Origin of the sequence: Salinibius halmophilus (assembly GCF_003577475.1) — a bacterium.
GTDB classification, from domain to species: Bacteria; Pseudomonadota; Gammaproteobacteria; order Pseudomonadales; family Natronospirillaceae; genus Salinibius; species Salinibius halmophilus.
Genome location: NZ_QPEP01000008.1, coordinates 1 through 57,671 on the forward strand (window position 1 = coordinate 1; position 57,671 = coordinate 57,671).

Sequence of the window (57,671 nt, forward strand, 5' to 3'; positions counted from 1 at the left end):
TGTCTGCAAACACTCGCACGCTCGTGATTTACAGACCTACAACCTCGTGATTTACAGACCTACAACCTCGTGATTTGCAGACCTACGTTTCTTTAGGCAAAAAAAAGCAGCCGGTCGGCTGCTTTTTTGATTGCGTTTGCAATTACTGTTTTGCGTCGCGTACTGCGCGTAGCTGACCGAGTGCACGAGCCAGTTGAATTTGCAGTTCAGCAAATTCGTGATCTTGCATGTGCACAGCGATGGCTTTTTCGGCACGCTCTTTCGCTTCGAGCGCCGCTTTTTCATCGATGTCATCAACACGCAATGCCGTGTCAGCCAGTACCGTAATGCTGTCAGGTTGCACTTCTAAGAAACCGCCTTCCACATAGAAAACGTGTTCTTTGTTGTGCAAGGTCCGAACTTTGATTGGACCCGGCTTTAGTTTGGTAAGCAAAGGTTCGTGACCGGCCATAATACCGAGCGAACCTGAAATGCCTTCTGCTACCACAACTTCAGCAACACCAGAGAAGATGGCCTCTTCTGCACTTACGATGTCACAGTGGACAGTGATATTAGCCATCACACACCCCCTGATTAGCTAGCTGAACGTGCTTCGTGAGCAGCAACTACTTCGTCGATTGAGCCCTTCATGTAGAAGTCTTGCTCTGCAACGTGATCGTAGTCACCGTCCAAGATACCCTTGAAGCCACGGATTGTTTCTTTTAGCGAAACGTACTTACCAGGCGCGCCGGTAAAGATTTCAGCAACGTGGAACGGCTGCGATAGGAAACGCTCGATACGACGCGCGCGACCTACGATCTGTTTGTCTTCTTCAGATAGCTCGTCCATACCCAAAATCGCGATGATGTCTTTCAGCTCTTTATAACGCTGTAGTACACCTTGAACGCCACGCGCTACGTCGTAGTGCTCGTTACCGATGATTAGTGGGTCTAGCTGACGTGACGTTGAGTCTAGTGGGTCTACCGCAGGGTAAATACCAAGTGCTGCAATGTCACGGCTCAGTACAACTGTCGCGTCAAGGTGAGCGAAGGTTGTTGCTGGCGACGGGTCAGTCAAGTCGTCCGCTGGTACGTATACGGCCTGAACCGATGTAATAGAACCAACTTTAGTCGACGTAATACGTTCCTGTAGCGCACCCATCTCTTCTGCAAGCGTTGGCTGGTAACCTACGGCAGATGGCATACGGCCTAGCAGTGCTGATACCTCAGTACCCGCCAAGCTGTAACGGTAGATGTTATCTACGAAGAATAGAACGTCACGGCCTTCATCACGGAAACGCTCTGCCATTGTCAAACCAGTTAGTGCAACACGTAGACGGTTACCAGGTGGCTCGTTCATCTGACCGTAAACCATAGATACTTTTGATTCAGGCAGGTTATCAAGGTTGATAACGCCTGAGTCAGACATCTCATGGTAGAAGTCGTTACCTTCACGTGTACGCTCACCAACACCAGCGAATACCGAAAGACCAGAGTGCTCTTTCGCGATGTTGTTGATTAGCTCAAGCATGTTTACGGTTTTACCTACACCGGCACCACCGAACAGACCAACTTTACCACCCTTAGCGAATGGGCAGATTAGGTCGATTACCTTGATACCAGTTTCTAGTAGTTCGTTACCACCAGACTGCTCATCATAGGTAGGTGCTTGGCGGTGGATTTCCCAACGCTCTTTTTCACCAATAGGACCACGCTCGTCGATTGGGTTACCCAATACGTCCATAATGCGGCCTAGTGTTTCTGGACCAACTGGTACAGAAATTGGTGCACCTGAGTTCACTACTTCTAGGTTACGCTTCAAACCTTCTGAAGCACCCATTGCAATAGTACGTACTACGCCATCACCCAGCTGCTGCTGAACTTCTAGCGTTAAGTCTTCTGCTGTGACCTTAAGGGCATCATAAACCTTAGGTACACTGTCACGCGGGAATTCTACGTCAATTACCGCGCCGATGATCTGAACAATGCGTCCGCTACTCATCGTTGCTTTCCTCTTGAATTCTGCAAATGGTTACACCGCCGCAGCACCGCCGACGATTTCCGAAAGTTCCTGAGTAATCGCAGCCTGACGGGCTTTGTTGTACTTCAGGTTCAGTTCGTTAATAAAGTTACCGGCGTTATCCGTCGCGGCTTTCATCGCCAACATACGCGATGACTGCTCACAAGCGTTGTTGTCAACGACTGCTTGGTAAACCTGCGCTTCAATGAAACGCACCATCAGTTCGTTTAACAGTTTCTCGGCATCTGGTTCATAGATGTAGTCCCAAGAGTTACGCTTTGCGGTTTCGTCGTCGGCATGTTCCAACGGCAACAGCTGCTGCACGCTAGGCTCATATGACATCGCACTAATGAAGTCGTTGTATACAACGTACAGGCGGTCAATTTCGCCTGCTTCGTACTGATCTAGCATCACTTTGATACCACCAATCAGCTCACGAACTTCTGGCTTGTCACCCAGTGACTGGATAGAAGCGACAACATTGGCTTTGCGAGATTTGAAGAAGCCGGTACCTTTTGCGCCAATGGCACAAATGGCAACTTCAACGTTCTGCTCTTTCCACTGCTTCATTTCCTGTGACATTTTCTTGAACAAGTTAATGTTCAAGCCGCCACATAGGCCACGGTCGGTAGAAACCACAATGTAACCAACGCGCTTAACTTCGCGTTCCTGTAAATACAGGTGGCGATAGTCCGGATTGGCGTTTGCCAAGTGACCAATGACTGTGCGCAATCGTTGTGCGTACGGTTTACTGGCCTGCATCCGGTCTTGTGCTTTACGCATCTTACTCGCCGCAACCATTTGCATTGCAGACGTAATCTTTTGCGTATTTTTGATACTGCCAATTTTGGCGCGAATCTCTTTTCCGGCTGCCATGATCCTGTCCTATTGCCTGGTGATAGCCCGCCCAAGCGAGCTATCTAGGTTACCAAGTCTGGGTAGATTTAAACGTTTCAATCGAAGACTTCAATGCGTCTGCGATTTCGCCGTTGTAGTCACCCGTTGCGTTGATGTTATCCATCAACTCTTTACGCTCGGCTTTCATCCAGGCCAATAGCGCAGCTTCGAATGGCAGGATATCTTTTACTTCGATATCTTTTAGGAAACCATTATCCGCTGCGTACAGTACCACTGCCATGTCAGCAACTGACATAGGCTTGTACTGATCCTGCTTCATCAGTTCAGTCACTTTAGTACCGTGATCAAGCTGCGCACGCGTTGCCTCATCTAGGTCAGATGCAAACTGAGCGAATGCCGCCAATTCACGGTACTGAGCTAGTGCAGTACGAATACCGCCAGACAGCTTTTTGATGATCTTGGTCTGAGCCGAACCACCTACACGAGAAACCGAGATACCCGGGTTAACCGCAGGGCGGATACCAGAGTTGAACAAGTTAGTTTCTAGGAAGATCTGACCGTCGGTAATAGAAATTACGTTAGTCGGTACGAACGCAGAAACGTCACCCGCTTGGGTTTCAATGATCGGTAGCGCTGTCAAAGAACCAGTTTGGCCTTTCACTTCACCATTTGTCAGCTTCTCAACTTCTTCTGCATTGATGCGCGACGCGCGCTCAAGTAGACGAGAGTGGAGATAGAAAACGTCACCTGGGTAAGCCTCACGGCCTGGTGGACGCTTAAGCAACAATGAAATCTGACGGTAAGCCCAAGCTTGCTTCGTCAAATCATCGTAAATGATTAGGGCATCTTCGCCGCGGTCGCGGAAGTATTCACCCATTGCACAACCAGCGTATGCTGATAGGAACTGCATAGACGCAGGCGTCGACGCAGAAGCCGCTACAATGATTGTGTGCTTCAGGGCATCGTGCTCTTCAAGCTTGCGTACAACGTTAGCGATCGAAGATTGCTTCTGACCGATTGCAACGTATACACACTTGATGCCTGAGTCTTTCTGGTTGATGATCGCGTCAACTGCCATGGCTGTTTTACCAGTCTGGCGGTCACCAATAATCAGCTCACGCTGACCACGGCCGATTGGGATCATCGCATCTACAGACTTATAACCAGTTTGCACTGGCTGAGATACACCCTCACGAGCAATTACCCCTGGGGCAATTTTCTCTAGCGGTGAAGTCTGCTTGTTATTTAGCGGGCCTTTGCCGTCAATTGGGTTACCCAAAGCATCTACTACGCGGCCAAGTAGCTCAGGGCCAGTAGGTACTTCAAGAATACGACCTGTACACTTAGCAGTTTGACCTTCTGCTAGTGATAGGTAGTCACCCAATACAATGGCACCAACCGAGTCACGCTCGAGGTTAAGCGCCATACCAAATACGCCACCTTCGAACTCGATCATCTCACCGTACATTACGTCGGCAAGGCCATGAATACGAACGATACCGTCAGATACTGAAACGATGGTACCTTCGTTTTGTGGTTGTGGTGATAGATCAAGCGATTCAATTCGCTTCTTGATCACATCACTAATTTCTGATGGATTCAGTTGCTGCATGCCTTTTCCCCTTAGGAATTCATTGCTTCAGCCAGCTTCGCCAGTTTGCCGCGTACAGAGCCATCAAGTGTCACATCACCCGCGCGGATGATTACACCGCCAATAAGGCTGGCATCTACTTCTGAACGCAGAACAACTGGGCGACCGAAGCGGGCCGTCAGTTTTTCGTTCAAAGCTTTCTCTTGTGCGTCGGTCATGGCAAAGGCAGAGGTCACTACCGCTTGCACTTCAACACCAAGTTCAGCTTTTAGAGCTTCAAACTGCTCACGCACATTTGCGACAAGCGCCAAACGACCATTCTCAGCTAGGGCCAACAACAGGTTCTTAACACCAGCATCGTCACGGCCAAGCAACTCCACCAATGTATTGGCTTTTTGCTCAGCAGAGACCGATGGCTTACCTAGAAGCGCTGCAACCTTGTCTTCTGCAACAATCGCAGTCAACTCTGCTAACGCAGTGCTCCATAGCTCAATAGTGTTCTGCTGCTGGGCTAACTCGAAAACCGCCTTGGCATAGGGACGGGCCATAGTGCTAAGTTCCGCCATGGTTCCCTCCCCTTACAGGTCTGCCGCGAGTTTGTCGAGTAGCTCGCTATGTGCTTTTTCGTCGACTTGCGTCTGCAGAATTTTCTGCGCGCCTTCGACAGCTAGGGCAGCAACACGTGCACGTAATTCTTCGCGCGCACGATTCACTTCTTGCTCAATTTCAGCTTTTGCAGCGGCAACCAAGCGGTCTCCCTCTGCTGCAGCTTCCGCTTTCGACTCATCGATAATCTGAGTCGCGCGCTTATTAGCTTGCTCGATGATCACCGCTGCTTGCTGCTTCGCTTCGTTCAAAGACTTAGACGCATTTTCCTGCGCTAGTTCTAAGTCTTTGGCCGCGCGATCAGCTGCATTCAGGCCATCAGCGATCTTCTTCTTGCGCTCTTCAAGCGCTGCCACGATTGGGCCCCATACGAACTTAACGCACAGGTACACAAAGATGGCAAAGATGATCATTTGGACGAGCAGCGTGGCATTAACGTTCATGCCTGCACCCCTTTTTTATGTAAATGATTCAACGTTTATTGCTGTCTTGTGACTGGCGATTAAGCTAGGCCAGGAGCAACAACGAAGATCAAGTACATAGAGATACCAACACCGATAATTGGCACAGCGTCGATTAGACCAGCTAGTAGGAACATCTTAGTTTGTAGCATTGGTGCAATCTCTGGCTGACGTGCAGTTGCGTCAAGCAGCTTGCTGCCCAACATACCCATGCCCAAAGACGCCGCTAGTGCGCCAGCTGCCAAGATCACTGCTGCTGCGATGTATACCAGTTCCATTATGAACTCCTAATTTCTAAGGTTGGTTATATTAAGGTTATTAAAACTATTAATGGTCTTCGTGCGCTTGGCTTAGGTAAACCAAAGTTAGCGCCATGAAGATGAATGCTTGCAAAGGTACTACCAACAAGTGGTAAAGCGCCCAAGCTAGCTGCGACGCACCGCCTAGTACTGTGAAGAAACTAAAGCCAAGTGCAGTCATTGTTGCGATCAAGATAAAGATCACTTCACCTGCGTACATGTTGCCGAATAGACGAAGACCAAGTGAAACAGGTTTTGCGATCAGGCCAACTAACTCCATGAATAAGTTCACTGGAATAAATACAGCCTGAAGCACAGGGTTCTTGAAGCTAAATGGGTTGCAAGAAAGCTCTTTGATAAAGCCGAAGCCTTTCACTTTGAAGCTATAGAACAACACCAAGAAGAATACTGAGAACGATAGACCTAGCGTTACGTTAGGGTCAGTTGTTGGTACGATTTTCTGGTAAGGAACACCGAATACAACTTCTAGCGTGTAAGGAATCAAGTCTACTGGTAGGAACTTGAGTGCGTTCATCAGTAGTACCCAAACAAATACTGTTAGGGCAATCGGTGCAATCATAGGGTTGCGACCGTGGAAGATGTCTTTTGTTGTGCTTTCAACGAATTCAATCGTTGCTTCAACAATACCTACCAGCTTGCTGTTTGGCACGTCGGCTGTTGCTTTACGTGCTACCGATGCAAACACACCGATAAACAAAGCACCCATCAAGATCGCCCAAACTACTGAGTCAAAGTGGATCGCCCAGAAGCCAAGATCAGCGACTTTGTCGCCGCCGTAGAAGCCCCAGCCATAGTCCGGGTGGTTACCCAGAGCAAGGTTACTGAGGTGGTGTTGAATGTAATCGCTCGGTTGTTCGTAGACTCCGCCAGCCATTTATCCGTCCTCTTTCTGCCGTGTTACCGGCGTTTGAAGTTGCCAATGAATACAGACCACCCCCGATAAAGAAAGCACAAACAGCGAGACAATAAACACTTCCGGCTGCACGCTTGGGAACTGAATAAAAACGAGCGCGCAGCAAATTGCTGTTAAGACTAACTTTTCTATCGAGGCTTGGTAAAAACTTTGTACTATCTTGGACGGCTGGAAGCGTCCCCGTCGGCGCCAAGCTTTCAACTTGAACCAATACGTGGGTAACAACCAACACACCCAACCTAGCAGCACAGATATTGCCCAATCTGTGCTTGCCATTAATGCTAGCAGTGTCGCCCCAACTGCTAACAAAGAATTTGCGATAAACGCTTTCTGCAGTGACGGTGCTTTTACTGTTGATGGTCGATTGGAAAGCATCGGTCCATCCCCTTTGTCATTATCTCAGTCACTACAGTCAAAATTAACGCCGGACAGTATATTGGCTGACCTTCACGGGCGCAATAGAACAAAGCAAGAGAAATTCCCCTAACCTAAGTCAACGTTATGACTGATTGGCCTGACGAAGTAAACCATTCATTGATCAAACTTACCAAGTTGAAAGCTATTGGTTGTACTCATTCGCTGCCATTTAGATCTTGAACAATAATAACTGTGATTAATCTCACAACAGATGGGGAACCTTAATGACCATTTTGTGTTACGGCGAAGCATTGATCGACCTTTTAGGCGATAAAAACAACCACAAACAATTTTGTGCTCAATCAGGTGGTGCGCCTGCAAACGTAGCCGTTGGCATCGCCAAGCTTGGAGAAAACAGTGTATTTTTAGGAGGCTTTGGTAACGATTTGTTTTCAAGGCGACTAAAACAAGATCTGGCGGACTTCGGGGTTGAGGTGATTGCCGCCGATACCGACCGCAATACGGCACTTGCAATCATTAGTTTGGATGAAAACGGCGAGCGCAGCTTTGCCTTTCATCGACACAATACCGCTGACCTTATGCTAAACCAGCAAGCAATTGATTCTGCCATAGCATTAGCGCCGCAAGTGGTGCACTACTGTTCCAACACCCTTACCACAGAAGATAGCCGATACTGGCATGGGCAAGTGATACAGTCGTTACCTGGCTATAAGTCATACGATGTCAATTTGCGCCTTAACTTATGGGAAAGTGAGTCTCAAGCCATCATTGCAGCCAAAGAAGCGCTTAGCACTGCCGATTTAGTGAAACTTTCTGATGAAGAACAGCTAGCTTTAGCGCTGACTGACGATGATTTACTTGCCATGTCGAGTGACAAGACCATTCTGCTAACCGCCGGTAAGGCTCCCATTCATATTTTCTACCAAGGTCAACAAGCCAGCGTTGAACCACCGGTAGTCACCCCAGTTGATACAACAGCCGGTGGCGATGGTTTTATTAGTGGCGTGCTCGCTTGGATAGCCGCCAATCAATGGCCTGAGTCGATCGTTCAATGGCAACAGGCGGTGCAACAAGGCGCCCAAGTAGGTGCAAAAACAGTTACTCGCTATGGGTCGTTTGATGCATTGCCAGGGTTGGGGGAGCTGTGACCTGTCTGCAAACACTCGCTACGCTCGCGATTTACAGACCTACTAGATGTAGATGTTTGGGATTTTCCGTGCTGGATTTTGTCTGCAAACACTCGCTTCGCTCGTGATTTACGGACCCACCAATCGTCGGTTTTTGGTAGGTCCGTAAATAATGGCGAAGCCATTTTTGCGGACAAATCCTAAGGGATTCGCCTATGGCTATTCCTGCAAAATTGAACGTAGCATCCACGCCGTTTGCTCGTGTACCGAGATACGCTCAGTTAGTAAGTCGGCGGTCGGCTCATCATTCGCTTCGTCTAACAAGTCGAACAATGCTCGCGCTGTTCTCGCCACGGCTTCGTGGCCTTTAGCCAGCGCATCGACCATTTCTAATGCTTTAGGAGGATTAGACGGCGCTTGCTCAATGCTGGTCAGCTGGCCGAACTCGGCATACGACCCCGGTGCGTCATGACCGAGCGAACGAATGCGCTCCGCTATCACGTCAATGGCATTCCACAGCTCGGTGTACTGCTCTTCGAACATGGTGTGCAAGCTGTTAAACATTGGCCCTTTTACGTTCCAATGATAGTTGTGCGTATTTAGGTACAAAGTAAACGTATCTGCCAACACATGGCTAAGACCTTTGGCAATTTGTTCACGGTGCTGATCTGAAATTCCAATATTGATTGTCATACTTCACTCCATTCGTTGAAAAACACTTATCCAAGTGTAGTGTCCAAAACCATCATTAGTGCAAAACCGGCCATTAACCCCGTTGTAGCAAGGCTTTGATTGCCGTTGCGGTGCGTTTCGGGAATCACCTCGTGGGAGACCACAAATAACATCGCCCCGCCAGCAATGCCCAAGCCAATTGGGTAGCTATACAGCGAACCACTGCTTAACCCTACGCCAATTAATGCACCAACAGGCTCTAAAAATCCGCCAAGCGCAGCAATACCGATACTAGCAAGCGGCTTCACACCAATTGCTATCAGCGCTAAGGCTACTGCTAACCCCTCAGGTATATCTTGCAGCGCAATTGCGGTTGCCAGCGGCACCCCTACGCTCATATCGCCTTGGCTAAAGCCAACACCCACCGCCATGCCTTCCGGCAAGTTATGCAGGGCCATCGCCATCACAAACAGCCATACTCGGCTTAAGCGGTCGCTGCCAACACCATGCACCCCAGCGGTTTCGTGCTCATGCGGCATAAAGCGGTCGAGGCCAAACATCAACAACACGCCTAGCCCCATACCCCCAACAACCATTAGTGATGATAACGCTGGCGACCCCGTAATCTCCTGACCCGCCTCAATACCTGGGAGCAGTAGCGAAAATGCTGCTGCCGCCAGCATCATACCGGCAGCAAACCCCAACATAATATCGGTTGTGCTTTGTTTTACCTTGCGAAGCACCAAAGCTGGCACAGCACCTAACGTGGTTGCCACAAAACCAACGGTACCACCGGCTAGGGCATACAAAACGAAGCTATCACCCGTTTGCGACACGTTAATGATGGAGTCAACTAACAGCGCCAGAATGACCGCCAGCGCAACAATTAAACCCGCGGCAGCAAAAGGATGACGATGCGCTTGGGCAGACAGCTCATCCGTCAACTTGATATAGGCATCGACCATGGTGTACCTCGCTTGCAGAAACAATATGAGAGTAATATGGCACCTAAATGAGAATTATTCCAATTAAATAATTGATCCAGATCGATCAGATTATTAAATAATTGGAACTTTAACCGTGAGTACGCAAGAAGTAGAGTAGGCGATTAGTAGGTTTTTCAAACCGCAGGTTTGGGAAACATTGATCGATGGCGATACACGTTGCCCGGCGAAAAACTACACGCCGTGCAACCTACGTGGTCATTCGAGGTTGTACAAAGCGCAGCTTTGGGAAACTTGGGTTAACGACGACATGTCTGCAAAAATGGCTTCGCCATTATTTACAGACCTACTTGATCTTATTCAAAATGCCGTCGAGCTCTTCGAGTGAGCCGTACTTGATGGTAACGGTACCCTTGTTGCCTTTGCCATTTTTAATGGCAACAGGCGAGCCTAAGCGTTCGCTCAGTACTGTGGCTAATTTGCGAATATCTGGGTCTACCGCTTTCGCGGCTGGCTTGCTTTGCTGACCCCAGTTTTTAACCAGCTGCTCAGTTTGGCGAACACTTAACCCTTTAGAAACAACCTGTTGTGCGGCTATGAGTTGATCATTTTCTGACAAGCTCAATAGCGCCCGCGCATGGCCTGCTTCTAAATCACCGTGCTCGAGCATTTTGCGCACATCACTATTGAGTTTTAGCAAGCGCAACAAGTTGGTGACGGCGGTGCGAGATTTACCTACCGAATCGGCAACCTGCCCCTGCGTCATATCAAATTCTTCAATCAAGCGGTTCAGCGCCATGGCCTGCTCGATTGGGTTTAGCCCCTCTCGCTGCAGGTTTTCAATCAAGGCTAGCGCTGCAGTTTCTTCATCCGACACTTCGCGTACTAGTGCTGGAATGTTTTCCAGCTTAGCCAGCTGAGCGGCGCGCCAGCGACGCTCACCGGCGACAATTTCATAGTGCTCACCGACCGGGCGGACAACAATCGGCTGCATGATGCCATGCGCACGAATGGATGCTGCGAGCTCTTCAAGTGCTTCTGGCGCCATATCGCGGCGCGGTTGAAATGGGCTGACAACTATTTGCTCAACAGCCAGTTGTTTGAGGGTGTTATCCTGCGACTTGCTCTGCGGTTCAGCCGATTTTTGTACCGCCTCAATCGATTGGTGGCTGTGGCTGATTAAGCTGTTAAGGCCTCGTCCTAGGCCGCGTTTTTTTACAGTCATAATTTTAATATTTCTCAGGCAACACTAACAGGCTTGCGCTCGACACCATCGCGGCGGCGGATAAGCTCACCGGCCATGGCTAGATAAGACATCGCACCCTTGGAAGTTTTATCGTACATCAACGCAGGCAAACCATAACTTGGGGCTTCGGCTAGGCGAATGTTACGTGGAATCACGGTGCGGAAAAGTTTGTCGCCAAAATAATTACCCAGCTCAGTTGACACATCATTGGTTAAACTATTGCGCGCGTCGTACATGGTGCGCACAACGCCTTCTATTTCGAGCTCTGGGTTTGTGGCTTGCTGAATTTGCTCAATGGTATCAATCAGTGACGCTAAGCCTTCTAGGGCATAATATTCACACTGCACTGGCACCAAAACCGAATGGGCTGCCGTTAACGCATTCACCGTTAACAAGTTTAGCGATGGTGGGCAGTCGATCAGAATATAGTCGTAAGGCAAAGACTCATCACGCACGGCATTTTTTAAGCGATACTCACGACCCATTTTACTGACCAGCTCAACTTCGGCAGCGGTAAGGTCGCCATTACTGGCCACAACATCATAAAGCGATGGGCCTTCATCGCTGTCGGTAGCAGGCACAATGGCATCGGCTAAAGCAACTTCTTCCATCAGTAGGTCGTAACTGGTGTGCGCGGCCGAGTTTTTATCCACGCCACTGCCCATGGTGGCATTGCCCTGTGGGTCCAAATCAATCAGCAACACACGACGTTTGGTTGCTGCCAACGACGCTGCCAAGTTAATTGCAGTAGTAGTTTTACCCACTCCGCCTTTTTGATTGGTAATGGCAATGATTCGAGCCACGGTCGGAATCCTTCTCACAAACCCTAGGGGGCTTGTTAAGCGTTATCGAGTAATATGAACAATATGACGTTCGCCGTCGCTTTGCGGCACATCAATTTCGGTGACCTTAGACACTTTTGCCCAAGCAGGTAGGTCGGCGATCTCGTCGTGTGGATACACGCCTTTCATTGCTACCCATACACCAGTATCAGCTAAAGCTTGCTGCGACCAATTCACCATATCACGCAAACTAGCAAATGCACGACAGGTAATCATATCGAACTTTTGTTCTGGCTCATATTGTTCTAAGCGCGTGTGCTCAACAGAAAAGTTGTCGAGCTGTAGGTCAATCTTCACCTGCTGCAAGAAGCGGGTCTTTTTTCCATTGCTGTCCAGTGATACGACTTGTGTATCTGGCTGGCAAATAGCAATCATCACGCCTGGCATGCCACCACCAGAGCCCACATCGAGTACGGTCTTGCGATCGATAAAGGGTAAAACAGACAAACTATCGACCAAATGACGGCTGACCATTTCCATTGGGTCGCGCACTGCGGTTAGGTTATAAGCCTTGTTCCACTTTACCAAGAGCGCGTGGTAACGCAATAAGGCGCTCTGTTGCGCCTCACTAAGAGTGATATCTAATGCCTTGGCACCAGACATCAAAAGTTGTTGCTCATTCATGCAATTTTTGCCGCTTTACGTTGCTTTTTAATCGTAATCATCAGCAATGATACCGCGGCTGGCGTCACACCACTAATGCGGCTTGCTTGCGCTAAGGTGCCTGGCTGTACTTCTTTAAGCTTTTGCTTCACTTCGTTCGACAACGACGTCACCTGGTCGTAATCAAAACCAGCTGGAATCTGCATGCTCTCATTACGTTTTAGCTGCTCGATATCCTCTAACTGGCGAGCAATATAACCTTCGTAACGGGCAGAGATTTCAACCTGCTCGGCTTCAGCGAAGCTCAGTTCTTTTTCTGGCGCACCTTTTAGCGTGCCTACATCTTGATAGGTCACCCCTGGGCGCTTGAGCAAGTCGCGCAGCGACGCCTCTTTGCTTAGTGGCGCTTCTAAGAACTCATTCGCGGCTTGCGCTTCTTGTGAGCTTGGCGCAATAAAGGTTTGCGCTAGGCGCTGTGATTCTTTTTCGATGGTTTCACGCTTTTCACAGAATGCATGCCAGCGAGCATCGTCTACCAAACCAATGGCACGGCCTTGCTCGGTTAGGCGCAAGTCGGCATTGTCTTCACGCAGCACCAAGCGGTATTCGGCACGCGAGGTAAACATGCGGTACGGCTCTTTAGTGCCCATGGTAATAAGGTCGTCTGTTAACACACCAATATAGGCTTCATCACGACGAGGTGCCCAGCTGTCTTTATCTTGGGCACGCAGTGCAGCGTTGGCACCGGCCAGCAAGCCTTGTGCACCGGCTTCTTCATAGCCCGTGGTGCCGTTAATTTGACCAGCAAACCAGAGGTTTTTCAGGTACTTGGTTTCTAGCGTATTGTGCAAACCACGAGGGTCCATATAGTCATACTCAATGGCATAACCCGGGCGCGTAATATGGGCATTTTCAAAGCCCTTAATCGAGCGAATAAAGTCCATCTGCACATCAAACGGCAAGCTAGTAGAAATGCCATTTGGGTAAAGCTCATAGCTGTTTAAGCCTTCTGGCTCAACAAACACTTGGTGCGATGATTTATCGGCAAAGCGAGTAATTTTATCTTCAATCGATGGGCAATAACGCGGGCCAATGCCCTCGATTTCACCGGCAAACATAGGTGAGCGATCTAGGTTATTGCGAATAATGTCGTGTGTTTTTTCACTGGTGTGGGTAATCCAGCAGCACACCTGCTTAGGGTGCTCGCTCACAGAGCCCATGTAGCTCATGGGTGCTTTGATTTCATCGCCCCACTGCTCTTCCATGACCGAAAAGTCAACCGAGCGGGCATCGATACGAGCAGGTGTACCCGTTTTTAGGCGACCAACACTAAATGGCAACTCACGCAGGCGCTTAGATAGCGCATTCGATGGCTCATCGCCCATACGACCGCCCTGGTAGTTATCCATACCAATGTGGATCACGCCACCGAGGAAGGTACCTGTAGTAATCACCACCGACTTAGCCGAAAACTGAATGCCAGTTTTGGTCACCACACCACGCACTTCATCCCCTTCAACAATTAAGTCATCACAAGATTGTTGGAAAAAGTCTAGGTTGGGTTGGTTTTCAACAATGCTACGAATGGCTTGGCGATATAACTGGCGGTCGGCTTGGGCTCGCGTTGCACGCACAGCAGGGCCTTTGCGGCTATTCAGTACGCGCCATTGAATGCCCGCTTGGTCGGTTGCATGCGCCATGGCACCACCAAGGGCGTCGATTTCTTTTACCAAGTGGCTTTTACCAATACCACCAATGGCTGGGTTGCAAGACATAATGCCCACAGTTTCGATATTGTGGGTGAGCAATAGGGTGCTCGCCCCCATACGCGCACTGGCCAGCGCTGCTTCAGTACCGGCATGACCGCCACCAACAACAATTACATCATAGGCCTTTGGGTATCGCATTCGCTTGCTACCTTCTCTGCTTAAAATCTGTTCAAAAACTAACCAATCGGGCGCGCTATTATACGCAGCCAGCACACATTTGCACCTGCCCAATCGCAAAAATTAACAACAGGTAGGTCCGTAAATAACGACGCAGTCGTTTTTGCGGACAGAGGCACCAAGACAGCATTAATCAAAAGTACAAATAGGAATGAACTTGCGGAAGTACATTTGCGCGCGTTCAGCCGCCTTAGGATCGTCGGCTTCCCACACAGCAGCAATTTTGAATAGGTAGTTTTCGGTTTGGTATAAAAACACTTCCATTTGTTTGGCTGGCGTGCCGTCTACATTGTAATTCTCAAGCACATAGCGCTGACCAACAAAAGGCATCATCACCTTTTCATCAACCAGTACTTCACCTTCAAACGCTGCCACATCTTGTTCAAAGATTTTTTGGCGCTCTAGTGCAACTGGCGTACCCATCTGATCTTCAGGAAAGGTAAGGCCCTGCACCATCGCAGACATGCCACGGCGATAGGCATAATACACTTCGGAGGTGATGCCATCACGCTCAGCCGTCTCATACTTAGGTGCTTTTTCAAAGCTTACTTGAATATGATCAGATAACTGCACTGGGTGATTGAACTCAGGCTTTTTATCGATGGTTGGCCAATTGCGCCAGGCAAATAATGCGAGCAATGCACCTACGATGATTGTGACAATGATTTTTTTAGCCATGCTACCCCTCCAATGGTGGAATGATAACATGTTGCCCGAACAGGCAAAGGATTAGCGGTGTTAACTAGAGCACAGGCAAAGCAAACCGTTCAGTTAGTAGCCAATACACTGTGCATCACCACATACCGACAGTTCGGACACGTTTAACACAGCGGGCACCAGATCATCGGTCGAAAAGTAGTAGCTAATTGCGATCAACGCAGAAGCTTGAATGACAAAAAACGCCAACAAAACTAGCAAAAAGCGTTTTACGTTGTAACGAGGAAAATCCATTTCACTATCATCATTCATGTTCATCTTGTCCTCTCAATAAGCACCGCTATCTTAGTGTAGTTATCGGTTGCAGTGCCTAATTCCATCAGCAAAAAATTGTAGACATTGTTGATCAAATTGTAACCAAATGCGTAGTTTTACCAGTATAGTGGTAACGTTTCCAATTTTATGACGTTATTGTGTTTTTTTGCAAACTTGCATACCAATTCGGTAACTAATTATAGCCTTTTGGGTAGAGGGAGCGCCCTAGTATGCTGCTAGCGCGATAACTTCAAATCAATCACACGCGTTCCAGCAAGGTAGTCGTGCAAGCAGCGGCGTTTGTAGAAGATCGGTAGGGCATTGGCGAGAGATAACAATGGCACCAAGTCGGCAAATAACAGCAATAAGTAGCGGCGGGTTACCATTACATTCATTGCAACCGGGCTGCCGTGCATATGAGTAATGCGAATGTTAAACAAACGCTTACCTATAGTTTGGCCATGCTGAGCTAACAACTTGCCGTTAATGATGAAGAAGATAGCAGCCCCTAACACGGTAAACAGCACTTGCACCTGAAAAGGTAGAATCGCCACACCGTTTTCGACAGAGATAGGGATATCTGGCACAAACACCACAACCACTATGGCTGCTATTAGCGATCGGATAAGTACGTCAACAATGAACGCGCCAAGGCGTTTACCAATAGATGCGTCGACTAGATGCTGTGGAATGGGTTGCTGTGTCATAAATTACCTCGAAACAATGCTGCGCATAATAGGCAGCCCACTAACATTACGCAACTTAGACTAAGTTAAGACTATGACAGATAGTAAAACGGCAGCCTCAGCTGCCGTTAATCATGCTTGTATAAAGACGCTATCAACCAGCACCTAACCAGATGTAGCGCGCTAATAAAATAGCAGCCACACCATAAAGCAATGGATGCACATCTTTATGGCGCCCGGTTAGTACTTTTAAACCAACGTAAGAAATCACACCCCAGCTCACACCATTGGCAATAGAATAAGTGAGCGGCATCATGATGACTGTTAGAAATACTGGAATAGAGCTGGTGTAGTCGTCCCACTTCACGCTGTTTAGGCCAGACAACATCATGGCACCAACCAAAATAAGCGCTGGTGCGGTTGCTGCACCAGGCACCGCTGTTGCCAATGGCCACAAGAACATAGCAAGTAGGAACAATATACCCACTACAACCGCTGTGACACCAGTACGGCCGCCTTCATCAATACCTGAAGCAGATTCGATGTAGGCAGTAGTCGTAGACGTACCCATTAAGGCACCAAACATGGTTGCAAAGCCATCGGCAGCGAATGCACGGCGAGAGCGTGGCATGTCATCTACACCGTTTTCTTCCTTCATATAACCAGCTTTGTTAGCCAGCGCCATTAGCGTGCCGGTTGAATCGAAGAAATCAACGAAGAAGAATGTAAAGATCACACCCATCACACCAAGCTCGAACGCTTTACCAAAATCGAGTGCGAATACCAGATCAGATGGCCAAACTGGGGCGGCGAAAATACCCAAAAACTGGCCATTAAAGCCAGTAAAGCTTCCCAAACCTTCAGCACCAACGTAAACAGGCGCTTTTGTTACAATGGCTAGCAATGTAGCAGCAACAATACCAACCAAAATAGCACCGCGAATACGCAACGCCATCAAGGTACCCGTTACCACTAATCCAAATAGCGCGATCAGTACCGGGCCTGCTGTTAAGTCACCCAAGCCAACTAGGGTAGCTGGGTTATCAACAATAATGCCGGCGTTTTGCATGCCAATAAAGGCTAAGAACATGCCAATACCGCCAGTAACGGCAAACTTTAGGTCGTGTGGAATAGCACGAACAATGGCCTGGCGAGCACCAAAAATGGCAAAAATCGAGAACAGCACACCAGAAATAAATACCGCCGCCAAAGCAGTTTGCCATTCAATGCCATCGCCTAATACAACGGTAAAAGCAAAGTAAGCGTTTAGCCCCATGCCTGGCGCCAATGCAAACGGATAACGCGCGACGATACCCATAAACAAAGAGCCAACACCGGCAGCAATGGCAGTCACCATCATTAGCTGCACAAAGGCGTTGTCGATGCCAGTAATGGCTGCGCCTAGGATATCTGGGTTAACGAATAAGATGTAACTCATTGTTAGGAATGTGGTTACACCGGCACGGATCTCTTGTGACCAAGAGCTATTGGCGTCTTTAATGCCAAAGTACTTTTCAATGCTTGCTAACACGCGCGCACCTCGGATTTTAGTTGGAGAGAATCGAAGAACACAGCTAGCGCTGTGTGGCCTTTAATTTTTAATTTTTGTTATTTAAGACCAATTTGGCGCAAGCATAATCGTTTCTGAATAATTTATGAACATGTTGGTAGGGATAATTTGGGGATACTCTGTAAACTACCTGTGATAGATCAAGTTATTGAATGTTAGCAAGTGACAAGTCACAGCTGTTCATAAGCTGCTGCCATAACGCGACATGCTGGCGGTTTAGCCTGTGGAAATCTTTGTGAGTTTCTGTGACTAAATCCATAAACGCCACAAACTCAGAGTTTTCCACAGCTAATAAGCTTTGCACAGCTTGTACATCAGTTACTAACACCGCACCAAACCGATTTAACATGGCAAAGTGTGGCTGAAGCTCGCCAACAAAATATTTCACCATCACGTTTTGTGCATTTCGGGCAGCCGGAATCGTGCCGCGCGGGCAAAGCGGCTTAGCTATGGCTTGCTCAAGCATGGCATTGGTATTGGCAAGCGTTGCGTTCGCTTGCAAGGTACTGCGCAGCCAGCTCATACCAACATTCATTTGGTACAAGGTTTGGTTGTTGGCCTCGAACTGCTTAAGGGATAAGACGCTAGGATCAACGATGACCTTCTGCCAATCCATCAACACCTTGGCCAAGTCACTAGTTGGTAATACCTGCTCAACCGTTACTTCCCCTTGGTTGCGCCGCCAAAACTGACGAAATTCTTCACTGGCAAGCGTCGCATTCCACATACGCGCTGGCAGCTGAGCTTGTTTTTGCGCGATGATGGAGCGAATTAAGTCTTGCTCGATGTCTGGGTTATCCACACAACTATTTAGCTGTGCTAACAACCTTACTTCATAATCAAGCGCCAGCGAGGGCAGCATCACTTGCCCAAGTACTGAGTTACGCTCACCTATAAAAGGTAGCAAGCCGCACTCACGCAACGACCAGGCGTCGAGCACATCAAGGCGAATAGAAGACAGCTCAATTGCTAAGTTGGCTTGGCGGGGGAAGCTAATGATCTCGGCAGCAGGCATGTTTGGATTGTCGACAGACAACACCCGCGCCACGCGTGCTTCGTAATCTTCAGTAATGTTTGAGGTTGTCTGCTGACAGGCAATAAGGGTTAATGCAGACAATAAAACAAAAAACGCACGCATAATGAATCCAAAAACTAGCACTATTATGCGTACGTTTTACAGAGCAAAGTCGATGAACAGGGGTTTTTAACCCAATAGTTCTGCGAACTGGTTACCATGCTCTATCAATACATCATGCGCATGCTTAACCGACGGCCACATAATGCCAAGGTCTTCCAGCAACTGCACAGGGAAGTGGGCCGGCGGCGCTTCACCATATTCAATGCCTTTGTCTTTCACCACCTGCATTGCCACACGTAGCAACTTTGCCTCTATCAGTTCGGGCTCATGCTGTTGCCCAATCGCCTCACAAACAAACTCAGGCAAACGCCAGCGGCGCACCATCTCAGAGCCGACCTCTGCACTGGTTACCCCCATTTCCTTGGTTTCTGCCGCAGCTCGTTGGTCACCGTTAGCAACACAAGCAACAACGACCAAGGCTTGCTCTGGGGCTGAATTATGTAGCGCTACCTCACCAATGTTATGCAACATGCCAATGGTTTTCATTGAATCGGGTTTAATGCCAGCCGGGCCAGCGAGTTCCCCTCCAACATCGGCGACATCGAATGAACGTGTCCAGAATTGTTTTAAATCTAAGTGAGGTACTTTGGTTACTGCAGCGGTAAGGCCACTTGCTAACACTAGAGTACGCAAGCTATCTAACCCCAAACGAACTGAGGCATCCTGCACACTAGACACCTGCCTGGCACTACCAAACTTTGATGTATTGGCTAATCGCAGCACCTTAATGGCAATGCCTTCATCGTGTTCAATTAGCTTGGCAATTTGCACAATATCGGGAGACGGGTCATTAAATGACTCGATTAACTGAGTAACCACTTTAGGAATACTTGGGATGGTTTGAGGCTTAGAAAGCACATCATTTACTGTTAGCTGCATGGCGGAGTCCTGATGAAATGGAACCTACATTGTTAACCTTAGACAGCAACCCAACGCTTTGCGTACCCCAAAAATATTATTTTTGTGCACTGTCCAGCCAAGCCTGTAATCGCTTTGCCGTAATAGCCCCGTGAAAACGTGCTACTTCTTTGCCGTTTTTAAACAACAGAAAACTAGGTACCGCACGTACCCGCCAACGCTTGCTCACGGCGGGCGCTTTTGCAGCATTCAGCTGATACAAGGCCACCTCGCCTGCTGCAAGCTTTTGCCAAATTTGTTTGGCAGCGGCGCAATGTGGGCAGTTTGGGCCCCAAACCTTTACCGCCACATAGCCTTGCTTGCGCATGACTGCGGCCACATTTGACTGATTCAACTCTAAAACGGCCATATCGACTCCACTGAAACTAACCACAGAAATTAAGCGTATCGAACTTCTAGTGAAAAAGGGGAAAAAAGGGGACATCCATGCGCAGTTTCATTTGGTTACACGACAATATACGCCAGCACAACAACCCCACCCTCGAACAAGCACTGGTTCAATCGCAGCCGCAAGGGCTCATTTTATTCACCAACCAACAGAACTGGTTATTAGGCAGCGGCGAACAACCAAAATGGCTTGAAGCAAGGCGCCATGCATTACACGCTTTACCCTTAGACTTACCAATTATTGAAGTAAACGATGCTAAATCACTGCGAAGCGTCATGGATGAGCGGCAAGTTGAAAAAATATACTGCGACATTACCAGCGACTTTCAAATCAATGAGCTGCGCCAAGGATTTCCTTGCATTACTAATACCCACAACATGCTGTTAAGCATCGAAAACATGGCACCGAAATATGCTGGCAAATTTACGAAGTTTTATTACGGAAACAAGGAAAATATTGAATTTTTACTTGCAGACAAAACACCACCTACCAGCCCCTTCAAAACCAGAGTACCAATCAGCGAGCCAGAAGCACTAGGTTGGTTAGATACCTACTTAAACCACGCCATTCAAACATACGACAAAACCCGTAATGACCTACTTGGCGACCACAGCTTCTCGCGTTTAAGCGCTGCGCTCGCTATAGGTAGCCTATCGGTTACCCACCTAGCGGCGAGCGTGAACAATCTTGGACAAAATAAAGCTACGCAACAGTACATCTACGAACTTGTTTGGCGGGAATATTTTCAGCGACTAGCGAGTTTATTAGGCGCCCAGTTGTTTACTCACCCACAACCATTAACGCCTGCGCAGCAGAAAAACTTTGACCTCTGGTGCCAAGGAAACACAGGGATCGACATTGTTGACGCTGGCATCAAAGAGCTCACCACAACTGGTTTTGTGAGCAATCGCGTGCGGCAACTAATGGCTTCAGGGCTTGTTCACAATTTACAGGTGCCTTGGCAATATGGCGCAGCGTTCTTTGAGCAGCATCTATGGGATTATCACCCCGCCCCAAACTACGGAAACTGGGGGTATATTGCGGGGTACAGCCCTGTCAGCAAAAAGTCACATGAGTTCGACCTAGATTGGCAAACTCGCCGCTACGACCCTAATGGGACGTACCGCGAAACCTACCTTTAAAGCGTGTTCGATATCACAATTAATGTGACTTAGTCGAACTTTTACTGTGATATGAGTCAACATATTGTACAATCGCTGACCTATTTGGGCTGGTAACCCGTAGTGACCCGGTTTTACCAGCGTTAGGATGACGTTTTTTCTTAACACAAAGAAACATGTTAGACATAATACTTTGGTACAGTGCTGTTTAATATTTGCGCAACAATAGTCTAACTATCATGGAACCCCGCTGGCAGGGCCAGGAAAATGTGCAACCAAAGGACTTGACCGAAAATGGATGCAACCAATCAAATTCATGCGCTAAGCATAGACGTGGAAGACTACTTTCATGTTGCTGCATTGGCCAATGTTGTTCGCCCAGACCAGTGGGATCAGCAACCATCTCGCGTGGTGCAAAACACGCAGCGCCTAATAGATCTTTTTGAGCAAAAACAAGTCAAAGCTACCTTCTTTGTATTAGGTTGGGTTGCCGAACGATTCCCCGAATTAGTCAAACAGTTAGATCAAGCTGGGCACGAAATTGCCTCGCATGGTTACAGCCACCAACTAATCTACCGGCAATCGCAAGATGTCTTCCGCGATGAAACCCTGCGTTCTAAACAAATATTGGAAGATATCATCAGCAAGCCTGTTACCGGTTACAGGGCGGCGAGCTACTCGATAACCGATAAGTCATTATGGGCACTGGATATCTTAGCTGAGCTGGGGTTTACCTGGGACTCGAGCATCTTCCCAATTCGACATGACAACTATGGCATTCCAAGCTCACCGCGTGCACCTTACGAAATTCGCACTCGCAGTGGCGAAATTATCAAAGAGTTCCCACTCACCACTGCCAAGTTAGCTGGTCTACAAATCCCGGCGGCCGGTGGTGGCTATTTCCGCCAGTTCCCGTATCCAGTATTCAAGTACTTGTTTGCCACAGCAAGCAATCAAGGCCAAGGCCCACAGATGTTTTATTTGCACCCGTGGGAAGTAGATCCAGAACAACCACGCTTTAACAACGCTAGTTGGTTCTCGCGCTTTCGCCACTACACCAACCTAGATAAGTGTGAAGCGCGTCTAAGCAAGCTACTTGATGACTTCCGCTTCTCGACAGTGAGCGACAGTTATCAACAATACGCTGGTGAACTCGCAACAATAGAGAGCCAAAACTTGGTGACAGCGAATGTATCTTGAGCACTTTTCACTAAAAGATCAGCCATTTAGAACAGCACCTGAGGGCTCGGCCGTTTTCATGAGCCAGCAGCACTCTAAAGCTTTTGTTTATATGGACTCCTCTGCTTGGAGCCCAGAAAGCTTTGTGGTCATTAGTGGCGAGGTAGGTTCAGGCAAAACGACCTTGCTGAAAAAGCTGATGCATAGCATCGATAAAAACCTAAAGCTTATTCATATTCCCTATACCAACCTTGAAGCAGCAGATCTTTTCTACTTAATCGCCCGCCAAGCTGGCATCGAAATTCAAGACAACAACAAAATTGCCATGATGTTCGCCATTCGCGACTACTTGGCAAGCATGACGCGTCGGCGCATACCAGTTGTGCTGGCGGTAGACGAAGCCCAGAACCTAAGCTTTGAAAACCTCGAAGACATTCGCATGCTAGCAGGCCTAGAAGATGGCAGCGGCGCCATGATGCGGGTGATTTTATTAGGCCAGCCAGAACTGCGCGAAGCCATCAATGCAATTCCGCAACTTGCCCAACGGGTGAAACTACATTTTCACTTGCATGGCTTGTCAGAAGAGGAGACTGGCAGGTATATTGCGCACCGCTTACATGTATCTGGTTACCGCGGCACCCCATTGTTTGAAGGCGAGCTGATTAGCCGGATTTATCAGATTAGCCGCGGCATTCCGCGGTTAATCAACAAAATATGTGATGGTTTAATGCTCTGCGCCTACGCGGAAGGGCGCTCGCATATTGAACCAAACGACATTGAAGAGATTCGCGACGACATTATGGCGTCGGATATCGCACAGACACAAGATGACGTTGTGTCGACTACTGCGCAAGTAGCTCGCCAAGGAGACAATTCCGAGGCATTAGAGCGTATTGCCAGTTCGCTTGAGCGCCTAGAGCAGCGCTTTGAGCAATTTTTTAATCGCATTGATCGCAAGGATAGCAAACAGTGACCTACATACGTTTTGGCAAACACTATCTGCATACTGCCTACCTCGCACTAGGCAGTGCTGAGTTCGTATTGTTTGCTGTCTCACCCCTGCTCTTTCAATTGTCGTTAGCCAACCTACTTGGCCTCGACCCAAGCATGCCAAGCGTTATTCACCTAACAATTTTTGCAACGGTTATGAGCTTGGGCACCTTGTCTATGGGGCTCTACACAACCATGTTAAAAGATGGCTTTAGTGCCATGTTTTACCGCTCGTTGGTGTCGTACTGTTTCTTAGGTTTAATTGGCCTGATCTTTCTATATCTACTGGTGCCATCTATTAGCTTGTTAGGCCCGAATGGCAAACTGGCATGGATTATCCTTATTGCTATGGTGCAGCTCATGGCACTGCGCTGGTTGTTTGTTCGCATTGTTAGCCAGCGTCATTTTGCCAAAAAAGTATTGGTGTACGGCAGTGGTCGGTTCGCACAAAGCATTGGCAACTTACTAAAGAGCGACGGTGAAAACGTTGATTACCGCATCGAGCATTATGTTTGCGATGGGCATACTAAAGTCATCGACAACAAACAGTTGATAGAAATGCCTGAATGTTGGTGGCAGTACGCCGTCGACAACGACATTTCCACCATTGTGATTGCCCCTGAAGATCGCCGCCAGCAATCACCAGAGCTTATGCAAGAGTTTATGGAATGTAAGTTGCGCGGCATCGAGGTGACTTCTGCCATCGACTTTTTAGAGCGTGCGACTAAAAAAGCCCATTTACCACTAGTACACCCTTCGTGGATTTTATTCTCGGAAGGCTTTAAACCATCACGCCCACGTGACTTTACCAAGCGCGCCATCGACTTAATCATTAGCCTAAGCCTGGCCATTGTGATGTCGCCATTTATGCTGCTCACGGCCATTGCAGTGGCCATAGAAACCGGTCGGCCAATTCTTTACAGCCAAGAACGTGTAGGCGAACTAGGCAAAACCTTCCGCATTTACAAATTTCGCAGCATGCGCCAAGACGCCGAAAAAGGTGGCAAGGCAATTTGGGCAAAAGCCAATGATGACCGCATTACCAAAGTGGGTGCGTTCATCCGCAATACGCGCTTAGACGAGCTGCCGCAACTATGGAATGTAATCAAAGGTGAGATGAGCATTGTTGGCCCGCGCCCAGAGCGGCCACAATTTGTTGAAGAGCTAAAACAACAAATTCCGTTTTATGATACTCGCCACTACGTTAAGCCAGGCCTTATGGGCTGGGCACAGTTGAATTACCCATATGGTGCATCGGTAGACGACGCACGTGGCAAACTTGAATACGACCTGTATTACTCAAAAAATCATAGTATGTTGCTCGACCTACTCATTATGGTGCAAACCGTAGAAGTGGTACTGCTCGGAAAAGGAGTTCGATAATGTTGCACACACTACGCCAACTTACTTTGTTACTGGTGGCTGCTGCGTTGTTAGCAGCTTGCGCGAGCGGTGTAAAAACATCGCAGTTACCCACCTCATTAGATACCGAGTCAATCGAAGTTGCGACGCAGCCATATGTAGTAGGCGTGGGTGACGAGCTAAGCATTCACGTATGGCGCAACCCTGAACTGAGCCCGTCGGTGACCGTGCGTCCAGACGGCTACATCACCATGCCCTTGTTAGGCGACATTGAAGCCGTAGGCAAAAAACCAGAAGCACTTGCTGCCACCATCGACCGCTTGCTTAGCCGTGATGTGCGCAACCCACGTGTAACAGTGATTGTGAATAATCCGGTTAGCGTGCAGTACTTAAACCGAGTCACCATTACTGGCGAAGTCAACCAACCAACGGCGCTTGCCCATAGTGCTGGTATGACCGTTTTAGATTTATTGCTTGCCGGTGGCAATAACACCGAGTTTGCTGCTCGCAAACGCGCCACGTTGAGCCGTTTAATAGATGGCGAATACCAAGAATTCAAAGTTGACCTAGCTGCCATTACCGAGCGAGGCGACATGACCACTAACTACCTTCTGCAAGCGGGCGACGTTTTAAACGTGCCGCGTAAAAGCATTTGGCGAGGCGAGTTGTAATGGACTTACGATTTATCTTCGAAACCATCAATAGCGTAAAGCACGAGCTTTACCAGAAACGCTTTCTTGCTAGTTTCGTTTTTGTGGTAGTAACCTGCGCCATTGTCGCGGTGGGTTTTTTCACCCCAAAAACCTACACCTCTAGTGCCATGCTAGTCGCCGACGTGACCAATATTCTCGATCCAATTTTGGGCAATAGTGCGGCGATGGCTCGCACCGAGCATACCGCTAGTGCTCGTGAGATTATTTCGAGCCGCTCGGTATTAGAAGCAGCGGCACGCGAGTCTGGTTTGATTAAAGGTTTTGAAACCGACGCTGAGAAGTCGTTTATTGTCAGCAATGTGGCGCGCTCGATGAACCTGCGTACCCGCAGTGGTAACTACATTGAAGTTAATTATCGCAGCGACGACCCGAACCAAGCATTTCGCACACTCAATGCCTTAATGAACGAATTCTTGGATGTATCACAATCACGCAAACGCAGCGAAGCACAAAGCGCCTTTGATTTCACCCAAAACCAAGTGAATACCTTTGAAGCACAACTGCGTGAAACCGAGCAGCAAGTTGAAGCATTTAAATCGAATAACACCGATGGCCAAGAAACTCAGGTACTGGCGCAAATTCAGCGCTTAGAGCGCCAAATAGAAGACCTAGAATTAGACATTGAAGCCAATGAGAGCACCTTGGCAACGAGCCGCCAGCAGCTCAACAATACGCCGCGCTTTAACGAGGTGGCCATCGACAGTGGTCAGTCGGCTAGCGAAGTGCGCTTAGCCAATTTGCAGCAAGAACTAGACAGCAAACGCTTGCTGTACTTTGATACCCACCCAGATATCGTCACACTGCTCGACCAAATTGCCAAACTAGAAGAGCAAATTGCCAGCGAAGGCCAACGTGCACGCGCCACAGAACAAATTGAAAACCCAATTTACAACGAGCTTACCGCTCGCATTGCTAGCACAGAAAGCCGCTTAGAAGCCCAGCGCAAAACCTTGGTATCGTTAAATACGCGCCTAGAAGAAGAGTTTCAGCGCAAAGAGCGCATAGCCGCCAATGCATCTTATTTCTCGGAACTAATGCGTGACTACGATGTCATTCAACGCAAATACACCGAAGCGCGCAACGACCTAGAAAAAGCACGCACCTCGCTCACACTTGAAGAACAAGGCCAAGGTGTAAACTACCGTATTCACGAAACGGCTAACCTACCGAATACCTACGACGGTCTACAGCTGAAGCAGTTCACCATGGCTGCCCCGGTGTTAGCGTTTGGCTTAGTCATTGGCCTAATTACTATGTTAGTGCTGTTTGATAGCAAAATTCGCTCGCCGCATTTATTGCGCCAGCAACTACCAAGCGACATTCAACTGCTAGGTGCCGTGCCGCACTACAACTCTACGATTAAGGCGCGCCTGTTGCGCACCGACATCATGATACTGGCGTTCTTATTAGGCCTGTTTTTATTCGCTTATGCCTGTTTCTTCGTGTTTTTCGTCATGGGTGTTGAACCAAGCAAAATTGCTGAAAAGCTAGCTGAGTTAATGGGGTAAGTAGTATGGACCAAGGAAAACTCTACAGCGCGCTTTTAAAGTCGCAACAACGCCAGCAAGCCAGCACGCCTACACCACCGGTTGAAGAAAAGCACCGAGTGGAGGCGCCGTACACGGTTACCGAAGAAGAGCGCTTAGACACCGAACGCATGCTGGCTAGGTCGTTAGAAAAAGAACGCCCGCCTGTGGTTTACAACCCAGCTGATACGCTGAGGTTAATAGCGAACCCATCACCTCTGAGCAATAGTGAGCGCCAAACACGCAAAATTATTTATTCTGGCATGGCCAATAAGGCCATACTGGACGTGTACCGCACCATTCGCATTAAGCTGCGCAAGCGCATTGATGACGACAAAAACTTCAGCGTACTGATTACTTCGTTGAGCAAAAACACCAACGCGACGCTCACTGCTTTTAACCTAGCAACCTCGTTTGCTATGCAGCAGCAATCGGCAGCGTTGTTTATTGATTGCAACCCGTACGACAGTGGCTTAGCTGAGTTGATAGATACGCCGTTGGACAAAGGGGTGACCGATTACATAAACGACCCCGAGCTTAAAGTAAAAGACATCATGTACCCAAGTGGCATTGATCGTTTATCGGTTATTCCTGCAGGCACGCTAGCCGATGCTGCAACCGAGTTATTTACCTTGGCGCGCATGAACGACCTAATGGAAGACTTGAAAGAGCGCTACCCAGACCGCTTTATTATTGTTAACGCGCCATCGTTATTACAGGGTACCGAAGCCAGTGTGCTTGAGCGCTACATGGATCAAACGGCGTTGTCTATTTTACCGGGCGAAGTGACACGCGAAGATATTTCAGCGGCGGTAGACACGCTCAACCCGAAAAAATTTGCTGGTTTAATTTTCCAGCAATAAGAGGGTGTGATGCGAAGGATCGTTTTGATGACCAGCCTACTTACAGCCACAATCGCGCATGCTGAATGGACAGCGGGGCTTGGCCTTGCCGCACAAACAAGCAGTAGCAGCGACGTGAGTGCCAAGCTAAACCTTGATGCTGGTTGGCAAAAACAATGGCAACACCAGCAGTTAACGCTTGGTTATAGCGCCAGTGTGGACCAAAACCAAGACTGGCAGTTAACGGGTGCAACCAACTGGGCGTATCAGCGCCAATGGTTAACGCTCAGCGGTGGTCATCAACGCAGTGTAAGCGCTAGCACCAACGACATTTTAGATTTAGATACCGAGCTGACTGATGCGGTAAACCTTGCTGCCAACTTCATCGCCAATGTAAGCAGCACCACACAGCTCACCTTGTTTAATAGTGCCTCGGCAACGGGTGCAAGCAAACGCTGGCCACAATCTAGCAGTTGGCAAAGCGGCATTAGTGCACAACGTAAAATAAGCCAATACAGCAGCACCAGTGTGCAGGTGCTGCGCAACGAAGCTTTCTTGGACGGCTTTGAAAAAACGCTCAGCGTAGCCCATACAGCGCAAGCAAGTTTCAGCCGCACACTTGGCGAACGGTCGTTGTCGATCAGTATTGGCAACACCTGGGTAGCCAACACGACGGCACTAACCGGAAGTGCGAATTACAGCCGCCCGCTCGCAGGTCTGCAGCAAAGCTGGACGCTACAACATGGCATTAGCCAGAACGAAGCCATTAGCCGCGACTATTTGGCTAGCTGGCAGGTTAGCAAGCAGGTAAGCAGCAGAATTGGCTGGCAAAGTGGCTTATCACTTAGTCAATCAGAAGGTTTTGCAGAAGAATACACCTTGCCAGGGCAATTTAGCGCCAGCGTTAATCTTGGCACAACATATAAGCTTAACCGGCGCAGCCAAGTTACCCTAACGGCTGACTACCAACAGCAGCGTGATGACTGGCAGCAAAGAATTGAGGCAGCCTTTGTGGGCTTAACCACAGGTTTTAGCCATCAAATTAACCAAACGCTTACGCTTAGCGGCAACTTTAACCGCCGTACCGTGTTAGCGGGCAATGCCGAAGACAGCTGGATGTCGAGTTTGTCTTTGCGCCAACAAATTAGATAACAGGCAGGGAAACGCATGTTTAGCAATGTACAACCCGCAGTATTAAAGGACTCACCGCCTTTGTTACAAGTGGTGATTGATACCGAAGAAGACTTCGACTGGAATGCGCCGCCAGATAGGCAGCAAACTGGCGTTGACTCAATGAATTATATAGACCGGGTGCAAGACATTTTTAATGCCTACGGCATAGTGCCTTGTTACGTGATTGACTACCCAGTGGCCTCGCAGCCCGATGGTGTGCGCTTGCTTAAGCATTACCACAGCGCCGGCCAGTGCGAAATTGGTGCCCACCTGCACCCTTGGGTAAGCCCACCACACGACGAACAAGTGACCGTTCGCAACATGTACCCTGGTAACCTGCCAGCCGAGCTCGAACGTGCCAAGCTAACTCAGCTGCGCGACAAAATTACAGAGCAGTTTGGCCAAGCACCACGAGCTTATAAAGCAGGCCGTTATGGCTTTGGGCCAAACACGCAAAGTACGTTACAAGCACTCGGCTTTGATATCGACCTGTCGGTTAGCCCAGCGTTCGACCACAGGTACGACGGCGGCCCAGATTTTAGCGATTACAGCGCCGAACCATTTTTCTTTGGCGACAACGCTCTTGAAATACCCATTACCGGCGCTTTTGTGGGCTGGACCGGAGGCTTGCGCAAACCACTGTTTAACCTTGGCCAAACACTCAACAAAGTAAAAGCGCCAGGTATTTTTTCGCGCCTAGGGCTTAGTGATCGCATTGCGCTCTCGCCAGAGGGTTACGGCTTTAGTGAGCACAAAAAAATTACTCAGTTCTTGCGCCAGCAAGGGGTAAACACCTTCACATGGAGCTTTCACAGCCCAAGTGTAAAACCAGGGTGCACACCTTACGTGCGTAGCGAAAAAGACTTGCAAGAATTTTTAGATAACTTTCGTCGATACTTCGACTTCTTCTTTCACGAACTAGGCGGGAAGCCAACGTCGCCGACCCAGCTAAAAACACTTTTGGAGACAAAATAATGAAAGTTTTGGGAATATCCCCTCTCGATAAGGACGCGACCGTCTCGGTAGTGGTAGATGGCAAAGTACTATTTGCTGCCGGTGAAGAGCGCTTCTCGCGCGTAAAACAGCAAAATGGCTTCCCTAAGTTAGCGCTGCAAGCCGCATTAGATTACACCGGCTTAAAAATGGAAGACTTCGACCAAGTTTGTTACCCATTCCTAACTTGGGAAAACGAAGAAAAACTCTTCGAGAAGAACCTCAAAGACGAAGCAGAGTTCATTGACCGTTTCGAAGAAACTGACATTAAAGGCCAAGTAGACGAAGCCCTTAAGAAAGTGCCGAATCGCGACAGCGCTATTCATGGTTTGAAAAACCCAAATGAAACCATGGAAAAAAGTGTACTGCACAAGCTTTACTACAACTTCCAGACTAAAACGGCGTCTAAACAAGCAGCGAAAAAAGGCTCGCGTGTTTGGGCCGACACTGCTCGTGAAGGCTTCCAACAGTGGGAAAAAGACCTTAACGAAGGCCTAAAAAGCTTTGGTTGGGACAAACCAGCCAAACGCATTGACCACCACCTATCACATGCCGCCAATGCCTTTTTAAGCAGTGGCTACGAAAAAGCGCTGTGTATTACGCTGGATGGCTATGGTACAGGTTTAGCAGGCTCGGTAAGTGAAGCCAAAGATGGCAAAATTCACCGCCTACATGGCATTCAATACCCGAACTCGCTAGGTACCATGTACGAGCACGTAACCTCGGCGTTAGGCTTTAAACCAAGCCGCCACGAAGGCAAAATTGTGGGCTTGGCGTCTTACGGCGACCCTAAAATTTTAAGCGATATTCTGCTTAGCCGCATTGAGCAGAAAGACGGCGACTTCCAGATTTATCAGTCGAATAACGTGTTTATGTCGCGCTATTTGGCGTCTAAGTTCCCTAAAATTGACGTAGCTGCCGCCTACCAACATGTACTAGAAGTGGTAGCAACCAAGTTCGTTAAATACTGGGTAGATAAAACCGGCATCGACACTGTGGTACTAAGTGGTGGTGTAACGGCCAACGTAAAACTCAACCAGCGCATCTTCGAAGTAGAAGGCGTGAACAATATGTTTGTATACCCGAACATGGGTGACGGTGGTTGTGGCACAGGCGCTGCCCTATACGAATGCTGGAATGGTGAAACCTGGCCTACCTTGCACGCGCCATACCATGGCCCGGATTACAGCGAAGCCGAACAAGAGCAAGCACTAAAAGATGCTGGCCTTACCTACGAACGCCCAGAAAACCTAGCTGCCGATGTTGCTGCTCTGATCCACAGTGGTGAAGTAGTAGCGCGTTGCGATGGCCGCATGGAATACGGCCCACGAGCCTTAGGTAACCGCACCATTATGTACCATGCCCGTGAGCCAGAAGTGAACCAATGGCTGAACAAACGCTTGGGCCGTACCGAGTTTATGCCATTCGCCCCAGTAACCCTGTTTGAAGCACGCGAAAAGTGCTACCACAACATAGCTGGTGCCGAGCATACCGCCGAGTTTATGACCGTGACCTTCGACTGCACCGAGTTCATGCGCGAAAACTGCCCAGCAGCCGTGCACATTGATGGCACCGCTCGCCCGCAGTTGATTCGCCGTGAAGTAAACCCTGGCTACTACGACATTCTGAAGGAATACGAGAAGCTAAGTGGCATTCCAAGCTTAATTAACACCAGCTTTAACATGCACGAAGAGCCGATTGTTAACAGCCCAGTAGATGCTGTGCGCGCCTTCTTAGATGGCAACCTAGATTACCTAGTACTAGGCCCATTCTTAGTTAAGCACCCAACCGCGAGCAAATAATAGTGAGTATTGCTGTAAGCCATCATTCCCTCGCTAACTACCCAGGCCTTGCCAATGACTGGCAAGGCCTAGAAGCACGTGCGCGCAACGACGTGTTTTTAAGTTGGGCGTGGATGAGCACCTGGCTGCAGCAATACCAACCCAACGCCATAGTAGTAAAAGCAGAACGCGATGGTGTTGTGGTTGGTTTGGGCATACTAGTGGTATACCAAAGCAAGCGTCGACTTGGCCTATTGCAAAGTAAGCAACTGCATTTGCACCAAACCGGCGTGCCAGCGCAAGACCAAATATGGATTGAGTACAACGACTTCTTAACCAGCGAACCATGCCAAGCTCAGATGCTGGCTTATTTACAGCAGCAGGTTGAGTTTGACGAACTGGTATTGGGTGCCATTCGTGATGAAGACCTTGAGCGCTTAAACCAACAAGCACAAATGCCACAACACGAACTATGGACAGCGCCAAGTTTTCAGGTGAACTTGGCAAACATGCCCGACTACAAAGCTTGCTTGTCGCGCAATACTCGCTACCAAATAAACCGCAGTGCCAAACGCTATGAACAAGCCTATGGCCCTCTGCATATTGAGCGACCTGAATCTTTAGCCCAAGCACTCCAATGGTTTGACGACATAGGCCCATTGCACCTAAAACGCTGGGGCACCGGCAATGCCGGCAGTGGGTACGCCAACCCTGAATTTATTGGCTTTCATCACCGCCTAATAAGGCAAACCTGGCAAGTAGGCTTAGTCGACCTAGTACGGGTGTATGCCGGCGAAGAACTAATAGCCACCTTTTATAACCTAGCCTACCGCGGCAAGGTTTATTTCTATTTAGGTGGATTAGCAGAACCAACAGACAACCAGCTTAAACCGGGCCTACTAGGCCATAGCCTATGTATAGAAAATTATCGCCAGCGTGGTTACCACACCTACGACTTTATGGGTGGCAACGAACGCTACAAAACCCAAATGGCCAAAAAGCATTGCCAATTGCATAAGGTTGCCTTGCAGCAACCGCACTGGGGCCTTGCTCTAGAGCGCCTAGCACGGCTTGGCAAACAACAACTAGGTAAGCAACAAGCGTTGCGGCAGGGATATGACTGAGATTATTTTACATAGTGGCGCCGCCACCGAGTTAGATACTTATGTTCGCCAACATAACAACGCCAGCGCCTACCATTTAAGTGCATGGCGGGCAGCGGTGCAACAAGCCTATGGACACAAAGCCTTGTGCTGGCAAGCCATAAACGAACAAGGCGACACCGTGGGCGTTTTACCCGCTAGCGAAGTGCGCAGCCCATTGGGTAAACACCTGTGTTCACTTCCGTTTTGCGACCTAGGTGGCCCGTTGGCAGATAGCCCAGAGATTGCCACGCAGCTAGCCAAAGCAGCTGCCAAGTATGGCAAAAAGTTAGATCTACGCTGCGACGCTGGCCATGTAAACAGCGTAAGCGAAGGCACCAAGGTGCGTATGATCGGCGAGCTAATGGATAGCTCCGAGGCACTAATTGCCAGCTATAAGCCAAAACTGCGCAGCCAAATTCGCAAGTCAGAAAAAAATGGTTTAACCGCAAGCATTCAAGTGAATAGCGGCGCAGCCATTGCAGACTTTTTTGATGTGTACGCACAAAACATGCTGCGCCTTGGCTCAATTCCACACGCTAAACAGTGGTTCCAAGCCGTGCAGCAACACTATGGCGACGACAGCTTTGTTGCCTTGGTGTTTATGGACAACAAAGTTGTTGGTGCTGGCTTAGTACTGCGAGTTGGCAACAATGCCGTGATTCCTTGGGCTTCTACCCTAGCTGACTACAACAAACTGGCACCAAATATGCTGCTGTACTGGGCAATTCAAGCCTATTTATGCGACAGCGGTGCGACCCAGTTTGATTTTGGCCGCTCAAGCTACGGCGAAGGCACCTTCCGCTTTAAAAAACAATGGGGCGCACAGCCGCACGTTTTAGACTGGCAAACCTGGACTGCCAGCGGCCAACAGCCAAAAGCTGAAACTGGCCCTGGTTTGGGCGCAAAAGTACGCCCAATCATCGAGAAAACATGGCAAAAGCTGCCGCTTTCTGTGAGTAACTCACTAGGTGGCACACTGCGCAGGTACATCACGCTATGATTACAGCACTCAATGCAGTTACACTAACACTAATATTTATTTGCTTATATGTTTATTTAGGCTACCCGGTACTCTTATATTTTTTTAGTAAAATTTTTAATAGAAAAACAAACTATGACGTAAACCATAGACCATCAGTAACATTAATAGTCTCAGCCTTTAATGAAGAGGAAGTAATAGGATCAAAAATAAAAAACTCGATTAAGTTAAACTATCCAAAAGATTTATTAGAAGTAATCGTCGTGTCAGATGGATCAACCGACAAGACAGATGAAATCGTTTCTTCATTTAACGAAAAAAACATTAAACTTTTTAGACAGGAGGGGAGACTAGGGAAGACCCTTGGCTTAAATTCAGCACTTGAGATAGCAAAAGGTGAGATCATAGTATTCTCCGACGCTAATGCCATTTACGACCTAAACGCAATAAAAAACATAGTACCTCATTTCAATGACCCTAAAGTTGGATACGTTGTGGGAGCTGCGCTATATAATGATGACGATTCGTCTTCTGCAAGTGAAAGCATATATTGGAATTATGAGTTATTAATAAAAAAATGGGAAAGTCAATTACATTCTGTAGTGGGTGGCGACGGTGCTATCTATGCCATAAGGAAGGACTTATGGACACCACTAAATCAACATGACATTAATGACTTTGTGAACCCTCTCCAAATTGTATCGAAAGGCTACCGAGGAATCTTTGAAGAAAAAGCTAAATGCTTTGAAAATACTGCTGGAAACCTAAGCCTTGAATTCAATAGAAAAAAAAGGATTGTTGGTAGAAGTTTCCGTGGGCTTTTGAGTGTCGCAACAGTTTTAAATCCTCTTAAACATGGAATATTTTCAATACAAGTAATCTCCCATAAACTTTTAAGATGGTTAGTTCCTTTTTTCCTTATATCAATATCCCTCATAAATATTTCAATGTCGATTATTGGATTGAATTACTATCTGCTGGCATCGACTGCTGAAATTATCGCCTACATTATCTGCCTAGCTTGCATTATTACAAAGGAAAAATATAAAGCGTTATGCATACCTTATTACTTTGTATTAGTTAACATTGCCTCATTACTAGGTGTAATTTCTGCCGCATTTGGAAAAACGGAAGCCACATGGAAAACGGCGAGAGACACCAAAAGAGATAGCAAGTCACATATAAAGCCTTCAATAATAATGCTAGCAGTAATAACATTGAAGATAGCTACAGTATATATTGGTATAAACAATGTATAAGCTAGCACTATTATTCATAATGATATTTATTTCAGGTATTATAGTAGCACTTACATATGCTCCTATTTCAGCCTACCTTACTTATCAGCTAGTCTATTGGGTTAACCCAGATATACGTTGGTGGTCAGCAAGCATTCCAGGATTAAAATATTCCTTTATCACTGTAATAATAATGATGCTAGCATTATTCATAAACTATAAAAAGCTTGGACACGACTGTAGGTTTAGAAACCAAAAAGCTACATACGTTATGATGCTTCTACCAATAATTTATATGTTAACAGCACCTTATGCTCTAGATCCTTATGTCCATGATAAATTCACCAGTGACTTCACAAAACTTATTATTATCTGTTTAATAATTTACAAACTGCTAAATTCAGAAGCTGCACTTAAAGCTTCTTTGTATGCTTATATGGCAGGATGTGCATATATAGGACAACAAGCACATATTACGGGGCGCGATTGGCAAGGTAGAGTTGAAGGCATAGGAATGGTCGATACAGGAGGTGACGGTAACTATACTGCAGCAGCGATGGCCCCTGCTCTTGTTTTTTGCATATACTTTTTTTGGACTGGCACCAAAAAAGTAAAGCTCTACTCAGCTTTATGCGGCGCTCTAATAGCAAATGGTATTGTACTTATTAATAGCCGCGGTTCGTTTTTGGCTGTGGTAGGAGGTTCAGGGCTATTTTTTTTGCTAATGATGTTCTCAAAATACAGAGAACAAGGCCAACGTGCGATAGCAATTCTCCTGATTGTACTCGGATCAAGTGCAGGATTAGCACTTACTGACCAAGAGTTCTGGGACAGAATGTCTACTTTAAGCGAGGTCGATGAAGGTGGTGGTGGCGCCCACCGAACCGATTTTTGGTTCGCTGCAGTACGAGCAATTCAGGATTATCCGCATGGCTTAGGTGTAGGTGGCTTTCAAATTGTTAGCCTGCAGTACATCGGTGAAGAATACCGAAAAGCTCACCCCAATGGAGCAGCGGTACACTCAACGTGGTTTCAGGCGATAGGTGAAATTGGCTATCACGGATTTATAACCTTTGTATTGTTACTGGTATTAACATTCCGGTCTGCCTACCTAACAAAAAAACACCTTATTGAGAAAAAGGAATACAGAAAATACTTCCTAATACTAACTTTAGAGTGTGCTCTGATTAGCTATTTAATTGCCGCTACATTTATCAATAGACTTAGAGCAGAAGTTCTGTTTTGGCTTATCACCTACATAATTTGTTGTTCTAATATTTACATAAGAAAAGGATCACAACTGTGAGAGTTCTACAGTTTATTACCCCTAATGGCTTTTACGGTGCCGAGCGCTGGGTCGTTGCATTCGCAAGAAACATTGAAAGTGGCTTTGACACCTGTGATCTAGTAGTAACCAAAGAATCTGAATCACAAGATTTGTCTATACTTGAGTATTACCCTGAAAAGGCTGGAAAATCTCATGTGATCAATTTAAAAAATAAGTTTGATATTCTCTCTGCTGTCGATCAGCTTTCCAAGATTATAAAGCAACAAAAAATAGACATTATTCATACTCATGGATATAAGTCAGATATCATCGGTCTATTGGCCGCAAAAAAAACAAAAATAATAGGAGTTGCAACTCCTCACGGATTTTCAACGCAAATGGATTTTAAACTAAAACTATATACCACACTTGGTAACTTTAGTTTAAAACACTTTGATGCAGTAGCACCTTTATCAATGGAATTAATGAACGACATGGTTCGACTTGGTGTAAACACTGATAAGACCACTTTTATTGAAAATGGCGTTGACCTTACCGAACTGAAACCTATGGTTCAGGACTCCGTAACTATAAAAAATGAGAACAATTACACCATTGGTTATGTTGGCCAACTTATACCTAGGAAAGGTGTAAAAGACCTTATCAATGCTTTTTCAAAATTTCATGAAACCTACCCTCAATCACAGCTACAGCTAGTAGGAGATGGGGAGCAAAAACAAGAACTTATTAACCATGCCAAGACATTAAAATGCTATGAGAGTATTCACTTCCTCGGATTTCGCACCGATCGACTTGAACTATTAAAGAATTTCGATGTCTTCTGCCTCGCATCTGAGTTAGAAGGTATTCCGAGATGCATAATGGAATCACTAGCTATAAAGACTCCTGTTGTTGCATACAACATTCCAGGAGTAGATCAGATTATTGTCCATGGTAAAACAGGGCTGTTAGCCGAACATGGAAACGTCGACGAACTAACAACTCACTTACGTAAGATGGTTGAAGATAAAGCACTTCAACTTAAAATAATTGACGAAGGATATAAGTTAGTTAATAAAAGATTCTCAGCTTCGAGAATGGTTAATGAATACAAAGACTTATTTAACAAGCTAACTTGTGCTTTAGGATAATTTTAGGCTATGTGTGGAATTGCTGGATACTTTCTTCAAGATCATAAGCTAGAAACCGTTACCCAATTACAAGAAATGGGTGCAAAAATCTTACATCGAGGACCAGACGCATGTGCAACCTGGTCAGACGAAAACATAGGCTTAGTTCACCAGCGCCTTAGCATTATTGATCTTTCTAAGGCTGGCACACAACCAATGACCATTGGACACTACACTATTGTGTTTAACGGTGAAATATATAATTACCAAGCACTAAAGAAGGAACTTATTTCTAATGGTGTTTCATTTACTACGAAGACAGATACAGAAGTATTACTAAACCTCTTTATTAAGGAGGGCGAATATTGTCTAAGTAAACTAAATGGTATGTTTGCATTTTCAATCTGGAATTCAAAAACTAGAAAGCTATTTTGTGCTAGAGACAGACTAGGGAAAAAACCCTTTTACTTTTATAAATTTGGAAGGGATTTTGCTTTCTCATCTGAAATCAAGTCACTAATTGAACTTCCTTTTATAAAGAGGTCTATTGATAAAAGTTCAGTTAAAGACTATTTTTTCTATCAATATGTACCCGAACCAAAGACAATATTTAACAACATATACAAATTGAAGCCAGGACACTTCTTCGAAGTTGATGTCGACCATTATGGTGAAATTATCCAAAAGAAGTACTGGGACTTAAACTTTACTCAGAAAACAAGCCGAACAGAAACACAGGTATCCGAAGAGCTATATCATTTAATAGAAGATGCTACCAAGTTACGAATGGTTAGTGACGTTCCTCTTGGAGCCTTTTTAAGTGGAGGTATAGATTCATCTGCAGTTGTTGGCATGATGGCAGAAAACAGCACGAAACCAGTTAAAACATGTGCCATCGGATTCAATGACAAAAAATATGATGAAGTTGAACATGCAGAAACCGTGGCGAAACACTTTGCTACTGAGCATTATGAGTTAACAGTTAAGGATAATGTTCCCAGTCAATTCCAAAAAATTGCCAACTACTTCGATGAACCTTTTTGCGATCCATCTTTTATTCCAACATACTTTGTTGCCAAACTAGCACGAGAGAAAGTGACAGTAGCCCTTGCTGGAGATGGTGGAGACGAGAGCTTTGCTGGCTATTCAAAATATACTGTCGATATGCGAGAAAATCAGTTAAGAGCATTAACACCGGATTTGGCTAAGACTCTGTGTATACCACCTATCCAAAAAATATTAAGAAAATATAGCAGCAGGCCGGCACAAAAAGCTAGATCGCTTCTTAACTCCATAACCAAGGACCCAAATCAAGCATTCTTTACTACCAATACATTTTTTAGCTCAGATCTGTGGAATTGGCTTAGTACAAATGAGTTTGAAAGATCTATCTCAGGCTACTGCCCATCGGTACATACATGCAGCTACTACAATGATGCTCCAGCTGATAATCACCTCGATAAGGTGCTTTACACAGACATAAAAACCTATTTACCAGGAGATATCCTCACCAAAGTAGACAGAATGACCATGGCAAACTCACTAGAAGCTAGAGCTCCTTTATTGGATTATCGCGTTGTCGAGTACGCAGCCAGCTTACCACCTGAATATAAACTAAATGGGACTAACAAGAAGTACATCCTAAAAAAGTCACTTACAAAAAAGCTTCCTAAAGACATTTTAAATAGGAAAAAGATGGGATTCTCTGTCCCTTTGGAAAGTTGGCTCAGGAATCAGTTAAATCCTGCACTCTCAGAAGCAATTGAGTTTTTCCCTGAGGGTATCTTTTGTAAAGAAAAGCTAAAAAGGATTTTTTCAGACTTTAATAATGGAAACACTAAACACACCCATGAATTGTGGTCAATACTTTGTTTCTATAGTTGGTATTCAAAGTATGGCGGTGCTGAGTAATTAAACATCATGAACAAAGTTTTGCACATAACCTTCAACATGGGGATTGGCGGTACTGAGTCTGTCATCGAAAACATCATTGAAGGAACACGAAGAATCGATAATTGTTTAGTCCATGAGATTGTATGCTTAGACAACGAAATTGGGGACAAAGGTAAACAGTTACAAGAACGTGGCGTAGTTATCCACCAACTTGATAGAGGAACCAAGTTTAATTTTGCTACCGTTTTTAAATTAAGACAACTAATTCGCAATAGAGGGATAACTCACATACACTCTCATCAATACACTCCTTTTGTTTATGCTGCATTTTCTTCGATCAGGAATAACGTTAAACATATTTTCACTGAACATGGTAGGCACCACCCTGACAAAAAACGCATAAAAGCATACTTTATAAACAAAGTACTTTTTAGTTCCACAGACCAAATAACTTGTATATCTAAAGCAACCAAAGAAGCTCTGGCAAAATATGAGTTTGTTGATGAAAAGAGAATTTACGTCATTTATAATGGTGTAGCACCTGTATGCGAAAAATTAACAACAATTAAGCAGTTACCTGACAAGCATATTCGGATCCTCTGTGTTGCTCGCATGGACGATAATAAAAACCAAAGTATGCAACTGCGGGCGTTTGCAAAACTAATTAAAGAATTTCCGTTTGTTACTTTGAACTTTGTAGGAGATGGGAAAAACCTTGATAAACTTAAAATAGAATCGGAGCAATTAGGAATTAGCTCCTACGTCACTTTCTCTGGATTCCATAAAGATACGAGTAAATTCTATATAAATTCAGATTTATTCTGGCTTACAAGTTTCACAGAAGGCACTTCCATGACGATTCTTGAAGCTTATTCTGCTGGCATTCCTGTTATCGCAAGTAACGTTGGAGGAACACCTGAAATACTCCAAAATGAGGTAAACGGGTTTCTAGTCACCCCCCACAACCCTTATGAACTTATTGAGAAAACTACAAAGCTAATAAAGGATAAGGCTCTATACTCAAGGATATCAAAGAACAACAAAGCATTATTCCAAAAACATTATAGCCGCGATAAAATGTCAAATGACTATGCGAGGCTATACAAATGAGTGTCAATCTAAACTCCCTAATTAAGTCTTCTAGCATACTACTATTTGCTAAGCTTTTTCAAAAGATAATTGGTTTAATAGTCCTAATGATATTAGCCAGGGTGCTCACACCTGACGAGTTTGGAATTATAATCTTCTGTACCATTGTAATTCAACTATTTAATATATTGGCAGTATCAGGCAGTGATCAGTACATTATTTCAAAGGATAATCCGAGCGAAAACGACATAAATAGCGCCTGGACACTTGATATAGTCTTGAAAGGATCTTTATATTTTATTCTTTTTATTACAGCACCATTTATAGATTTGATAGTAGAGGACACTAATTTAACTTTAGCAATAAGAGTTCTCGGACTAATTTTACTATTTGAGGCATTGCAAAATCCTGGCCTATTCTTACTCAGGAAACAGCATAAGTATTTAGACATTACAAAGTACCAAGTGATAAGCAGGCTATTTTCTACAATTATGTTGGTTTTAATTGCTTTGAAATATAAAAGCTATTGGGCTTTCATTGTGGCAGACATGACATATTGGGCGTTTTTTTTGCTGTCCACTTATAAATTCTCTAATTATAGACCTAGGCTCGATATCTCTAGGGTACGAGAGCAAATGAATTTTAGCAAATGGATGCTATCAAAAGGAATACTAGGCTATATTAGATCCCAATCAGATTCATTTTATATATCCAAAATCATAGGAACGGAAGCTTTAGGTGAATATGGAAGCATCAAGAACAACGTACTTTTAATAATATTAGAAATATTGCGCCCTATAACGGAGCCACTGCTAGCTTCTTTTAGTCACGCTAAAAACAACATTACTGAGCTGGCTACCAAAGTTAATATAACATTAACATTTATAGCGAGTTTAACAGCCCCTATTGCTGCATACATATATTTCTTTCCTGAATTAACCGCATACATTCTACTAGGAAGCAACTGGCCGAGCGCGCCAGGCATTTTGCAAGCAATATCACCTGTTATTTTCCTAGCAGCATTGCCATTTGTAACAAATGCAGCACTTACTTCAGTAGGGCGAGTAAAAGATATATTTATCTGGGAGCTATTAAGTTTATTTGTGGTTCTATTAATAATACCCGTATCCGTTATATTTACTACTGATTTAGTAAAATTAGCATGGGCAAGGTTTCTTTCAGAAGCAATATTAATACCTACACTTATTATCATATGTTATGTGCGTCTTGGGATCTCAGCCGTTCGATTAAAAGTTGTAGTTTTCCCAATTATAGTTTCTTCGGCTTGCGCCTATGCAGTTAAATATTTAACAGACTATCAATCTTTTTACGTAGCCAAACTTGATAATTACTCAGAACTTTCGAACATTGGCTTTTTTCAATGCTTAGTAGCATCATCAATCATATTTTTATTTACACTAACATTATATTCTTCTGTATACATAGCCATTATTTTGACATCCCAAAAAACCGAAGAATATAAATTCATTAAGAATAAAATTCTTCTCCGAATACCAGGATTAAGAAATGAATAATATACTACTAGTTTCAGAAATCTTCCCACCTACTCATGGGGGTAGTGGGCGTTGGTTCAAAGAAATATACAGCAGAGTATCTAATGCTAACGTACATTACTTAGTTGGATGCCATGAAAGAAGGATTAATGAAGGTAACATAACACCATATAATCTTGGCTCAGACCAGTGGGGAGTAATGAATTTTAGAGGCCTGGTTTATTATATTCGATCATCTTTTAAGGTTCTATCGGTTTGCAGAAAGCACAAAACCAAGCAACTACATCTCGGTCGGGCAATACCTGAAGGAGCTATGGCCCTTTTAGCAAAGAAGTTTCTAGGTATCTCTATGGTATCTTATATCCATGGTGAAGATGTACTTACCGCGAGACAGAGCCGAGAACATAGTGCAATAGTAAGTACTGTATTAAAGAACTCTGATACTATTATTTGTAATAGTAAGAACACAAAATCAATCATTGAAAAACATTGGCCTAAATTCAGTAAGAAACTGGTAGTACTTAACCCCGGCGTGGATACTGACTATTTCAGGCCCAGCGAAACTAATATCAACACTTGTAATAAATTCAAAATTCTAACAGTCGGTAGGTTACAACAAAGAAAGGGGCAAGACTATCTTATTGAAGCCATTGCTCACCTTCGTGATTTTCATGGCATAACGGATATACAATACGATATTGTTGGTGATGGTCCTGATCGAGCGGCAATTAAGGGCGCAATCGAGAAAAATAGCGCTCACGAATTAGTTAATCTTCACGGTGCGTTAGAGGATAGTGAAATATTGGCTCATTACCAGGCATGCGATCTATTTGCTATGACTAACCGGCGTATTGGTAGCGATGATGAAGGGTTTGGCTTAGTTTACTTGGAAGCTCAAGCCTGCGGGAAGCCAGTTCTATCCGGTGAAAGTGGCGGTGTCCTAGAAACTTTTGAAAGCGGTAAAACTGGCTTTTCAGTCAATGCAATCACCCCTGAAAATATTTCTGAAAAACTTCTGGAAATTTACAAAAATAGGGCAACTCTTACTGAAATGGGTATCGCGGCAAGGGAACATGTAGAGCGTACTTATGACTGGTCAATTCTTGCAAAACGTTTAGAAGATATTATTGAGGAAGTGAAATGATTAAAGTTGGTATAACTGAATATCACGGCATAGCACAAGAATACACATCCTTACCGCCTGCTGGAATAACTTATTCCCCGGTAGATATGAACACTAGATGGACTAGCAAGATATTTAAGACACCGGCGAAAGGTGTATACGGTTATGTTAAAGGGGATGAGCACGATGTCATTGAAGCTCCCATATTTCCAGTATTAACCAATAAACCTTGGATTTTTACACCAGCTCGACTTTCCTCTGCCGGCACTTTTGACCTATTTGGCATCCCTACACCTCGATTTGCCAAAATGCTGTTTATCGAATCGCTGCTAAAAAGAAATAATTTTAAAAACTTATTATTCAAAAGCCAGCACGGTATGGAATCGCTAAAATCATACGGTTCAGTTTCTAATGAATTAATCATCCAGAAATGCTCCGTCGTTTACCCTGTTGTTCGCCGGGTACCTGATGAAAAGATTAAATTTAATAGTGAGGTTAAAAACCTTCTTTTCGTTGGTGAATTTTTGCGAAAGGGTGGAGCCAATGTGGTGGAGGTGTTTTTGGAACTAAAAAAGGAGTTCCCACAACTGAAGTTAAAAATTTGCGCACCTCGTGTATTCCAAACAAATAATAAGGACCTAGAAAAGAAGTATATAGAACTTATTGATAGCTCGGAAGATATGGAAATATCTTTTGTACCACGCGACGAGCTGATGAATTCGATCTTGCCAGAGACAGACATCTATCTTTGCCCAACTTACCAAGAGTCATGGGGTTTTTCAATTCAAGAAGCAATGGCATATGGCATCCCAGTTATAGCAACAAATATCAGCGCAATTCCTGAAATGATTGACAATGGTGAAAATGGAGTGCTTTTGGATATCAAAGATTCTGATTATATTATTAACTCGAAAGGATACATGATTAACGAGCTAAATACGCAATTTCATAATAATTTGAATGATACTCTTTATCAGGAGTTACGAAAATTAATACTCGATAGTGATTTTAGAAAGAAAATAGGATCTGGAGCACTGCAAACTGCTCGTTCTAAGTTTTCTATAGAATCACGCAACGCTATTATGAAGCCTATCTATGAAGCAGCGGTCTCCTAGAATGAAGCCTACTTACTCTATTGTAATACCTTGCTTAAATGAAGAACCGAATATTGAGCGTACAATCCAAGGGATTAGATCGCAGTTGAATCAACCGAAGGAAGTAGTGGTAGTTGATAATGGCTCCACAGACAACACTATTGACATTCTTCGACGTTTAGACTGCACCTATTACATTAAGGAAGGTTATAATATCTCTCAGCTTAGAAACTATGGTGTTAATAAATTACTTCCGACAGACTATATTGTTTTTATAGATGCTGATATATGTCTAGCTAATGACTGGAGTGATGTTTTCTTTGATTTTTTGAAAAATAACCAAGGAGTTGAGCTTACTGGAAATAGAGTCAAAGCTCCTGGTGATACCTGGATTGATAAAAATTGGTTTTGTTTATTAGAGCTAGAGAATAGCCCAAACTACATAAATTCTGGTCATCTTATTGTAAGCTCTAGTATTTTTCAGGAGCTAGGTGGCTTTAATGAAGAGCTGATCACTTCTGAGGACTATGACTTTTGCCAAAGATACCTAAAGCTCGGTCGTAATATAAGTCACGCCCCCAAAAATATGATCGCGCTTCATTATGGATACCCTAGAACAATTAAAGACTTTATCCACAGAGAATCTTGGCATGGAAAATCTGACATAAAAACTTTCAATAATTTTATTACTAGTAAAGTCGCGATATTGTCAATTGGTACATCTATAACAGTGACCCTAGCATTCACAATGCTAACTCTACACAAGTGGGTTCCCTCGTTTGTTTTCATATTAATTTACGTTATTACATTATTAATCGCAACCAAAGTAAAATTTAGAAGCCAATTCAGATTAATAACCAGCTCAATAATGAGCATATACTTATTATCTAGGACACTCTCTATTTTCACGATATCACGAAATAGATCTTAATCTAGAAACAAGAATAATATTTCTTCGTAAATATTTTTCAATATTAAGGCATAAATATGCTATAAATATTGAACACAGCACTGGTAAAGCAAGGATTATAAACTGTATATCCGTAATTTTAACTACACTTGATATAACTAGAGACCCAATATTTTCATGCAGCAAATACAATGGGAATGTTATAAGGCCTAACAACCTTAATAATTTGGACAATCTCGGTGACCTATAACAATGATTCGACAGCTTCACTAGGAAAAGCAACCCAGAAGTAAAAACAAAGACAGACACAAGAAATATACTTAGAGGGCTACTTTCAGCGTGAGTGCTAATCCTTAAACTACGGTCCAATATCTCTATAATTGATAGCAATGAGAAGATGAGTACTAACGAAATACCTTTACCAGAGCGAAGAAACTCTGCCATGAAAAAACCAATCGAAAAGTATATCCCATGACGTAGAAGGGTTATATTAGCCAATCCTGTTTCGAAATAAATATCGTACAACTCAGTTTGCAACCCTAAATAATTACATAAATTGTAAGCACCACTAACAAGCCCCAGCATAAAGATATAATTTTTGGCGTTTATATTTTGCTTAAAAAATATTATTGCGATCAATGTATAAAACGAAATCTCTACTGGCAAAGTCCAATATGCACTTGCAATATAATCACTATCAACAAACAGAATTATACTATTGATTGAAAGACTAAATGACTTAGAAAAATCACCATGATAAAGGAGATACAATATTGAGTTAGTAAGAGTACATACCACTAAGGTAGGATAAATTCTAATAATCCTTGACTTAACAAATCCTCTTAAGTCTCTTCCAGTGATAGATTCGCTTATTACAATTCCTGAAATAATAAAGAATATCTGCACGCCTATCCAACCAGAATCAAAAAAGCTAGTTAGCTCATCATTTTTCCATGAATAGTGAAACAGACACACGTAGACAGCACAAAAGAACCTTAAAATATCAAGGTTTTGATAGTATTTCCTTTCCATAATAATAGGGGCGGTTTTCCGCCCCTTTTCTCCTTTTTCACGATATAAAGGTTACCTAACCACTGGCGTGGGTGGAGGGGTTGCAACAATCGGTGCTTTAGGCGGAGACATAAACTTCCCTATAGGGCCTAAGGTGCCATCTTTAATAAACCCACCGTATATACCTAACTGGTTCTCAGACACATCTGGCACGATGGGATCACTATAGTTTTCAAGAGTTATGGATTCTTGAGAATTTTGTTCTATATTTTCAATTTTCGGCTTAGCAGCATAATTCAGATAATACCCATCTTTTTCAATATTAGGATTGACATAGTTCTCTATATTTATATCGCCCATATAAGTATTCAAGTTTTCGCTACTTAATTCTGGGTGAGGTAGTAAATACCAGTTATTATTTTTCCTAATAGCAGTAGGATCATCTGTTTCTAGCAATGTCATGGGGTAGTCAGCAACAAAAACATTATTCTTAACGGTTAATGTAGAAAACCCTTCTCCCGAGTGAGCGACAATAGCTGGGCTAGAAGTCCACACTTCCCCATCCCGAAGATATGACCTTGAGCCCTCATCGGAAACGCCAAAAACAGCATTGTTGCGGACTGTGAAATTACCACCTACCGTACCTCCAAGGCTAATACCGTAGGGAGCTGTACCATTTAACACTTCTGCTACAGGCCCTAACCCAACATTGATCAGAACGTTGTTCGCAATATCAAAGTCTGCTGTCCAGCATGGAGGATGACTACCATCTTCTTGTATTCTGGAGCTAGTGCCAACAAATATTCCAGCACCACGTTGATTGACCACAACATTATTGTGAATATTAATTTTTGAACCACTTACAAAGTCACTGCACTGCGTGCCACCACGTACTTCATCGTACATGTGTATCCCATTACGGGCTTTATTGTCTTCAAGAAAGTTCCAAGAGAACTCCCAAGGCTCGATTTTGATATTATTTGGGTTTCTAATAGTCCAGTAAATTGTATGTTGAAAGTGTGAGGTTTGACGACAACCTACATCAAATATGTGATTGCCTAACGCTTTCAATCCTTCAGCTTTTTCGCTACCTGCAACAATAGCGCCAGCTGCGCCGTTAGTGCACCAGCCCTCTTTGTCAATCATTAGGTTGCCAACGATTCGGCCGTGTTGTATTCCACTTATTTGGTAAGCAGAAGGTGGTTCTGTTCTAGTTGGGCTATCATCAAGAGGGTCTATGAATGAACCAGCTTCAAGCTGGTATTTTGAAACAACAACATAAGAAGATTCGTATGAATCGATTCCAACGGCATCACCTCGTGCTATTGATCTTGTGTTAGGGTAAGACACGAGCGCCATTCTATTTTTGTCAGACCCTTTCCAACCAGTCAGAACGATAGCTTCTTTATCGAAGCCGTCTGCATGAGGGTAGTTGGCAACCGATTCGACAACACCATGTGTATAGACAATGTCTCCTTCCTGAACCAACCCTCGTGCGAATCGGCCAGGAGTCAATGCTTGATGAGCACGACCATTTACAAACTGCCATGGGTTAGAGAATGACCCTTCACCTTCATAGTTGTTTCCGTCCGGCTTAACGTGTCTAATACGTCCGGGCCTAACTTCGAAATCAAGTGAGTTACTAGTAAACTTCCCGGAGTCAGTTTCCAGTACAATTTTGTAGCTACCTAAAGGTGTGTCTGCGCTGATTGAAAATGCTACTTCGTATAGGCGGTGACTTTTGTACAAGTTGGCAGGGCCTCCTGGTAAGTTGCCGTCAGCTTTGCGCCAGTAATATATATGGCTCGCTTGGTATTTAGTTCCATCATTTCCCTCTAAGAAGGCCTTGCCTTCAATTACACCCAACCCATGCCCCCAAACTGTAATGATGGTACCATCTCCAAAGCCATCTCCTAGTCCATTGTTTGGACCATCTGTTAAGTCGGAAAAGGCTAGCGTGGGGCCTACTGCCAACGCAGACATAGAAAATAGACAGATGTATATAACACTGAACAGCGATATAATTATCGATTTACAACTTGCTTTCATATTAATCTCCAGGTTATCAACTCACTCACAACTAACTTAGCCTATATCCACTGATTAACACGTTTAGAATATTTGAGAACTTTACAAATCTACTTCGTTGCCAGAATGACAGCATATAATTGACACTACCTTGTCATAATATTGGCTATAGTCATATTCTACTTTTTATCTTGCGTGCTGGATTACCTGCTACAATATCACCAGTTTTGAAACTACTGTGTACCACAACTGAACCAGCTCCAACTACGCAATCGCGCTCGATATTATCAAGCACGGTGGCTTGGTTTCCTATCCAGCAGTTGGTACCGATAGATACTTTTTTATACTGTCCTTTTTGCTGTTGAATTGGTACATCCTTTTCCTCAAAGGAATGCTGCTCTTTACCACTTAAAATATGCACACCACTTCCCACTAATGCATCTTTTCCTATCCTGCACATTCCAATGTTGCACTGGGGCCCAATGTAAACACCTTCTTCTATCTCAATATCGTAGTGGGAAAACACTGTGAGGAAGCCAACCACTATGTCTCGATGCACGTTTTTACAAACAGTGGAGTAAAACGCAGCTCGGTAGTACACGCCTATTTTTCCTGGAATTAGGCTTAAGGCTTGTGAGAATCCTGCAAAGGTAGCGTCTTTGTTCGAAACGGCTGCTAGTAGCCAGAACATAATGCACACAGGGAGTGCAAGTAGAAAGAACAGGCCCCTAAACAGCAGTTTTAGGTACTTTTTCATGATTTTCTCGCTTCAATCCATTTTTTTTCATTAGCAATCGATACATTTCTAAGCCCCGTCAGGAGTTTTCTGGCAGCCGCTTTCGTTAAGCTAGCTTGGGTGGCAAGTTGGCTTGTTTCCCTTTGAGTTAGAGTGATTGCTTGAACTTCTTGCCAAAACTGTGCACTGAAGTGATTTTGCAGCAGTAACACGATTATCCGTGCAAAGTGCTTTGTTTCGGAGCTTAGTAAGTGGTTCAGTACGTAACTTTTAAACTCTTCGCCACGTTTATTCGGTACGAGCTTAGTTTCGTTTAGGTAGCTAAAAATGAATGCTTTACGAATATCTTGCGCTGCCCAAGTATCGTTTGGAAACTCAAGCTGTTCGGTATCACTTAGGAAGGTGGTTTCGTGCTTTACCATCCATTCGCCGTAGTGTTTTAAACATGCGTTGGCATACTGTTTTGTGTCTGCATGCTCTTCTGCCAGGGTGTCTACAATACGAATGCAGGCAGCAAGCAGTACAAGGTAGTGCCAACCCACTTCAACGTCTTTAAGGTTTCTTGCGGCTATATCGTCATATGGGCCAATGGTCTGAAAAAGCACCTCGCCTATTTGTGTAGCTCGGTTTGTACTTGGGTCTAATAAGTAGGCGTCGAGTAAAGTATTCAAATAGTTACCCGTACCCCGGGTAAAGGGGTACTTATACTGCAGTACACTTTCACCGCGTTTAAGCTTTTTGATTTTGGTAAGTTCTTTTTTCTTTACCGAAAGTAGTGCTTGTAGAAAACAATAGGCTTCATCGTGAGTAATGGTTAGCCAATCCGCTAGTTCATTAACGGCTTCTTTTGAACTGGTGTTTCCAGTAAGCAAATAGTGGTACATCAGCCCCATGCTGTAGCAGTGTTCTGCCGCAGGCCCTCCGCCCGTTTGCCCAGGGGTAGAACTGGTATCGTTATGTTTACTGAAAGTTCTATGCGTAACAGTGTGGGCTGGTAGGTAGTGATCGGTGTGCCAGAACAGGCCGTTGTTGTACTCAACTCTGTCTTCGCTAGTGTGGTAGATATCAATATCTACTACATGTTTTGCTAAGTCGTCGTGCAGCTCAAACCACCTAGGGTCACCGTTTAAGGCAAACTGGCGAACGAAGCCATAAATTGGGTCGTACTGATTGTTATAGTGGCTGACTAGTGGCGGTTCGCCTTCCGGTTGGTAGAGCGTTTCGTGGTCGGCATATAGCTCGCCGAAATTGCGCCAGCCGTACTCGTCTATAATGTCTCGTTTAGCAAAAAAGTTATTGTCACCTTCAATTGCTTGGTCAATCAGTACTCGCCATCTTGGGTCTTCGTCTTCTGTACTAAACCAAGGGAACGCCTGTGTTTTTTCGTAGTACTCTGGCGGAATCTGTACTGGGTTAGTTTGCTCTACCCAGTCTAGGCTAGTGCCTTCAAGGCTCAGGTAGGCAGTTTGGTACTTACGCTCACCGCCTTGAAGTTCATGAAGGTCGTTAGTTTTTGGAAATAAACCGAGCGTAATGCCGTTATTGTTAGCAGTAACCTTGGAAGGGAAGTTTTGCCAAAACTTTTCTTGAGTAATGGTTAAATTGCCAGCTTTTACTATTGGGCTTGCTTGCCCTGCAATTCGTTGGGTTAATTGTTCTTCATTGTTAACTGAACATTCGTAACCTTGAAATGGCAACACAACTTTGTTGTGCCGGTTAACGTGGTTAACACTATTCCAGTTTTGCTTGCCACTGCTTGCTTGATATACCGATACATCACTACCCGTTAACCATTCACTAGCGCTATCTAGTTTTAGCTGGTAGTGATCAGTCGGTTCTTTAAGGTTAAAGGCTAAGTCTAATGATTCGAATAACACAGAACCTTCATCACCTAAGTCCCACAAACCACCTGGGTGCCTTGCACGTTGCGGGTTGTGAATGCCTACCGTTGCTTTAAGCAGCTTTTGTTCGTGCCAAAACTCATAAACTTGGTGAACATTTAGCTTGGTGTTCTGGTTGGTGCCTTTTATTTCAACGCAGGTAACTATGTCGCCGTATCGTACCGTTTCATACTCTGTAGGCGTAATTGTTTGAAGCTTGTCTTGTGCATGCAGCAATATGGAAGTAGTACCATAACTATCAAGCTGTAGCCCTGTTTTGCAGGCGGTTAATTTCACTGTTGAGCCGTGAAATTCAAATTCTGGAACATCGCTTTGGCGTTCAATCTTTGTTTGCACAAGGGGATTTGTTTCTGAGCCAATTTCGACATCAATCTTGTTGAAGGCATTAGTGCGAATGAGCAGCCAGCGAATGCTGTCGTCGGGCCAACGCATGGTAACTTCCGCATGGAATTTAATGCATTCGTCTTGCTCTGTTCTTAAGTACAAATATTCTGGAGATCGCAATACCCCTTGCTCGAAAGGCACGCCAAATTGACTGAACTGCGAAGGGTTCACGGCCAGAGGGCGGGTCGCTGAAAATAATGCTGTCATTTCGATCCCTGATAATAGTGTGTTTACTGCAGTTGCAAACTGTTAAGCGTTTGCGTGATGCGCGCTGCGGTTTGTTCGCAAGTAATTATCCTACATTCTTGTTTTACTACCAACAAAGCAAACCTTTGGTCTAGTGTAAATGAAGCCGGAATTTGCCAAAGCTTCACATCACGGTAGCTATTAAAGCGCCTCTGCTCTAGTTGATAACCTACCGTATACACTTCACGCTTATTGGTTACTCGGTTCATCATCACATCTACTTTTGAACCATTGATGACGAAGGTTTCTAAGCGCGTCCATTTTTTATCGCTATAAATCGGCGCAACATAGGGCACTAGCTTTTCAGCTCGTTTACTTCGCTGGTACTGCCTTACTTCAATTGTTTCGCCAGTTGGTGCATTAAATATTTGGCTAGTGAACTGGTCATCGGAAGTACTGTCGAGTGCTACGAGTGGTGTTGTAGTTTGTAGCTGAAATTGCGGCTTTTGGATGGTGGGTAGTTGTTCAATTACTAAAAGAAAGCAGCTCAGTACAATCGTTGAGCTTAATAACCAAATTTTAGGTTTGGTAAAACGTACTCCAGCATAGGTTGCCAAGTTACTACTTTTGGCAGCAACATGCGGTGCAAAATACAGAGCGGGCAAAGCAATGACAGCAAATACCACCCAGCCAAATAGTTCGTGATCGGCCACTAAGCTACTTTGCATTTGTGTGTAGTAGCCAATTAGCACTAGGGCAATAATACGAACCCAGTTGATCAACAACCCTAACATTGCACCAATAGCCAATGTTACTAACCAACCTTTCAGGCGATAGCTATTAAGCACAGCAATGGTATTTGCTAGGAGTAATGAAATTGCAAAGTACCTTACACCCGAGCAGCCATCGGCAATGTAGAGCACGCCATACGGCAGCTCGATATTACTGCCCTGAATGTAGGCCGTGATATTAAGTAAGCCCACAACATTCGTTACAACAAAGGTAGCTACTAATACTAGGTAAGGAATTAGGTCCTGCCAGATTGGCATCGCCAGCAGCAATGTGAAGATGTGAGCTTTGTATGCCCAAGCGGTTTGCCAGCCTAACAATGCAGCAAACAGCATAAAAAGTACGGCCGGTAGCAAAACATACACAAGGGTGTCGATATTAGCGACACTTACCACAAACCATGCCACATAGAATGTAAAGAATCCCAACACAGCTAACAGTGAGGTTGGCGCTAGCTTAGTTTGCTCAGCTGGCCGCTTCACCAACAAAAACACGAACATCAGCGCAGCAAATAGTCCGTGTGCGATGTTTTGGTCGAAGGTTAACCAAACTGGTACTAAATCTAGTAAAGAAGGAAAAAATAGTAGTGTCGGAATAACTAACAGCAGTGAACTTTGCCCAATGGCATTGGTAGAAAAACGCGTTGTCATGGCTGGGTACTTTGAAGGTTTGCACTACTGTAAAGGAACTTGCTAACAGAAAGAAGGGTAGGCAAGCCTACCCTTCCGCATCATTTTTAACCTGAGTTAAAAATTAAGCTGTTTTCTTAGTGCGACGACGTGCAACACCAAGACCAGCAAGGCCTAGGCCTAGAAGTGCTAGTGTACCTGGCTCTGGTACCGCAACGATGTCGTGAACACCAACTACTAGATCTTGGAAAGAGTTGTTTGCGTCAAGGTTAGTTTCCCAAGCAAGTACAACGTCTAGTGAGCTAGCGTTAGGACCATTAGTGCCTTGAGTAGTGTAAGAAGCTAATGCATCAACGCCATTGTTCAGGCTAGCATGAGAGTAGAAAGTTTCATTTGCAGTTCTTACGTAGAAACCGAAACGCTTGCCAATGTTCGCTTGTAGAACAGTGCCGCCGTTGTTTACAGAAGCAGTGCCATTAGCTAAATCGAACTCGACTTCTTCGAAAAACTCGCCTTGCTCAAGAACGTCAAGCGAATCTAGAACGCTTACAGTGCCCAAAGCATCCACGTCGAAAGAGTAGATACCTAGTACCTGATTGGTACCCAATGATGCATCTAAACGCAAAGCGAAGTAGCTTTCTACCGCTGTATCAGCTAACTCAAATACTTCAGCGTGGTTATCGCGAACTGCGTCTTCGCCAGGTAGTACCTGGTCAAGAGTAGGACCCGCAAGTGCAAATGAAGATGCTGCTGTTAACGCAGCGCCTACAAGTAGAGATTTAATGTTCATGTTTGAATTCCGTGTAAGGTGGTTGCTTTCCGTGCAGCTCGGCTATCTTCGAGAGACCCGTGGCTTTCCGTCCCACACTCGCATGTGGTTTGGCACCCTTTCTATGCATTTTCTATGCCATTTATTTATCACTAGACCGAAATAATTTACATGATAGAATCCGCTCAAAAATTAATCCAAGGGATAGGACAATGAGAACAAAATCAGTTCCGCTATACGTCGATCTAGACGGCACATTCATTAAAACGGACCTACTTTATGAGAGCCTAATCTCTGCTTTCAAAAACTATCCTTTAAAGTGCCTGCTAATACCCGTATGGCTAATTAAGGGCATTCCACATCTAAAAAAACGTTTAGCTGAATTATCAACTGTCGATTATTCGTTATTACCTAAAAATGAAGAGTTCTTTAGTTACTTGGAGGCTGAGAAGTCAAAGGGCCGAGAGATCGTACTAGCTACAGCGAGTAACCGTTTACATGCTGAAGGAATTCTCAATTCATACAAAATATTTAATCACTCTCTCCACTCGTGTGATACAGTTAATTTAAAATCTAAAAAAAAGCTAGAAGCAATTCTTCAAGAAGCCAAAGTGTTTGACTATGCAGGAAATTCAAAAGATGACCTTGTATTATTTGAAGAGTGCAGGAAATCCATTTTAGTAGACCCAACTAGATATTACTCGAAAAATAAAACCAAAAATATAAACATTACATTTAAAAGCAATAATAGTGAAATATTAAAACTCTGGATTAAACAACTTCGAGTCCATCAATGGATAAAAAATATCCTAGTTTTTGTACCTTTACTAGTATCGGGTTTATTCATTGATTATAAATCTTTTACAAGCGCCTTATTAGCTTTCATTTGTTTTTCTACTATTGCCTCTTCAACATATATACTAAACGACTTACTAGATCTAAACTCAGATAGAAATCACAAGAGCAAGCGTTTTCGTCCAATAGCAGCTGGATTAATAAATATCCCATCGGCTATATTTATTATGGCGTCGTTACTCGCTGTATCGTTAACACTATCTTATATTTTGAGTTTTAATTTCTTACTTTCAATTCTGTTTTACCTTGCTGCAACCGTCTCCTACTCTTTTAAAATTAAAAAATATTTTGGCATGGATGTAGTATTACTTGCAGTCCTATACACTTCAAGAATTATATCTGGCGCCGTTGCTATATCTGTAACCCCAACATTTTGGTTAATAGGTTTCTCAATATTTATATTTCTATCACTCGCTTTATTAAAGCGTTCCTCTGAGGCCATTGATCTTCGTGAAAATAATAAAAAATCAGCATCAGGGCGAGATTACAACGCAACCGACTATGAAATACTAAAGAGTATCGGCACAGCCTCATCTATGGCTTCAATCATGATGTTTTGTTTATACATTAATAGCAATACGACATTATCTACAATTGGCGAACCAAGCATATTGTGGCTAGTAATCCCTGGGCTATCTTATTGGCTAATAAGAATGTGGATAAAAACCCACAGAGGAGAAATGCATGATGACCCAATTGTTTTCACTCTGAAAGACAAGGGTAGCTTAGTAACAATAGCTTTCTGCGGTTTTATGGCTGCAATAAATCAGGTGATTTAATGAGATCTATATTTAGCAAAAAACCCAAAGAGTTACTTTACTTACTACTAATCAGCTTTGCATACAGTGTTTTCGCGCTATTTCAGGCATTTCAATGGTACGATCTTGGATTACTAAAAGAGTATGATATATTTTTTGATACTGACACTCCCTCTAACCTAATGTCGTTCGCTCACGGCTGGGGTCGATATGCAATTTCACACGCATTTATTGAACTAATAACCATTCCAGTCAGGTTGCTAGAAGCATTACTGTCAATATTATTTCTTGGTCATCAGGACCCAATGGTCATTAGAGAGTATATTGCGCTGAGTATTGCTCCAATTTGCACAATGGCTAGCACAATAATTATCTTTACCATTTTACGCCAACTAGAGTTCAAAAAACCTGAGAGCTTTATACTTTCACTAGTGTTTCTGATGGGCTTTTCAAATGTGGTTTTTTCGCGCCTACCTGAAACCTTTCCTATTAGCCAACTATTACTACTATCATCATTATTAGCTTTGCTTACAATAAAGGAAAAATATAAATACTTTGTACTTTTCATAGTCGCAATTCTGGCAACGGGCACAACAATAACAAACATTATCACTATATTTATATTTTTATTTTCCTACCAAAACACATCAATTAGAAGCGGGGTAAATTCTTCAATCTTCTGTATTTTTGTAGGAATAATTGTAATCGCTTCATATAAGTTATTGCAGCTAGCAATGGGATTTGAAATGGGCAATGAAGGAAAACCCAACTGGATACTCCAATATCTAAACTTTGATATCAAGGTGATTTTGCAGAATTCTATAAATATGCTAGCTGCTATAGCAAACTCGTTCTTTAGTTTCGATTATCATTTAAATACAGGAACAGAGTGCTTTGATGGGAATGGTTGCTTGAAGCTATCACTACAAAAGCCTATTAACGATCTGAGTACAATAATTAAATCAATTGCCTCATTATCCTTTATATTATTTTGCTTAAGCAGAATAAAATCCCAAAGCGAAACTGAGAAGAAAATATCAACAGCATGCCTTTTAGTTATTTCTTACAACGTCATATTACATAGCTTCTTTGGCGTTGAGGCTTTCCTTTACAGCCAACATTTCTACTTCGCAGCCTTCTTGCTATTAGCAATGTGTATTAAGAATAACATTAAAATTCAGCTCACATTCTTATTCATTTGCACCTCCTCCGCCTTGCTGTATAAACTAACAAGCACAAACCTGTTAATGGGTTAAAAGAGTGAACACTATAAACGCAATACCCCATCAAATAGTAAAATTTCTTGACCTTCAGTCCAGGAAAAACATTTCAGCACTATTTCTAATATCAGCAATCTACTTGATATTTGTGACACCTATCATAGTAAGCAATACTTACTATGAAGATGACATAGAGAGAGTATTTTCAGGGGCTTTTGCATGGCATGAGTTAGGGCGATATCTAGCAACTATTACATCTGTTTTTCAAAGTAATAACATCGAACACGCCGTGGATATTGGTGTGCTTACATGGTTTTTATCCGGGGTCTTAATAATTTTTGGTGCTTACGTTCTATATTGTCATTTTAATCATATTATATATAAAAAAGAATCGATAGTAATATCAATTTTCACTGTTGCTAATCCATTCCTTCTGCAAAACTTACTGTACAAGTTTGATAGTATAGGAATGAGTCTTTCATTGTTTTTTTCGATATTATCTTTCAGCATCCCTATAAAGCACAGGTTTAGCTTTGTCATCCAGTCTTTACTACTATTCCTTGTATTAAACCTTTATCAACCGTTTATAAATTTTTATATTGGCTTGATTGGCCTGCAAGTCTTCTTAAAGTATTTGAAAAAGTCTGGTATAGATAGTGTAGAAATATTAAAATCATTAATTCCATACGCAATCGCTATAATTCTTTACCAGTTACAATCAATAATTCTTCCGGCAGGTGGAAGTAGAGCCACTATAATAAATTTAGATCATAAAATATTTATTACTATAATCGAAAACATTAACCTCTCATACATTCCTTTTATTGAATTTTTCTACCCTTTTTGGTTTTTTTCAATACCTGCTATCATTTCATTTATCTCTATCTTAATATTTGCATTATTCAAAAATAGTGAAAACGGAGTCTTTGGCATTTTAGGACTTGTACTTATCTATGTTTCTTCAATTGGCGCAATGTCATTACTAGAGAGCCAGTTCAATGAACCTCGCGGTCTGCCCTACTTCCCAATAATTGCTTCATTGATAATATTAACCTATTCTTCTATTAGGGAAAATTTTATTTATTTATCAATAGTACCTCTGATATTTATACTTTCTTTTAGCAGTAAAGTTGCAATCTCTCACAGAATTCAAGCAGATTTTGAGA

General features: G+C 44.5%; 52 protein-coding genes, 1 pseudogene and 1 riboswitch (1 of these 54 running past the window's edge). Of the genes and pseudogenes, 25 read left to right on the forward strand and 28 right to left on the reverse strand.

Annotated features, from left to right (window positions below):
* Window positions 1-142 precede the first annotated feature (142 nt).
* From DUW71_RS10045 to DUW71_RS18090, 9 genes are read right to left on the reverse strand one after another with little or no spacing between them, the layout of a single operon-like run.
* Window positions 143-559, reverse strand: coding sequence for a F0F1 ATP synthase subunit epsilon (locus DUW71_RS10045; RefSeq protein WP_119395130.1), 417 nt, complete (start codon window positions 557-559; stop codon window positions 143-145).
* Between the two features lie 14 nt (window positions 560-573).
* Entirely contained in the window at window positions 574-1,980 is a 1,407-nt protein-coding gene (gene atpD, locus DUW71_RS10050) for a F0F1 ATP synthase subunit beta (protein ID WP_119395131.1), read from the reverse strand.
* A 30-nt stretch (window positions 1,981-2,010) separates the two neighbouring features.
* Window positions 2,011-2,874: a F0F1 ATP synthase subunit gamma gene (gene atpG / locus DUW71_RS10055; protein ID WP_119395132.1), complete on the reverse strand. Its 864-nt coding sequence runs from the start codon at window positions 2,872-2,874 to the stop codon at window positions 2,011-2,013.
* Between the two features lie 49 nt (window positions 2,875-2,923).
* Entirely contained in the window at window positions 2,924-4,468 is a 1,545-nt protein-coding gene (gene atpA, locus DUW71_RS10060; protein ID WP_119395133.1) for a F0F1 ATP synthase subunit alpha, read from the reverse strand.
* A gap of 11 nt (window positions 4,469-4,479) precedes the next feature.
* Window positions 4,480-5,013, reverse strand: a complete 534-nt coding sequence (locus tag DUW71_RS10065) for a F0F1 ATP synthase subunit delta (RefSeq protein ID WP_119395134.1) — start codon at window positions 5,011-5,013, stop codon at window positions 4,480-4,482.
* A 12-nt stretch (window positions 5,014-5,025) separates the two neighbouring features.
* Window positions 5,026-5,496 (reverse strand): F0F1 ATP synthase subunit B, encoded by a 471-nt coding sequence (locus DUW71_RS10070; RefSeq protein WP_119395135.1) that lies wholly within the window; start codon window positions 5,494-5,496, stop codon window positions 5,026-5,028.
* A gap of 59 nt (window positions 5,497-5,555) precedes the next feature.
* Entirely contained in the window at window positions 5,556-5,792 is a 237-nt protein-coding gene (atpE, locus tag DUW71_RS10075; protein ID WP_119395136.1) for a F0F1 ATP synthase subunit C, read from the reverse strand.
* 49 nt (window positions 5,793-5,841) lie between these two features.
* Window positions 5,842-6,708, reverse strand: coding sequence for a F0F1 ATP synthase subunit A (gene atpB / locus DUW71_RS10080; protein WP_119395137.1), 867 nt, complete (start codon window positions 6,706-6,708; stop codon window positions 5,842-5,844).
* Entirely contained in the window at window positions 6,709-7,122 is a 414-nt protein-coding gene (locus DUW71_RS18090; protein ID WP_119395138.1) for an ATP synthase subunit I, read from the reverse strand.
* A 266-nt stretch (window positions 7,123-7,388) separates the two neighbouring features.
* Between DUW71_RS18090 and DUW71_RS10090 the strand changes: the two genes are divergently transcribed.
* Window positions 7,389-8,273: a carbohydrate kinase family protein gene (locus DUW71_RS10090; RefSeq protein WP_119395139.1), complete on the forward strand. Its 885-nt coding sequence runs from the start codon at window positions 7,389-7,391 to the stop codon at window positions 8,271-8,273.
* Between the two features lie 198 nt (window positions 8,274-8,471).
* Here the strand turns inward: DUW71_RS10090 and DUW71_RS10095 are convergent, their stop codons facing one another.
* The 13 genes from DUW71_RS10095 to DUW71_RS10155 all read right to left on the reverse strand — a co-directional run bounded on the left by DUW71_RS10095 (window position 8,472) and on the right by DUW71_RS10155 (window position 20,138).
* Window positions 8,472-8,945 (reverse strand): Dps family protein, encoded by a 474-nt coding sequence (locus DUW71_RS10095; protein WP_119395140.1) that lies wholly within the window; start codon window positions 8,943-8,945, stop codon window positions 8,472-8,474.
* Window positions 8,946-8,971: 26 nt separating this feature from the next.
* Window positions 8,972-9,889 carry a ZIP family metal transporter gene (locus DUW71_RS10100; RefSeq protein ID WP_119395141.1) on the reverse strand — a complete coding sequence of 306 codons (918 nt, stop codon included), beginning with the start codon at window positions 9,887-9,889 and terminating at the stop codon, window positions 8,972-8,974.
* A 325-nt stretch (window positions 9,890-10,214) separates the two neighbouring features.
* Window positions 10,215-11,093, reverse strand: a complete 879-nt coding sequence (locus tag DUW71_RS10105) for a ParB/RepB/Spo0J family partition protein (RefSeq protein WP_119395142.1) — start codon at window positions 11,091-11,093, stop codon at window positions 10,215-10,217.
* A 14-nt stretch (window positions 11,094-11,107) separates the two neighbouring features.
* Window positions 11,108-11,917, reverse strand: a complete 810-nt coding sequence (locus tag DUW71_RS10110) for a ParA family protein (protein WP_119395143.1) — start codon at window positions 11,915-11,917, stop codon at window positions 11,108-11,110.
* A 42-nt stretch (window positions 11,918-11,959) separates the two neighbouring features.
* Complete coding sequence (gene rsmG, locus DUW71_RS10115) at window positions 11,960-12,580, reverse strand: 16S rRNA (guanine(527)-N(7))-methyltransferase RsmG (RefSeq protein ID WP_119395144.1); 621 nt, start codon at window positions 12,578-12,580, stop codon at window positions 11,960-11,962.
* Window positions 12,577-14,466: a tRNA uridine-5-carboxymethylaminomethyl(34) synthesis enzyme MnmG gene (gene mnmG, locus DUW71_RS10120; RefSeq protein WP_119395307.1), complete on the reverse strand. Its 1,890-nt coding sequence runs from the start codon at window positions 14,464-14,466 to the stop codon at window positions 12,577-12,579. The genes rsmG and mnmG overlap by 4 nt, the downstream gene beginning before the upstream one ends.
* Before the next feature lie 168 nt (window positions 14,467-14,634).
* On the reverse strand, window positions 14,635-15,183 hold the full coding sequence (locus DUW71_RS10125; protein ID WP_119395145.1) for a hypothetical protein: 549 nt from the start codon (window positions 15,181-15,183) through the stop codon (window positions 14,635-14,637).
* A 93-nt stretch (window positions 15,184-15,276) separates the two neighbouring features.
* Window positions 15,277-15,480 (reverse strand): hypothetical protein, encoded by a 204-nt coding sequence (locus DUW71_RS10130; RefSeq protein WP_158583969.1) that lies wholly within the window; start codon window positions 15,478-15,480, stop codon window positions 15,277-15,279.
* A 233-nt stretch (window positions 15,481-15,713) separates the two neighbouring features.
* Window positions 15,714-16,184, reverse strand: coding sequence for an RDD family protein (locus tag DUW71_RS10135; protein WP_119395147.1), 471 nt, complete (start codon window positions 16,182-16,184; stop codon window positions 15,714-15,716).
* 133 nt (window positions 16,185-16,317) lie between these two features.
* Window positions 16,318-17,694 carry an NCS2 family permease gene (locus tag DUW71_RS10140; protein ID WP_233546096.1) on the reverse strand — a complete coding sequence of 459 codons (1,377 nt, stop codon included), beginning with the start codon at window positions 17,692-17,694 and terminating at the stop codon, window positions 16,318-16,320.
* A 184-nt stretch (window positions 17,695-17,878) separates the two neighbouring features.
* A complete protein-coding gene (locus DUW71_RS10145; RefSeq protein WP_119395149.1) occupies window positions 17,879-18,871 on the reverse strand; it encodes a DUF3080 family protein in 993 nt (330 codons plus the stop codon).
* Between the two features lie 66 nt (window positions 18,872-18,937).
* On the reverse strand, window positions 18,938-19,750 hold the full coding sequence (locus DUW71_RS10150; RefSeq protein ID WP_119395150.1) for an HDOD domain-containing protein: 813 nt from the start codon (window positions 19,748-19,750) through the stop codon (window positions 18,938-18,940).
* Between the two features lie 76 nt (window positions 19,751-19,826).
* Window positions 19,827-20,138, reverse strand: coding sequence for a thioredoxin family protein (locus tag DUW71_RS10155; RefSeq protein ID WP_158583971.1), 312 nt, complete (start codon window positions 20,136-20,138; stop codon window positions 19,827-19,829).
* Between the two features lie 77 nt (window positions 20,139-20,215).
* Here DUW71_RS10155 and DUW71_RS10160 point away from each other — a divergent pair, with 77 nt between their 5' ends.
* The 21 genes from DUW71_RS10160 (at window position 20,216) to DUW71_RS10260 (ending at window position 45,260) form a co-directional block, all read left to right on the forward strand.
* Window positions 20,216-21,319, forward strand: a complete 1,104-nt coding sequence (locus DUW71_RS10160) for an FAD-binding domain-containing protein (protein ID WP_119395152.1) — start codon at window positions 20,216-20,218, stop codon at window positions 21,317-21,319.
* 273 nt (window positions 21,320-21,592) lie between these two features.
* On the forward strand, window positions 21,593-22,498 hold the full coding sequence (locus DUW71_RS10165) for an XrtA system polysaccharide deacetylase (RefSeq protein ID WP_119395153.1): 906 nt from the start codon (window positions 21,593-21,595) through the stop codon (window positions 22,496-22,498).
* Entirely contained in the window at window positions 22,488-23,450 is a 963-nt protein-coding gene (locus DUW71_RS10170; RefSeq protein WP_119395154.1) for an ExeA family protein, read from the forward strand. The genes DUW71_RS10165 and DUW71_RS10170 overlap by 11 nt, the downstream gene beginning before the upstream one ends.
* Window positions 23,447-24,850, forward strand: a complete 1,404-nt coding sequence (locus tag DUW71_RS10175; RefSeq protein WP_119395155.1) for a TIGR03013 family XrtA/PEP-CTERM system glycosyltransferase — start codon at window positions 23,447-23,449, stop codon at window positions 24,848-24,850. Before DUW71_RS10170 ends, DUW71_RS10175 begins: the two co-directional genes overlap by 4 nt.
* Window positions 24,850-25,500, forward strand: a complete 651-nt coding sequence (locus tag DUW71_RS10180) for a polysaccharide biosynthesis/export family protein (protein ID WP_119395156.1) — start codon at window positions 24,850-24,852, stop codon at window positions 25,498-25,500. Before DUW71_RS10175 ends, DUW71_RS10180 begins: the two co-directional genes overlap by 1 nt.
* Entirely contained in the window at window positions 25,500-27,050 is a 1,551-nt protein-coding gene (locus DUW71_RS10185; RefSeq protein ID WP_119395157.1) for a Wzz/FepE/Etk N-terminal domain-containing protein, read from the forward strand. Before DUW71_RS10180 ends, DUW71_RS10185 begins: the two co-directional genes overlap by 1 nt.
* A gap of 5 nt (window positions 27,051-27,055) precedes the next feature.
* On the forward strand, window positions 27,056-27,931 hold the full coding sequence (locus DUW71_RS10190) for a P-loop NTPase family protein (RefSeq protein ID WP_119395158.1): 876 nt from the start codon (window positions 27,056-27,058) through the stop codon (window positions 27,929-27,931).
* Window positions 27,932-27,958: 27 nt separating this feature from the next.
* Window positions 27,959-29,062: a hypothetical protein gene (locus DUW71_RS10195; RefSeq protein WP_119395159.1), complete on the forward strand. Its 1,104-nt coding sequence runs from the start codon at window positions 27,959-27,961 to the stop codon at window positions 29,060-29,062.
* A 15-nt stretch (window positions 29,063-29,077) separates the two neighbouring features.
* Window positions 29,078-30,058 (forward strand): polysaccharide deacetylase family protein, encoded by a 981-nt coding sequence (locus DUW71_RS10200; protein ID WP_119395160.1) that lies wholly within the window; start codon window positions 29,078-29,080, stop codon window positions 30,056-30,058.
* Window positions 30,058-31,878 (forward strand): carbamoyltransferase family protein, encoded by a 1,821-nt coding sequence (locus tag DUW71_RS10205; RefSeq protein WP_119395161.1) that lies wholly within the window; start codon window positions 30,058-30,060, stop codon window positions 31,876-31,878. Before DUW71_RS10200 ends, DUW71_RS10205 begins: the two co-directional genes overlap by 1 nt.
* Window positions 31,879-31,880: 2 nt before the next feature.
* Entirely contained in the window at window positions 31,881-32,981 is a 1,101-nt protein-coding gene (locus DUW71_RS10210) for a GNAT family N-acetyltransferase (protein ID WP_199671203.1), read from the forward strand.
* Window positions 32,974-34,002, forward strand: coding sequence for a GNAT family N-acetyltransferase (locus tag DUW71_RS10215; protein ID WP_119395163.1), 1,029 nt, complete (start codon window positions 32,974-32,976; stop codon window positions 34,000-34,002). Before DUW71_RS10210 ends, DUW71_RS10215 begins: the two co-directional genes overlap by 8 nt.
* Window positions 33,999-35,240 (forward strand): glycosyltransferase family 2 protein, encoded by a 1,242-nt coding sequence (locus DUW71_RS10220; RefSeq protein ID WP_119395164.1) that lies wholly within the window; start codon window positions 33,999-34,001, stop codon window positions 35,238-35,240. The genes DUW71_RS10215 and DUW71_RS10220 overlap by 4 nt, the downstream gene beginning before the upstream one ends.
* Entirely contained in the window at window positions 35,233-36,525 is a 1,293-nt protein-coding gene (locus DUW71_RS10225) for an O-antigen ligase family protein (protein WP_119395165.1), read from the forward strand. Before DUW71_RS10220 ends, DUW71_RS10225 begins: the two co-directional genes overlap by 8 nt.
* Window positions 36,522-37,637: a glycosyltransferase gene (locus DUW71_RS10230; RefSeq protein WP_119395166.1), complete on the forward strand. Its 1,116-nt coding sequence runs from the start codon at window positions 36,522-36,524 to the stop codon at window positions 37,635-37,637. Before DUW71_RS10225 ends, DUW71_RS10230 begins: the two co-directional genes overlap by 4 nt.
* A 9-nt stretch (window positions 37,638-37,646) precedes the next feature.
* On the forward strand, window positions 37,647-39,527 hold the full coding sequence (asnB, locus tag DUW71_RS10235; RefSeq protein WP_119395167.1) for an asparagine synthase (glutamine-hydrolyzing): 1,881 nt from the start codon (window positions 37,647-37,649) through the stop codon (window positions 39,525-39,527).
* Between the two features lie 9 nt (window positions 39,528-39,536).
* The gene (locus tag DUW71_RS10240) at window positions 39,537-40,619 is read left to right on the forward strand and encodes a glycosyltransferase (RefSeq protein WP_119395168.1); all 1,083 of its coding nucleotides are present in this window, start codon (window positions 39,537-39,539) and stop codon (window positions 40,617-40,619) included.
* Window positions 40,616-42,133 carry an oligosaccharide flippase family protein gene (locus DUW71_RS10245; protein ID WP_119395169.1) on the forward strand — a complete coding sequence of 506 codons (1,518 nt, stop codon included), beginning with the start codon at window positions 40,616-40,618 and terminating at the stop codon, window positions 42,131-42,133. The genes DUW71_RS10240 and DUW71_RS10245 overlap by 4 nt, the downstream gene beginning before the upstream one ends.
* Window positions 42,126-43,256 carry a glycosyltransferase family 4 protein gene (locus tag DUW71_RS10250; protein WP_119395170.1) on the forward strand — a complete coding sequence of 377 codons (1,131 nt, stop codon included), beginning with the start codon at window positions 42,126-42,128 and terminating at the stop codon, window positions 43,254-43,256. Before DUW71_RS10245 ends, DUW71_RS10250 begins: the two co-directional genes overlap by 8 nt.
* Complete coding sequence (locus DUW71_RS10255; RefSeq protein WP_119395171.1) at window positions 43,253-44,350, forward strand: glycosyltransferase family 4 protein; 1,098 nt, start codon at window positions 43,253-43,255, stop codon at window positions 44,348-44,350. Before DUW71_RS10250 ends, DUW71_RS10255 begins: the two co-directional genes overlap by 4 nt.
* On the forward strand, window positions 44,331-45,260 hold the full coding sequence (locus DUW71_RS10260; RefSeq protein WP_119395172.1) for a glycosyltransferase: 930 nt from the start codon (window positions 44,331-44,333) through the stop codon (window positions 45,258-45,260). Before DUW71_RS10255 ends, DUW71_RS10260 begins: the two co-directional genes overlap by 20 nt.
* Here DUW71_RS10260 and DUW71_RS18095 read toward each other — a convergent pair.
* From DUW71_RS18095 to DUW71_RS18100, 6 genes and pseudogenes are all read right to left on the reverse strand, one after another.
* On the reverse strand, window positions 45,243-46,271 hold the full coding sequence (locus DUW71_RS18095; protein WP_119395173.1) for an acyltransferase family protein: 1,029 nt from the start codon (window positions 46,269-46,271) through the stop codon (window positions 45,243-45,245). The two genes, DUW71_RS10260 and DUW71_RS18095, sit on opposite strands and share 18 nt — an antisense overlap.
* 51 nt (window positions 46,272-46,322) lie before the next feature.
* Window positions 46,323-48,299, reverse strand: coding sequence for a hypothetical protein (locus tag DUW71_RS10270; RefSeq protein WP_119395174.1), 1,977 nt, complete (start codon window positions 48,297-48,299; stop codon window positions 46,323-46,325).
* A 151-nt stretch (window positions 48,300-48,450) separates the two neighbouring features.
* Window positions 48,451-49,035: an acyltransferase gene (locus DUW71_RS10275; RefSeq protein ID WP_119395175.1), complete on the reverse strand. Its 585-nt coding sequence runs from the start codon at window positions 49,033-49,035 to the stop codon at window positions 48,451-48,453.
* Window positions 49,032-51,506 carry an RIFT barrel domain-containing protein gene (locus DUW71_RS10280; protein WP_119395176.1) on the reverse strand — a complete coding sequence of 825 codons (2,475 nt, stop codon included), beginning with the start codon at window positions 51,504-51,506 and terminating at the stop codon, window positions 49,032-49,034. The genes DUW71_RS10275 and DUW71_RS10280 overlap by 4 nt, the downstream gene beginning before the upstream one ends.
* 23 nt (window positions 51,507-51,529) lie before the next feature.
* The gene (locus tag DUW71_RS10285) at window positions 51,530-52,924 is read right to left on the reverse strand and encodes an exosortase/archaeosortase family protein (protein ID WP_119395177.1); all 1,395 of its coding nucleotides are present in this window, start codon (window positions 52,922-52,924) and stop codon (window positions 51,530-51,532) included.
* A gap of 103 nt (window positions 52,925-53,027) precedes the next feature.
* A pseudogene (locus DUW71_RS18100) lies at window positions 53,028-53,120 on the reverse strand (PEP-CTERM sorting domain-containing protein); the annotation flags it as partial.
* 602 nt (window positions 53,121-53,722) lie between these two features.
* A riboswitch (cyclic di-GMP riboswitch) is annotated at window positions 53,723-53,797 on the reverse strand.
* A gap of 87 nt (window positions 53,798-53,884) precedes the next feature.
* Between DUW71_RS18100 and DUW71_RS10295 the strand changes: the two are divergent.
* The 3 genes from DUW71_RS10295 to DUW71_RS10305 form a co-directional block, all read left to right on the forward strand.
* Window positions 53,885-55,306 (forward strand): UbiA family prenyltransferase, encoded by a 1,422-nt coding sequence (locus DUW71_RS10295; RefSeq protein ID WP_119395178.1) that lies wholly within the window; start codon window positions 53,885-53,887, stop codon window positions 55,304-55,306.
* The gene (locus DUW71_RS10300; RefSeq protein ID WP_119395179.1) at window positions 55,306-56,541 is read left to right on the forward strand and encodes a hypothetical protein; all 1,236 of its coding nucleotides are present in this window, start codon (window positions 55,306-55,308) and stop codon (window positions 56,539-56,541) included. The genes DUW71_RS10295 and DUW71_RS10300 overlap by 1 nt, the downstream gene beginning before the upstream one ends.
* A 112-nt stretch (window positions 56,542-56,653) precedes the next feature.
* A protein-coding gene (locus DUW71_RS10305) for a glucosyltransferase domain-containing protein (protein ID WP_158583975.1) crosses the window boundary here: on the forward strand, window positions 56,654-57,671 show its 5' portion. Its footprint extends 341 nt past the window's final position; the window shows 1,018 of its 1,359 coding nt (coding positions 1-1,018); its start codon is at window positions 56,654-56,656; the stop codon falls past the right edge of the window.

Excerpts from the sequence above, each read along its gene's own strand:
- DUW71_RS10045 (WP_119395130.1), bottom strand. The coding sequence starts at position 559 with ATGGCTAATATCACTGTCCACTGTGACATCGTAAGTGCAGAAGAGGCC.
- atpD (WP_119395131.1), bottom strand. The coding sequence starts at position 1,980 with ATGAGTAGCGGACGCATTGTTCAGATCATCGGCGCGGTAATTGACGTA.
- atpG (WP_119395132.1), bottom strand. The coding sequence starts at position 2,874 with ATGGCAGCCGGAAAAGAGATTCGCGCCAAAATTGGCAGTATCAAAAAT.
- atpA (WP_119395133.1), bottom strand. The coding sequence starts at position 4,468 with ATGCAGCAACTGAATCCATCAGAAATTAGTGATGTGATCAAGAAGCGA.
- DUW71_RS10065 (WP_119395134.1), bottom strand. The coding sequence starts at position 5,013 with ATGGCGGAACTTAGCACTATGGCCCGTCCCTATGCCAAGGCGGTTTTC.
- DUW71_RS10070 (WP_119395135.1), bottom strand. The coding sequence starts at position 5,496 with ATGAACGTTAATGCCACGCTGCTCGTCCAAATGATCATCTTTGCCATC.
- atpE (WP_119395136.1), bottom strand. The coding sequence starts at position 5,792 with ATGGAACTGGTATACATCGCAGCAGCAGTGATCTTGGCAGCTGGCGCA.
- atpB (WP_119395137.1), bottom strand. The coding sequence starts at position 6,708 with ATGGCTGGCGGAGTCTACGAACAACCGAGCGATTACATTCAACACCAC.
- DUW71_RS18090 (WP_119395138.1), bottom strand. The coding sequence starts at position 7,122 with ATGCTTTCCAATCGACCATCAACAGTAAAAGCACCGTCACTGCAGAAA.
- DUW71_RS10090 (WP_119395139.1), top strand. The coding sequence starts at position 7,389 with ATGACCATTTTGTGTTACGGCGAAGCATTGATCGACCTTTTAGGCGAT.
- DUW71_RS10095 (WP_119395140.1), bottom strand. The coding sequence starts at position 8,945 with ATGACAATCAATATTGGAATTTCAGATCAGCACCGTGAACAAATTGCC.
- DUW71_RS10100 (WP_119395141.1), bottom strand. The coding sequence starts at position 9,889 with ATGGTCGATGCCTATATCAAGTTGACGGATGAGCTGTCTGCCCAAGCG.
- DUW71_RS10105 (WP_119395142.1), bottom strand. The coding sequence starts at position 11,093 with ATGACTGTAAAAAAACGCGGCCTAGGACGAGGCCTTAACAGCTTAATC.
- rsmG (WP_119395144.1), bottom strand. The coding sequence starts at position 12,580 with ATGAATGAGCAACAACTTTTGATGTCTGGTGCCAAGGCATTAGATATC.
- mnmG (WP_119395307.1), bottom strand. The coding sequence starts at position 14,466 with ATGCGATACCCAAAGGCCTATGATGTAATTGTTGTTGGTGGCGGTCAT.
- DUW71_RS10125 (WP_119395145.1), bottom strand. The coding sequence starts at position 15,183 with ATGGCTAAAAAAATCATTGTCACAATCATCGTAGGTGCATTGCTCGCA.
- DUW71_RS10130 (WP_158583969.1), bottom strand. The coding sequence starts at position 15,480 with ATGAACATGAATGATGATAGTGAAATGGATTTTCCTCGTTACAACGTA.
- DUW71_RS10135 (WP_119395147.1), bottom strand. The coding sequence starts at position 16,184 with ATGACACAGCAACCCATTCCACAGCATCTAGTCGACGCATCTATTGGT.
- DUW71_RS10145 (WP_119395149.1), bottom strand. The coding sequence starts at position 18,871 with ATGCGTGCGTTTTTTGTTTTATTGTCTGCATTAACCCTTATTGCCTGT.
- DUW71_RS10150 (WP_119395150.1), bottom strand. The coding sequence starts at position 19,750 with ATGCAGCTAACAGTAAATGATGTGCTTTCTAAGCCTCAAACCATCCCA.
- DUW71_RS10155 (WP_158583971.1), bottom strand. The coding sequence starts at position 20,138 with ATGGCCGTTTTAGAGTTGAATCAGTCAAATGTGGCCGCAGTCATGCGC.
- DUW71_RS10160 (WP_119395152.1), top strand. The coding sequence starts at position 20,216 with ATGCGCAGTTTCATTTGGTTACACGACAATATACGCCAGCACAACAAC.
- DUW71_RS10165 (WP_119395153.1), top strand. The coding sequence starts at position 21,593 with ATGGATGCAACCAATCAAATTCATGCGCTAAGCATAGACGTGGAAGAC.
- DUW71_RS10170 (WP_119395154.1), top strand. The coding sequence starts at position 22,488 with ATGTATCTTGAGCACTTTTCACTAAAAGATCAGCCATTTAGAACAGCA.
- DUW71_RS10180 (WP_119395156.1), top strand. The coding sequence starts at position 24,850 with ATGTTGCACACACTACGCCAACTTACTTTGTTACTGGTGGCTGCTGCG.
- DUW71_RS10185 (WP_119395157.1), top strand. The coding sequence starts at position 25,500 with ATGGACTTACGATTTATCTTCGAAACCATCAATAGCGTAAAGCACGAG.
- DUW71_RS10190 (WP_119395158.1), top strand. The coding sequence starts at position 27,056 with ATGGACCAAGGAAAACTCTACAGCGCGCTTTTAAAGTCGCAACAACGC.
- DUW71_RS10195 (WP_119395159.1), top strand. The coding sequence starts at position 27,959 with ATGACCAGCCTACTTACAGCCACAATCGCGCATGCTGAATGGACAGCG.
- DUW71_RS10200 (WP_119395160.1), top strand. The coding sequence starts at position 29,078 with ATGTTTAGCAATGTACAACCCGCAGTATTAAAGGACTCACCGCCTTTG.
- DUW71_RS10205 (WP_119395161.1), top strand. The coding sequence starts at position 30,058 with ATGAAAGTTTTGGGAATATCCCCTCTCGATAAGGACGCGACCGTCTCG.
- DUW71_RS10215 (WP_119395163.1), top strand. The coding sequence starts at position 32,974 with ATGACTGAGATTATTTTACATAGTGGCGCCGCCACCGAGTTAGATACT.
- DUW71_RS10220 (WP_119395164.1), top strand. The coding sequence starts at position 33,999 with ATGATTACAGCACTCAATGCAGTTACACTAACACTAATATTTATTTGC.
- DUW71_RS10225 (WP_119395165.1), top strand. The coding sequence starts at position 35,233 with ATGTATAAGCTAGCACTATTATTCATAATGATATTTATTTCAGGTATT.
- asnB (WP_119395167.1), top strand. The coding sequence starts at position 37,647 with ATGTGTGGAATTGCTGGATACTTTCTTCAAGATCATAAGCTAGAAACC.
- DUW71_RS10240 (WP_119395168.1), top strand. The coding sequence starts at position 39,537 with ATGAACAAAGTTTTGCACATAACCTTCAACATGGGGATTGGCGGTACT.
- DUW71_RS10245 (WP_119395169.1), top strand. The coding sequence starts at position 40,616 with ATGAGTGTCAATCTAAACTCCCTAATTAAGTCTTCTAGCATACTACTA.
- DUW71_RS10250 (WP_119395170.1), top strand. The coding sequence starts at position 42,126 with ATGAATAATATACTACTAGTTTCAGAAATCTTCCCACCTACTCATGGG.
- DUW71_RS10255 (WP_119395171.1), top strand. The coding sequence starts at position 43,253 with ATGATTAAAGTTGGTATAACTGAATATCACGGCATAGCACAAGAATAC.
- DUW71_RS10260 (WP_119395172.1), top strand. The coding sequence starts at position 44,331 with ATGAAGCAGCGGTCTCCTAGAATGAAGCCTACTTACTCTATTGTAATA.
- DUW71_RS18095 (WP_119395173.1), bottom strand. The coding sequence starts at position 46,271 with ATGGAAAGGAAATACTATCAAAACCTTGATATTTTAAGGTTCTTTTGT.
- DUW71_RS10270 (WP_119395174.1), bottom strand. The coding sequence starts at position 48,299 with ATGAAAGCAAGTTGTAAATCGATAATTATATCGCTGTTCAGTGTTATA.
- DUW71_RS10275 (WP_119395175.1), bottom strand. The coding sequence starts at position 49,035 with ATGAAAAAGTACCTAAAACTGCTGTTTAGGGGCCTGTTCTTTCTACTT.
- DUW71_RS10280 (WP_119395176.1), bottom strand. The coding sequence starts at position 51,506 with ATGACAGCATTATTTTCAGCGACCCGCCCTCTGGCCGTGAACCCTTCG.
- DUW71_RS10285 (WP_119395177.1), bottom strand. The coding sequence starts at position 52,924 with ATGACAACGCGTTTTTCTACCAATGCCATTGGGCAAAGTTCACTGCTG.
- DUW71_RS10295 (WP_119395178.1), top strand. The coding sequence starts at position 53,885 with ATGAGAACAAAATCAGTTCCGCTATACGTCGATCTAGACGGCACATTC.
- DUW71_RS10300 (WP_119395179.1), top strand. The coding sequence starts at position 55,306 with ATGAGATCTATATTTAGCAAAAAACCCAAAGAGTTACTTTACTTACTA.